A 57,671-nucleotide genomic window follows, 5' to 3' on the forward strand; every position below is an offset into this window, starting at 1 on the left:
AATGCGAGAGTAGCTCAGTTGGTAGAGCGTCAGCCTTCCAAGCTGAATGTCGCCAGTTCGAACCTGGTCTCTCGCTCAAAAAAAATCCGAAACATATGTTTCGGATTTTTTATTTATTTAATTTTAATTTATCTCCAAATAAAAACATTACCAAAATAATAACTCCCATAATTCCAATCATTATAGGCTTATTACTTATCACACTAGGTCTTAATAGCAATGTTAAAGCATAACCTCCTATTACACCTCCTAAATGTGCAGAATGCCCTATATTCCCTACCTGATTCTTCATTCCATAAATTGAGTACACTAAATACCCTATCCCTAAAGCATATGCAGGAAAATCTATAAATGGAAAAAATAAAAAACTATAAGTCTTGTCTGGATACAGCATTATAGCAGAAAACATAATACCAGAAACAGCTCCAGAAGCACCAACTGCACTATAATAGTATTCCTGTTTATGCTGATATAAAGAATACATACTTCCCAACAATAAGCTCGCTAAATAAATCAAAGCAAAATTTATTGTAGAAAAACGACTTATCACTAAATCTCCAAAAAGATAAAGAGCATACATATTAAAACCTAAATGAGCCCAATCTGCATGTAAAAAACCAGAACTTATCATTCTAATTTTGTCTCCGTTAAGAATTTTTTGCACTTGAAATTTATACTTATCAAAAAAAACAAGATCGTTAAATCCTTTATATGAAATTAAAACATTTGCTACTATTACTATTAAAATAATCTGACTCATAACTTTCTTTAAATATCAGCAAACATAATCAAAAGTTAATAAACTAAATGATTGATAATTTAATCCGATATTTGCGTTTTAAATTTAAAGCATGCAATTACTAATTTTTATTATTGTTTACCCTATAATTTGGCTAATCTCTAGATTACCCATGAGAATTTTATACCTCTTTTCTGATCTTTTTTTCTTTATCTTATACTATCTAGTTGGCTACAGGAAAGAAGTTGTTGAATCCAATTTAAAAATAGCCTTTCCAAACAAAAATGACGCAGATATAAAAAATATTTCTAAAAAGTTTTTCAAACATTTTGTTGATTTAATTTTTGAAAGCGTAAAATCTTTTACTATCAGTGAAAAAGAAATACTAAAACGCTATAAATACAAAAACCCTGAACTTATAAATCAACTTGTAAAGCAAGGAAAAAGCATCGCCTTAGTTGGAGCTCACCAAGCAAATTGGGAGTGGTCTATTAGCCTTCCCCTTGTTCTTGATATCAATGTTACTGGGGCGTATACTAAGCTAGGAAACAAATATTTTGAAAAAAAGGTAAAAGAATCCCGTTCTAAATTTGGCATTAATGGCCTTAAAACTTCAGAAACTGTAAAGGGTATTCACAAAAATTACACAAATAAAATTCAAGCCCTATACATATTACTTAGTGATCAATCTCCACAAGTACATAAAACACATTATTGGTCCGAATTTTTAGGTGTTAAAGTACCTATACATACTGGCGCAGAAATGCTAGCTAAAAAATATGATTTAACCGTAATTAATTATGTTACCAAAAAAACAAAAAGAGGTTATTTCGAAACTCATTTTGAGCTCATAACTGAAACCCCAAAAGAATTTGATAATTATCAAATTACTGACAAATATTTAAAAATTACCGAAAAGAACATTAAAGATCAACCTGAGTATTATTTATGGTCTCATAAACGTTTTAAACATAGAGACAAATATGACGAATGGCTTAAAAACAAAAAAACTTCTCAAAAATAATTGAGAAGTTTTTTTTGCTATAAATTAAAAAAGTCTTCTCTATTCGAGAAGACTTTTTGGGTGGAAGACGGGATTCGAACCCGCGACCCTCGGTACCACAAACCGATACTCTAACCAACTGAGCTACAACCACCATGTAACTTGCGGGTGCAAATATAAGACAGTTTCTAGAATCTGCAAAACATTTTTTTAAATTAATTTACTTAAATTTTCAACAGCCACGTAACGTTCTGTAGTATAACCTTCTGCAAAATCAACTCCAATTAATCTCCCTAAATCTCTTGCTCTATATTCTATACTATCTGTAAAATTTTTACTCGTTATTGGTGTTTCTGGCTCATTACTCTTCGGATCAAAGAACTGAGATGAGTATGCCAGTACTGAATTTACCTTCTGATCTATAAAACCTGTTACATCTACAACAAAGTCTGGTTCTATATTTTTCCATTGAATATAATGATATACTTGCTTTGGCCTCCATTTTTGTTGTTTCAAACCGTCAAGTTCCGTTTCAATTTTCATCAATCCACTTAAAAAACAAGCATCAGAAACTACACTACTACCCTTTGGGTGATCAATATGTCTATCATCAATTGCATTACACAATACAATTTCTGGTTTGTATTTACGTATCATTTTTATAACCTCTAACTGATGCTCTTTGTCATTTCTAAAAAAACCATCTGCAAAGCCTAAATTTTCTCGTACAGAAACACCTAAAACCTCAGCTGCATTAGCAGCTTCTTTATCTCGTAATTCAGCAGAACCTCGTGTACCTAATTCTCCTCTAGTTAAATCAACAATACCTACTTTTTTTCCTAAAGAAATTTCTTTAGCAATGGTTGCAGCACAACCTAATTCTACATCATCAGGATGTGCTCCAAACGCTAATATATCTAGTTTCATTTTTATCTATTTTGATAAGCTAATCTACAAAATCACTATTAAACCTTTACAGTTTTCCATTTTCCTTTTTTAAACAGCCAAATACCTATTATTGCTATTAACACCTCTGCTAAAGTAATTGCAGTAAAAACACCTATTGGTCCAAAATCTAAGGTTATTGCCATTATGTAAGCGAATGGCAATTGAAATAACCAAAAACACACAAAATTTATATAAGTTGGTGTTTTGGTATCGCCAGAACCATTAAATGATTGAATTACCACCATTCCATATGCATATGCTATATAACCTGCTGCTATAATTTGTAAACAAAGCCCTCCATTTTCAACCACTTCTGGATTGTCTGAGAACCAACTTAAAAAAGTTGGCGCAAAAAACATATAAATTAACGATACTGACCCCATAAAATAAGCACAGTATTTACTAGTTAACCATACCGACTTCTCTGCTCTTTCTGGTTGTTGTGCTCCTAGATTTTGCCCTACCAAAGTTGCAGCTGCATTACTCATTCCCCAGGCAGGCATTAAAGTAAACATCATTACTCGTATAGCAATTGTATACCCCGCTAACACTTCACTTCCAAATTCTGACATTATACGCATTAGGAATACCCAACTTGATGTTCCTATTATAAATTGACCAATTCCTCCTAAAGAAACTTTTATCAAATTTATCATTAGTCTAGTCCTTATAATTAAATCCTTTATTGCTATTTTTATTTTTCCTGCTCCAAAAAACAAAACTAATAGTTGAGATACCACTGCTGTTCCTCTACCAATAGTTGTTGCTATAGCTGCTCCTTCTACTCCATAAGCAGGTATTGGTCCTAAACCAAATATAAAAATAGGATCAAGAATTATATTTAAACCGTTAGATAAAATTAATGTCCACATGGCTATTGATGCGTTTCCTGCTCCTCTGTATATTGCGTTTATTAAGAAAAGTAACATTACTGTTGCATTCCCTCCCAACAATACTCTTGTATACCCATATCCTTCAGCAATCAAATCAGGCTCACCACCCATTAATTGCAAAATTTCTTTCGGATACAGTATTCCTACTATACTTATTAATATTGAAATAAAAATTCCTAAAAATATAACCTGTACTGCTGTTTGATTTGCTCCTTCTGAATCTTTCTCTCCTGTTCTACGAGCTACCATTGCCGTTGCTGCCATACTTAAACCTATAGCTACTGCGTACACTAAAGTTAAAACAGATTCTGTTAAGCCTACTGTTGCTACTGCATTAACACTTACTCTTGAAACGTAAATAATGTCTACTAAAGCAAATATAGACTCCATTAACATTTCTAAAATCATAGGAATAGAAAGCATAAAAATTGCTTTTTTAATACTTCCTGTTGTAAAATCTTGTTGTTTACCTAAAACGGCATCTTTAAAAAGTGAGAATATTGTTTCTTTTGATGTTTGATTACTATCAGTCATTATGTTTTTTTTAATATAGAAATGTGCTCGAGAGAATTCTCGAGTATTATTGGGAGTTACAAATCATGTAACTAAACTATGGAAGTGGACTTAAACAATCATAAGACTACAAAGATGCAAAAAATATTTTTAATGATTTTACTCTTGTAGAAAATTAATATCTTCGTGGTTATGGTTAAAATTGTCATTGTTGGAGGTGGAAATGTTGCGACTCATTTAGTTAAAGCTTTTAGTAAAACTAAAGAAGTTTCTTTGGTTCAATTATATGCTAGAAATTACGAACATGTAACACATTTAAAACACTATACTCCTATTACAAACAATATAGAATCTTTAGTGAAAGCTGATATTTATATCATTGCTGTTTCTGATGATGCTATTGCTGAAGTTTCTTCAAAAATTAATCAAAAAAATAGTTTAATTGTTCACACCTCTGGAAGCGCTTCATTAAACTCACTAAAAAACAATGGCAGAAAAGGTGTTTTCTACTTATTACAAAGTTTTTCTAAAGAAAAAAATGTTGATTTTAGTACAATTCCTTTCTGTTTAGAAGCTGAAGATAAAAACGATTTAATTCTTTTAAAAAAACTTGCTTATTCTATTGGTGAAAAAATATACGATATTAACTCTGAACAGAGAAAAAGATTACACGTAGCCGCTGTTTTTGTCAATAACTTTACCAACCATATGTACAAAATTGGTTCAGATATTTGTTCCAAACATAAAGTTCCTTTTGAAGTTTTACTTCCCTTAATTCAAGAAACAGCTAAAAAAATAACTGAATTGACACCTGAAGAAGCTCAAACTGGCCCTGCTAAAAGAAACGATCAAAAAACAATTCAGAATCATTTAAATTTACTAGATTCTGAACAACAAGAAATTTATAAATTAATTACAAAATCAATCCAAAACAATGGAGAAAAGTTATAAAGAAATATTACCTCAAATAGACACTTTTATTTTTGATGTAGATGGAGTTTTAACCAATGGTATTGTTACCGTTTTTCCAGACGGTCAATTAGTACGTCAAATGAATATTAAAGATGGTTATGCTCTAAAAGCTGCCGTAAAAACTGGCTTTAGAGTATGTATTATTTCTGGTGGTAAAAATGAAGGTGTTCGTACTCGTTTAGCGAATTTAGGTATTACTGATATTTATTTAGGTGCTCATGACAAAATAAAACAATTCAACGAATTAATTGAGAAATACAATTTAAATCCTGAGAATGTGTTATACATGGGAGATGATATTCCTGATTTCCCTGTAATGAAATTAGTTGGTATGCCTTGCTGCCCAAATGATGCCGTTAGAGAAATTCAACAAGTATCAAAATATATTTCTGATAAAACCGGAGGAAATGGTTGTGCTCGTGATGTTATTGAACAAGTTTTAAGAGTGCAAAAAAAATGGGATAGCAATTTTGATGCTCAATATGATTAATTGGAATGATTCTTGAAATTTTCTTTATATAAAATTCTTAAACAAATGAAAAAATTACTTTTTACTTTCTTATTTATAGCTCTTAGCACTTCTATTTATTCTCAATCTATTTTTGGAAAGTGGCAAAATATTGATGAAGAAACCAATAAAGTAGATTCTGTTATTGAAGTATACGAAAAGAATGGAAAAGCTTTTGCTAAAATTATTGAAATAACCGATGAAGATAGACAAAATGCTGTATGTGATAAATGTAAAGGCAAACGTAAAAACATTCCGATATTAGGAATGAATATTTTAACTGGATTAAAAAAAGATGGTGACGAATGGTCTGGGGGAAAAATTTTAGACCCTAAAAACGGCAAAGAATACAAATGTTATATAAAACTAGAAAACAATAACAAATTAAAAATCCGAGGATATATAGGTTTTGCTGCTTTTGGAAGAACAGCTTATTGGTATCGTAACAAATAACTACTTATAAAAATATTTATATAATAAAAAAATATTATATATTGTAAAAGTCTTAATGAGAAATCATTAGACTTTCTTTTTCATAGCAATTTCCCTACTTAATTTTAAGTAGGGTTTTTATTTACTCCTTATTCTTTACATAAATGATCAAGTAAACTTAGGTTCTTTTTCAAACTAAATGTACTTAAATTTCATAAGTTTAAAAATTCTTAAAATAGAATTTGTCTAGGACATTTCTTTTACTAAGACTTTAAACTTATATGCAAATTAGGTAGGGTTTTTCTCGTTTAAATAGTTCTATTTAAAACTTGTCTTCATTATGAGAAAAATAAAATCATTTGTACTATTCTTAGTTTTACTTTTAACTTTTACTCTTTTAATACTTGTTTCATAAACTGAAAACAACCTTAATTTAATAAGTTAGAATTAGCTAGTATGTTATTTTACTTTACTAAATGTTTTACCATACTTATTAAGGAACTGTACTTAATAAAGCTGAACAATTAATGTTTGTATGAAGTAAGATTCCATTCAACCTATTCATGTTCTTTAATAGTAATATACAGTCACTAAATACATTCTTATTAAAAACTATCAAACTAATTTCGACTCTTTCCCTCCTCTTAATATTATAATTATTTAATTGCTTTAAAACAATTAAATGTATCGTTATTTGTTTTTTCGTATATTACATTGAATTACATTGTCTTACAAGAGAAAAATGTAATGAAAAACTATTGAGAGCTCAAAATGTGGGCTCTTTTTTTTACAATTATAATACTATCTTTTCACTTGATTATTAGATTTTAAATTTACTTTTAATAAGATAAATGACTTCCCTCATTGCTTTTGTTTTCTGCTGTTTTTATTATTTTTTACTTTATAAAAAATAGCTATAACCAGCTTAAAACAGAATTTGTAGAAACTCGAAAAGTCTCACTTTTTCCTTTTTTCTAAAACCTATATTACGTTTATATATTTCTTCCTTGCGTTTATGAAGTTTCATTTTTCAATGCCTTCTTTTTTTCTTTTTTTGAGAAATTTAAAATTTAGATTATGTTAAAAAACATTTCAAACTTAGGTACAACTTTGAACAAAAATGAACAACAATTAATTAATGGTGGTAAAGCTGGATATGGTACGGTAACTTGTGAGGACGGAACCACATTTAGTGCTTCTGCTCAATCAATGGATTCTGTAATTCAAGGTGGTAACCGTTGGTGTCAAGATCATGGGCATGGTAGTGCAAGTAATTATCTTTTTACGGGGGGATTAGAATAATTTCAAATCACTTTCTTTAACAAAAAAAGCTCTCTAAAAAGAGAGCTTTTTTAATTCTACACAAACTACACTTATTTTAATATTCGTTTCTAAATTTTTGACATAAAAAACACCTTATAAAAGGTGTTTGTGATAAGTAGTACATTTTTTAATTTACTTTTTATTATCAAGTAATTTTTTAACTAAGATTTTTAATTCTTTAATCTCTTGAGATTGTTTTTCTAGAACCTTAATTTTTTTCTCTTGCTCAATTGTATAAAGTGTTAATTCCTCTATTTTTTGTAATAATTTAGAATTCATTTCTCCTAAAAATATTCCATTTTTTTCTACTTCTTTTGCACTTGGTATATCTTTTAAATGCCCTTTTTCTTTAATATGTTTCTCTACCTCTATCAACGTAGGTAATTTATAATCATCATAGAATACAAAATCAGACCAACCGGTTTCAACTTTTATTTCTTTGGCTCTTATTTTTCCATTTACTGCTAACTTCCAACCATTAGGACTTGTAGTCCCAATACCTACTTCTCCATTTTTTAATGATATAGTTTCAACTAATACATTACCACTTGTCATTGAATGAAAGCTAAGACGAGCATTTGTAAATGAACCGCCATCAAATTTTCCTGAAATTCTTCCTACACGATTTGCCCCTTCTGAATCTGTAGTAGAAGAATAAAATTCAATACCAGATGCATTACCTCTTGTTCCTGAATTATCTAATCTAAGAAGAGTAGCTTCGGAACTAGAATCATTGGATTTAATATGTAATTTAGCACTTGGACTCGTTGTCCCTATTCCAACATTACCATTTTCATTTATACGCATTCTTTCAATTGCATCTGTACTATTAATTCCACTTGTACCAAATGTTAACTGTCCTTTTCTCCCATAAGTTTCTGCTGCTAAACTTTTTATAAAAGAACTTATATGTTTACCATCTAAATCTCCGTTATAAAATTGAATTTCTCCAAGAACTTGATTATTGATAGCATTAACATCTTTGCTTGAAATTCTAAATACAGGAGCATTACTTCCATCTGTTTGTCCACTTGCTATTTCTACATTCCCTCCAAAATATGCACTTCCATTCGGGTATAACCTAAAATTTTTGATGTCACTATATACTCCATAACCAAAATAAGTATAAGAATAATCAGTTGTACCTCCATATGAACCAATTCTAAAATTACTCGAAGTCATTAATGAATTTTCAAATTCTATAAATGATCTTGCCCATCCGCCTCCATTATAGTCAAATTTCCTTTTAAAATGTTCGCCTACTGCCCCTCCAAGAATCGTTATACTTCCTTTTGATGAATTATTTCCTGCAGAATCCCATTGGGCTTCAACTCCAAAACTAATACACATCATAGCAATAACAGCAATTCTAATTTTTGTTTTCATAATAATTTATTTTAAAATTTTAAGAAATCAAAAATATACATTATTAACTTACCACAATTATGTCAATGAACTTTCTGATTTTAATAGATCAGATAACTACACTTTTACTTTATTTTGTTTTTATTATTTTTACTTTATGAAAAACAGCTATGATCAACTTAATATCGAATATGTAGAAACCCAAAAGGTTTCTTCTTTCGTCAAATTCACAACTATCGTTTTAATTTTAATTTTTACTATAATTCCATTAGCAGAATTAATTGATGTGTTAGACTATAATTATGCTGCTCCAAATACTATACATGGTTGTTTGGCTGGTTTATATGACACATTTCCATCTGAACCTTTACAGTTTAAATCACTTCCAACAGCAAAATAATTATTGATTAAACTACAATTAATTTATAATCTCTATTTTTGAAAATGATTAAGAAAATTCTACTATTCATTTCCTTTATTATTGGTTTATACTTACTTTCAATATTCATTAGAATTGCTCCTGAACACAATAATGATATTGGCTATATCTTAGCACTAGTATTTCATCTTCTAGTAATTTCATTATTACTCTATTTTGGAATTAAAAAATCAAAAAAATAATTACACTTATTTTAATATTCGTTTCTAAATTTTTGACATAAAAAAACACCTTAAAAAAGGTGTTTGTGGTAAGAGTATTTTTGATTTCAAATTAATCATTAAAAAGGCATAAGTTATTTTCCACCATATCTAAAGTAAATTAATTCGCTTGAATATACATTTTGTTAGTTGCTAGTTTTTATTGTTTTAATAGTACTTAATAAAATTCCCGAGTTCCAGTCTAATTTGTAATAATATGCTTGATTCAAATTTGTAGGATCATCAATTGAATAGATCACAAAATAGTCGAAATACTCTTTCATTTCAACTTTATTCCATAAAACCAAATGTTTTTTTATTGTAACACCTTTTCTACTTATTAAAGTCTTTAAAATTTTAAAATCAATTCCCGAATTATACTTTTCTATATTTTTTAGACACAATTTTTCAATAAATGTTTGCCATAGTGCATCTAAAATTTTGTTTTGTTTATTTGCTAATTGAACTTTATTAAGCCCATAATAACTTGAAGAATTCAATTTAATTATTTGATTATCGTGCGTTTTAATCTCAATTTTATATTCTCTCCCAAATGTAAAATACAGACCAGTAATCCACTCCAATCCAAAACGATAAGCTTTAATATCCTTATATTTAATAAATTCGATTTTGTCTTCAAAAAATGTAGAACTGTCAAATTCAATTCCCTTTTTTTTAAATCGAAGAATTCTTTTTTTTCGGTCAGAAAGACCTCTTTTTATGAAAGTGTCTAAAATTATTTTACCCAAAAGATTTGTTTAGTTTCAAACTGCAGCTAACTTATTTATGCCTCTATAAAATACATACATTAACTAACCTTGATTGTAGCTTCATTTGTACATTATAAATAGATGTTAAATGTATAAAATATATTTATCTTACCACAATTATGTCAATGAACTTATTCAGTTTTTAGGACCTGATAAACTACAGTTTTCATTAGTTTAGTTTTAACTATTTTTATCAATATTTATAATTGCTAATTATGTTTGAAAAGTTTCAATTTCTTAATATTATTATCCCTCCTATATTACTTTTATTAGTACATCTTTATCTAAAAAAAAGAAAAATTAAAGACATTTATAGAATTTTAGTTTTATTAATCCTTTTCATAATTTATCTATTTATATTTAAACCTATACACGGTTAAACTTTAATCAAACTACTGTTTATTTATAATTATCTTTTATAGCTAACTATCAATTATTATAAGCTACCTTGCTGTACTTATTATATTTATATTTTAACGGTTTCTATAATAAGTTCTATTATTGGAGCCCTTGACTAATGACGAGGGCTTCTCTTTATATAAATTAATAACTACTGTTTTTTTGATTGTTTTGCTTTTTCTCTATCTGCTTTCATTTTGTCTTTAATATGTTGTGGTAAATTTTCTTGAGCCTCAAAATCAAATGTTATTGATTTAGTTCTTGCTTGGGCATCTAATACCCAAGCAGGAGTATTTTCATCTATGGACATGGTTTATCAGGGTCAACACATTCTAGGTTATCATATTCCTCTTTGGTTACAGTTACATATCCTTGCTTATCCAAATAAAGAGTTAACTCCATAATACCAATCTCGTTTTCTTCTAAGAACTTTTTTAATTTAGGTTTCCAAGCCATTTTGTTTAATTTTAGTTTTCAATCTCTTAATTAGGTGGATTGATTAACCTACACTTTTTATATTATTTGTTAATTATAGTTAAGTAAGGTTTTTCCTTACTTTTTCTACGGTTTTTTCTAGTTACTTTAGTTTTTAACTACTTATTTTTAAAGAATCTAAAACTCCAAATTATGTTAGAAAACATTTCAAACTTAGGTTCATTGTTGAAAAAAGATGAACAAATTTCTATTAATGGCAGTGGTAAATCATGCTATAAATATTTCGATTGTATTGAAAGATATATTAATACTTGTATACCGTACATAGAACCTTGTCCATGATAAAATTAAAGCGAGCTTCGGTTCGCTTTTTTTATATACACATCCTTCATACTACTGTTATTTTAATATTTGTTTACTTAAATTTTGCACATAAAAAAACACCTTAAAAAAGGTGTTTGTGGTAAGTTATATTATATATCTATTTATTTTTTTGCTTCAAAAGTTTTTCTACCAATAATTTTAATTCATTAATCTCTTTATCTTGTTGAATAGTATACAAAGTTAATTCTTCTATCTTTTGTAATAGTTTAGCATCCATGTCACCTAAATAGAAACCATTCTTTTTTACTTCAGCTTCACTAGGAATATCTTTTAAATGTCCTTTTTCTTTAATATGACTTTCTACTTCTTTTAACGTCGGTAACTTATATTCTTTTTCAAATACAAAATCTGACCAATTAGGAAATGCTTCTACTTTTATTTTCCTTGCTCCTATAGAACCTTCAACGGCTAATTTATGAGTTCCCGTATCTCGTGTACCAACCCCTACATTTCCATTGTCTAGAAAATTTACATTATCCTTCCAGCCTCCTGAAAAATCTGTTTGAATCACTAAAGAATTAGCATATCTAGCTATTCTATTATTTGCTTTTGATAAAGGATTTGTATCATAAATACCTAGAGCTGCCCCTGATTTTGATAAAGTTAATGTTTCACTTGGACTTACTGTACCAATTCCTACATCTCCAGAAGAGTTTATAATAAACCGTGTAGTATTAGTTGAATAACTATGTATTGAAAAATCACCATCTTTATTTTCCCTTAATTTAATACCCCATCTATTAAGACCAGGATTTAAATTACTTTGACCAACAAATCCAATTACATTATTTGATCCTGATATTTGTAAAGATCCATCAGAATAATTTCCAATATTTGAAGTGTTATCAACTATTTCTAATTTAGATTTTGGACTCGTAGTTCCAATTCCCAAATCACCATCTTTATTTAAATAAAATTTTGCGTACTTTAATTGAGCACTTGCTTGTTCTCCATCACTTATATTCGTAACACCAATCATAAAACTATTTGCATGATCAGTATAAGGATTCCCTATAAACCAATTATTAGTTTGCCCAGTACTAAATATACCTGCACCTCTGTAATCGTTATGGCTTTTAAGAAATAATCTAGAAGCAACGTATCCTGTTCCATTATCTGCGTTTATTTGAAAATAACTTTCTGATTCATTTTGGGAATTTATTCCTAAACTCATTCCTATTAAAGCTAGGATAGCTATCTTAGTTTTTGATCTCATAATAATTTTTAAATTTTAGAAATGCAAAAATAAACTTTTTCACTTACCGTAATTATGTTAATGAGCTTTTCGGTTTTAATAGATCCGATAACTACATGTAGAGCCATGGAAAAAACCAACTTTTGGAGTATATACCAATTGATACAATTTTGCTCCTTCAAAATCGCTTTCTAATAAATTTGTTTCTCCTATTTTTAGAGTTTCATTTACTACTTTTTCTAATTCTTGTATAAATTCTTTTAATTTCATTTTTTCGTTTTGTTGCGTAGCTCAATAGCTACAGTTTTAATTTTATTTAATTATTTTCGAAGAAAAACTCATGATATATTTCTTAAAAGGTATTCTTTTAATATGTTTTTGTTTATCCATTTAATTTCTTTTTAATAAATTTTATGTTTCAAAAACATCAAAAAGAATAAAATGTTTTAAATCAGAGCAATTCTCTATTCGTTTGGTAATCTGTATCATTTCTGCTTTTATAACATTTAAATTGACTTAACTACATTATTTATACTTTTTGATAATTTTAGTTAAGTAAGGTTTTCCCTTACATATTTTACGGCTTTTCATCATTATTCTTATTTTTTACTTTTTAGATTTGAGAAATTAAAAACTCAAATTATGTTAAAGAACATTTCTAAATTAGGAATCGAATTATCTAAAACTAAACAACGTAATATTTCAGGAGGCGACAGTCCTGAATGCTATTACTGTAAATGCTTAACAGGTGACATTGTTATCGCATGTGGCCCAGATCGAGTAGAAGCATGTGGAGAAGCATGCTAATTACTAGCGACTTTCGGGTCGCTTTTTTCTTCTCTTTATTTCTCTTTATTTCTCATGATTTCTACTGTTTTACTTTATTTTGTTTTTATATTTTTGTTATAAAATGCTGTCATCTTAAAAAAAATCTTAGGTTTCTTCTTCTTCACAACTGGTCTACTTTTTCTTTCTTTTGAGGTTTTTGAACTCTATCATAATTTTTCTAACATATTCAAATCCTTATTTGAAGAAGGAAATTTTGGCTTTGAATCAATTATAGTTTTATTTTTCTTCCTACTATTTAACTTATTAATTTACTTGCTTATTGATACAGGTATAAAATATTTAAGACCTATATAACCTACTGTTTAATTTTAATATGTAACATTTTTCTTATTTTATTGACTAATAGATAAACTGCAATTATGAGACCTGAAAAAGAAAAAAGAATTTCCGATTACGATACCTCTGGTGATTTAGGAGTTACTGAAATGTTTGGTGCTATTTTCTATATGCTACTTGGAGGATTAAAGAAAAAGTACGAACATTATTATCAAGTAAAATTTCAAAGAAAAAATATTATTACTGGATACTTTTTAACTCTTTTTATTGTTTTTGGATCAATTGCATTATTCTTTTTTTTATTAGCTTAACTACAATTATTTTATTATTTGTTTATTTAAATTTTGACATAAAAAAAATCAACACTTATTAGGTGTTGATTTGTGGTAAATAATATAAGATTGTATTAACTCTCTCTTTTTATAAAAACTTATCTCTAAGAATTTCATACTGTTTCTGTAGGATTAATTCATTTGGATTATGCCCAGCTTCTTTTATTAAATAATAACCTTTATCTGGAGCTTTAATTTTTTCAAAATATATTTTATTCAACTTACTCGACGTTAAAATATCTTCCTCTCCTTGTATAAAATATATTGGAATATTAAATTTCAATGAATTATTATAAAAGTCAAGATTTTTAACCATTGACCTTATTCCCATTTTTTCATGACCTGCAAAATATAAAAATGAATAATCATCACCGTTATATCTATCTTTTTTATCTTTTTTATTATTATATTCTTGATTCATTCTCCACCAATTATTTGGTGCAGGAATAGCATTCATTCGTTCATATTTTTTTACAATTCTTAACATTTGCCCTAAATTTCTTGTGTTTTTATACGGAGGCTTTCCTAATGATTTCAACTTTTTAAAAGCAATACTGTCATTAGAATCAATTGCTAATTTCAAAACTTTATTATAGGCATATATATAATTTTTATTAAAGCCTACAAATTGAGCATTACCAACATAACCTTTAAATAAACTGGAGTTAGTTTGTATCATTTTTATACCAAGTATAGACCCCCAAGAGGCTCCCATTAATATTATACTTTTCTTATTTAAGTATTCTGTTAGGTACTCGGATAATTCTATACCATCTTCTACCATTTTTTTTAAAGTAAGTTTATTTTCTATGAAATAATCTTCATTTACTTCTTTTGGAGCGTTTTCCCCAAAGGTTCTACCAGCTCCTCTTTGATCCCAATTCACTAGGATAAAATCTTTTTTCCATTTGTCATATATAGAATCACTATAAGGTGTCATAACACTTCCTGGCCCTCCATGAAGAAAAAGAATAGCTGGTTTCTCTTTATCATTTCCTTTAATTGTTACCCATTGCTTTATTCCACCGATCGTAATAAACCTACTTTCATTTATAGACTTCTTCTGAGCTATCAAAGTATTTATAAAAAAAACAGTTAAAATAGTTATGTATAATGTTCTCATGTAATATATTTATTTCTAAGGACAATCTAAAAATTAAATTGTTACACATCATTTTAGCACCTAGCCCTAAAACCAATATTTTACTAGATTTAAATAATATTTACCACAATTATGTCAATGAACTTTCTGATTTTAATAGATCAGATAACTGCAGTTTTATTTTGTTTTATTATTTTTACTTTTACAAAAATTATTGCTTTATGAAATATTTAGAAAAACGTTGGGTTAGAATAGTATTAAGTCTAGTTTTAGGTGGCATGACTACTGAAATCTTACATATTACTACTGGCGACCCAAATAGACCAATGGAGTTCAATCCTACATTAATTTTTGCTTTAATCATATTTATTTTATTATCCTTCTTAGCAAAAAAACTTAATTCGTAACATAGCGTTTGCTTTAATTCACTATTGTTATTTCAATTCTTTGAAATTATCTTTAAAATACTTTTTTGCTACTAGCCATTTATCATTATGATTTTTCGGGTTTCTAGCAATCATATCTCCAACTTTTGGACTTCCGTTTTGTTTATCAGCTTCAGAAATTGAAACACTTGTTAATTTTTCACCTTTTTTAAAAGGTCTCATTTCTGCAATGTTGGTTCTTGTATAATTTTTGAATCTCATTATTTTGCGTTTTTGCGTAGCGAAATAGCTACTGTTTTATTTTTCGTATTTCTCTTTTAAAAATGATAATAATTCTTTCGATTGCTTTTCTGTTAACATTATTTGCCTAATGTTTTCTGTATATCTAGACACCTCTAAATGAACTCTTCCTTCAGAAAAACTCCTAAACGTAACCTCTCTATCTGTTTCTTTATTTAATATTACTTTGTTAGCCATTTTATCTACAGTTTTGTTTTTTTATAATTACTTTATATAGCTCTACTTATATATAATAGTGTACCTTACAAAAGGTTTAGTATATATTTTTTTTTCAAGTTGATTAATACTAAACTTTATAATTGGAGTCCTTGGCTGATTGATGGCGAGGACTCCTCTTTATATAAATTAATAACTACAGTTTTATTTATTCTTTTTTATCACTTACTCTATTTATTATAGGCTACCTTGCTGTACTTATTATATTTTAACGGTTTCTATAATAAGTTCTATTATTGGAGCCCTTGACTAATGACGAGGGCTTCTCTTTATATAAATTAATAACTACAGTTTTACTTTATTTTGTTTTTATTAAATTTGGGCTATGAATGAAAAAGAAACCCACAGACCTCAATACTATTTTGGTTTTATTGCTATCTGTCTATATTTTATCTATACTACCTTCAATAGAATTGATGAAATTGAGCAACTAACAATGATGGATTTATTTATTCTTATTCCATTAATTCTTCTTATTATTTTCTCAATTAATAGACTATATATAATCTATAAGAAATAACTACAGATTAATAATTCATTATATTTGATTAAATATTAATATCCCTATGAATAAATTTGAGAGACGTTTAAAAGGATTTTACAAATACCAAAAACGTTTAAGAAATTACAACCTCAGTCATTCGGACGGTTACATTCTTAAAACTACAGGCAAACCTTGTAGCTGCTATTTATGTAGCCCAAAAGATGAAAAAACGAAATACAAGTTGGCAAAAAATAAAGATCATCATTCTATTATTTATTAATCTAATTAAGATACTACACTTATTTTATATTTTGTTTCCTTAAATTTCAGACATAAAAAATAACACCTTGTAAATGTTGTTAAATAGCAAGCAATTTTTTAGTTCTAACTTTTTATACATTGTATTAGTTTTATCTTTTAATTATTTTAAAATATTCTCAATATTCTTTAATCTTAGTCTCACTCATCTTAGCTTATGAGTTATTCACTAGTACGAGTGAATATTTTTAAGACAATTAATATTAAAACACACTGTTATCGACACCTACCACCCAACTGAATATCAGTTATTTAATTATTTTACGTTAACTTTAGGTTCATTTTTATATTTTTTATTATGGAAACTATATTTATATTACCACTACTTACAGGTATAGAATGGGTTATTATAGGAGGAGTTGTACTTTTCGTTATTGTATTAGTAGCATTTAGGGCTAAAAACTTAATTGCAGCATCCAGTTTAAACCTTTCGGTTCCTAAAGATGGTTCAGCTAATTTAACCGTAACCTTACTACGTAAAGGATGGTTTACGTCAAAATTAAAACCTACTAGTGGTACGTTAAAACATCTTTCTGGTTCACTAATTGTTATTTCCCCTACTAGTCCAATTACTATAAATCGTGTAAATCGTACTGCGACTCTACAAATAACTGGTATAGCAAGAGGAACTGGTACAATAACTTTAAACGGAACGTCAAGAGGAGGAAACAGGTCACATGATACTCTAGTAGTTAAATATACTGTTACATAAATTATACACTGATTTTTAAAACTCCCTGTAAGTATTATTGTATTGTCGTGAATTTATTGCATTTTAAACTCTACTATATAATACCGTATATTGTTTACTTTTAAATTACAATAAAAGCCCCTTCACCGAAACTTAAAGCCTCTTCGTCTAATTTTAACAATAACAACCTTATAACCTAACTATCTTTGAAGTATAAATTAAGATTTTGTTTTTTCATTATATAGTTTGATTAGTTAGTTAGTTTTTAGAAAAGAAGTATCCTTGATAACGGATTACTTCTTTTCTTTTTTACTGTGTTTTTTTTAATATTTAAAACACAATCTTTAAGAATATCTCTTTATACTAAAACCTTTTTTTAATTCTACATTTTTTGATATTGTTTTGTAGAATATGTTTTAATTTTTGTTAATCTTTAATTAATTTATCATTAAATAAAACTACAACTTTACATACCTATTCTAAGGTAAGTCATTAAAATCTATACCGATTATTTTTGGTTTTCTAATTATGTAAATCATAAGCTCCCAACATCATTATTTTTTCCTTAGAATCTTATCCATTATATTTCTGAATATATTTTTTTTAAATTAAAAAGGGGATGTCTAGAAAAAAAAGGGAATCCTAAGAGAAAGATTAAAATATAAAAAACAGCCCCGAAGTACTGTAAATATTGAACAAAATTATAAATCCTCGCTTTTACACTACACATAACATAAAAACATAAATCTGTTAAATTTTTATATTTCTTTTATTTTTTTAATCATTTTGTTATAAATACAATAATATATAAGTACATTCGTTTTTAAATTGATCAACCTTCAAACCCTTCAAACAAATGAAACAAATTATTAAATTAATGACGTTAGCTGTTTTAGTTTCGTTACAAAGTTGTGACAAAAATGAAGTAGAAAAAAACATAACGTTAAATGCTAATTCTCCAGAAACGGGTATTTTACCTAATGAATTAAATAGTCACAATACAACACATAACTGTGCAACTGTGTCTCAATTTGGACCAAACTCTTACTGGTCAAATACACTTGTAAATACAAGTGAAACAAATTTTTTAAAACAACAAAACAATAAGGCGTCAAACCTTTTTGGTATATCAAATGTACCTCTTTATTTTGCGGCGGGAAGCGGTACATTTAATGCATTATCTTATGGACCTCCAGCAAATTATATTATCTGGGGTGAAGAAATGTTAAGTGGAGCTTTAAATTATGGAAGATCTGCTGTGGCCTATATTGTAGCACACGAAGTAGCTCATCAAATACAATTCAGACAAGGATATCCTTCTGTAACGGGAGCCTCTAATACAGAATTAGAAGCTGATGGTTTTGCTGGATATTTCTTAAGAAGAAGTTACACTTCTAATTGGTCTGACGTTATTCCTGCATATAATTTTTCTCAATCTATAGCTGGTGCTAATGGATCTTCTCATGGTACTGCTGCACAAAGACGTTCTTCTGTAAGATTAGGATGGTTATTAGCTAATAACGGTGCTTTATCTAATGCAAATCTTGATTACAACTTTTTTTACTACTATAATACTTATATTATACCAGGTAAATTAAAATCAAGTAATCTTGTAAAACCTAAAAGAATAGATGAAGAACTACATCAATTTATATTAACTAAGATAGAAGAATTAAACGATATTCATACAGGGAAAATCTCTGAAAAAGAATATGCAAACCTAGGTAATAACTAAAATAATATTAAATAAAGGTTGATCATTTTAGAAAGAGAGAGGTTTTAAAAAGCCTCTCTTTTTTATTTCTAATAATCTTAGTTGCTTATACTAGATGGAATTATCATTAATACCTGTTTAATATTTGATAAATAGAATATAATAATAACACTATACCTCCAATCTTAAAAAACAAAGCATAATTTTCTCTCCAATTATCATTTTTTTCTTTATCCTTAGAATGTTTAATAAAATTAAAACCAATTAATATTATATAAAATGAGGCTATCATTTTTAGAATTATTAGAACTTTCTCCATAAAATCAAATTATTTTAATTCTTTTTTCACTTTTGGCATCACTAATAAAGCACATATTTCTTTTTAAATTTCACATTTCAAAAATTGATACCTCTAAGTAAAAAGTAATACCTTTTAATATACCTAGAAACACATTAAAACAGCCTTGAATTAATGTAAATATTAAACAACAAAAAAGCCTCACTAATTAAAGTGAAGCTTTAAGTGAGCCCGATAGGATTCGAACCTATGACCGCCTCCTTAGAAGGGAGGTGCTCTATCCAGCTGAGCTACGAGCCCGTAGTTTTTATGTTTCTACGAAAACAGTGTCGGGGTGGCAGGATTCGAACCTGCGACCTCCTCGTCCCAAACGAGGCGCGATGACCGGGCTACGCTACACCCCGAGTGCAATTCTTAGCGGAGAGACAGGGACTCGAACCCTGGCGACAGTTTCCCGTCGACAGATTAGCAATCTGCTGCATTACCACTCTGCCACCTCTCCTGGACACTCAAAACTCGTAAAAGTTTGAGTTAAAAATTGCGAGTGCAAATATATAACCGATTAAACATTTATACAAGTTTTTTTTAAGAAAAAAATCACTAATCTGGATACTCAACACGTAAGTGGTAGATATTCATTAACTTATTCTTAATAATTTTTTTTATTTTTTCTATTTCTCTAAACGTGATATCCGAATTTCGGAACTGATTATCGTTTTTTTGCTTATTTATAATCTTATCTATTAATTCGTCGATAGATTGTGCTGTTGGGTTTTTTAAACTCTTTGAAGCTGCTTCAGCTGCATCACACATCATTAAAATTGCTGTTTCTTTAGAAAAAGGTATTGGACCTTGATATTGAAACTTTTTAATATCTATTTCTTCTCCTGGATTATTCTCTTGCTCTTTCTTATAAAAATAATACGTTACACTTGTTCCGTGATGAGTTCTTATAAAATCGATAATTCTATCAGGTAACTTATTTTTTTTTGCAATTTCAATTCCATTTATAACATGATCTAATATAATTCGTGCACTATCTTTAGGTAACAAATCATTATGAGGATTAACTCCTGTTGATTGATTTTCCGTAAAATACATAGGCTGTGCCATTTTACCAATATCATGATATAAAGCTCCTGTTCGTACCAACATTGAGTTTGCTCCAATCTCATTCGCTGCTGCTTCTGCTAAATTAGCTACTTGCATTGAGTGTTGAAAAGTTCCTGGTGCTTTTTCATTTAAATCTCTTAATAGCTTTGAATTTGTATTTGACAATTCCAATAAGGTAACATCAGAGACCAATCCAAATAACTTTTCATAAAAATAAATAAAGAAAACTGCTAAAAACGACAACAATCCATTTGCTGCAAACAATCCAAAATACAACCAATTTATTTTATCAGCATTCCCTTCTTTTAAAATAGAAAAAGCAAAGTAAGTAATCATATAAATCAATGTTATTTGACCTATTGAAACAAATAAACTTGCTCTTTTATAAAGTTCAGAAACGGTTAAAATTGTTACTATTCCTGCTATAATATGTAAATAGATAAACTCAAAACTGTTAGGTACAATAAAACCTAATAACAACACCGTTAACACGTGAGTAAACAATCCTAAACGAGCATCAAAAAAGGCTTTTAAAACAATAGGTAATATGCTCAAAGGTACTACATACAAGTATTCTGAATTGTACTTAACAACTATAGTTTGCACAAAAATCATTAAAAAAACATTAAAGAATATAAATGTTACTTTGTTATTATTATTAAATATCTCTAATCGATATTTTTCTAAAAAAAGTAACAACATTAACATAGCCAAGGATACTAAAATAGTATAGCCAAAAACAATCCAATTATAATTAGATTTTGTCCAAATTTGAGATCTTGAAGCAACTTCATACGATTTTAAAACATTAAACTTTTTTCCTTCGACAATGTCACCTTTTAAAATAATAAGTTCTCCTTTAGATACCTTTCCTTTTGCTAAAGAAATGCTATTTAAAGCTTCATTTAACTCTCTTTCGCTATATTTTAAGTCGTAGCTAACATTTGATCTTAAAGTTTCTGACAAGTACCTTAAAATTAATTGCTGCTGATTTACGTTTAAACCTCTAACTTTTTTATTTACATAAGTTAAAACTTCATTTGATTGAATTAGTCTAGAAAACAAAACATCTTCAATAGAGTTTCCTTTTCTTAAAATAACAACATCTCCCCTATTTGCTTTTACATTACTTATATCATCTAATAAACCATACTTGTATATCGTATTAATAATACTTAATCCTGTTTTTTTTAGAAACTGAACTTCTTTAACCGATAAAGAATCTGATGGGGTTATCTTATTATTAAACTCTTCAATTACCTTTCCTTTTATACTTGAATCTACAACAAAATATTTTTTTGCATTAGATTCAATATTTTTGATCTCTTCAGATTTTTCTTTTTCTGTTTTTTGAATAGCAAAATCAAAAGGAGAATATAAGTTATCATATTGCCACGGTTTACCTTGTGGGAAATCATATTTAAATTGTCCTCCTTTGGGGAATAAGTATACAATTGCAGTAACTGTTATTAAGAATAACAATACTTTATAAATTATAGCATTGTTTTTATACAATTTATTAATAAAATCGTTCATTTTTAGCTTTTAAAAATGTAAATATAACCTTTATCTATTATTTGAGTACTTGTTATAAAATGGTTATTTTCGCAGAACTAATCTTAATACAACACACTCAATATATGAAAGAAGTAGTTATCGTATCGGTTGCAAGAACTCCAATAGGTAGTTTTTTAGGAACTTTATCAACTACACCTGCTCCAAAACTAGGAGCTGTAGCAATTAAAGGAGCTTTAGATAAAATAAACTTAAAACCAGAAATGGTTGAAGAAGTTTATATGGGTAATGTAGTATCTGCTGGGTTAGGTCAAGCACCTGCTCGTCAAGCAGCAATTTTTGCTGGAATTCCTAATACTGTTCCTTGTACTACTGTAAATAAAGTTTGTTCATCTGGTATGAAAGCCATCATGTTAGCTGCTCAAACAATTGCTTTAGGTGATGCCGAAATTGTTATAGCAGGAGGTATGGAAAATATGAGTATGATTCCTCATTATCAACATGCACGTAGCGCTACCAAATTTGGTCCAGTAAAAATGGAAGATGGTATGCAGAAAGACGGTTTAGTTGATGTGTATGAAAAAGTAGCCATGGGTGTATGTGCAGATGAATGCGCAACTGAATATGAATTTTCAAGAGAAGATCAGGATGCATTTGCAATAGAGTCATACAATCGTTCTGCTAAAGCATGGAATGAAGGTAAATATGCTGATGAAATTGTTCCTGTAGAAATACCTCAACGTCGAGGTGAACCAATTATTTTTTCTGAAGACGAGGAATATAAAAACGTAAAAATGGAAAAGATTCCAGCTTTACGTGCTGCATTTACAAAAGAAGGAACTGTTACTGCTGCAAATGCTTCAACAATTAACGATGGTGGAGCTGCATTGGTATTAATGTCTGCTGAAAAAGCTGCTGAATTAGGTTTAACTCCTTTAGCAAAAATTAAAGGATATGCAGACGCTGCTCATGAACCTAAGTGGTTTACAACTGCTCCTGCAAAGGCATTACCAAAAGCTTTAGCTAAAGCTGGAGTTTCTATTGATGATGTTGATTATTTTGAGCTTAACGAAGCTTTTTCTGTTGTAGGGTTAGCTAATATGAAAATTTTAGGGTTATCTGCCGATAAAGTAAATGTTAATGGAGGTGCTGTATCATTAGGACATCCATTAGGTGTTTCTGGGGCTAGAATTATAATAGCTTTAACATCTATATTAAAACAAAACAATGCTAAAATTGGTGCTGCTGGTATATGTAACGGTGGTGGTGGTGCTAGTGCAATGGTAATTGAAAGAGTTTAATTTTTAATAAAAGCTATTAATGCCTTTCGGAATTTGTAATTTAAGTATTGTTCCTCTTCGACTTGAGCCAACTGATATTTCAGAAATGGTAAATCAAGTTGTTTTTGGTGAACATTTTGAAATCTTAGAAAAAACTAAAAAGTGGAGTAAAATCCGTTTGGCTTTCGACAATTACGAAGGCTATATTGATAATAAACAATACGAAGAAATTTCTGATGAAGACTATACCCTTTTATGCCAAGAAAAAAAGCATTTTGCAGGTGAATTAATAGACTTTATTACTGATGACAATCATAATTTAACCACCATACCAATGGGAGCTAGACTTCCTTTTTTTAACAACAATAAAATAAATATAAATACTACTTCTTACTTTTATGAAGGAAAAGTGTGTAATAAGCAATTAACAAAATCAGCAATTGTTGAAACTGCATTTTTGTTTTTAAACGTTCCTTATTTATGGGGAGGTAAATCTCCTTTTGGAATAGATTGTTCTGGCTTTACACAAACCGTTTATAAATTATGTGGTTACAACCTTTTACGTGATGCTAAAGAACAAGCAACGCAAGGTGATGTTTTAAGTTTTATTGAAGAAAGTGAACCTGGTGATTTAGCTTTTTTTGACAATGAAGAAGGCTTAATTACTCATGTAGGAATTATTATGAAAGATTATAATATTATTCACGCACATGGTAAAGTTCGTATCGATAAATTAGACCATAGCGGTATTTACAATGTAGACACAAACCAACACACTCATAAACTTAGAGTCATTAAAAGATTAATCGATTAAAGATTGTTCTTTTCTTATAAATAAAAAACCTCTTTCTGTTTAGAAAGAGGTTTTTTATATCAATTAATTAAATGCTTTATTATTTTACTACTGGTTTTATAAAAGCTTCTAATTCCTTTTCATTAACTTCATTAACTTCATCCCAACCCATATTTTTTGTTGGTGACAAGGCTCCTCTTTTAAAGTCTAAAATTCTTTTCTTACCAGTTATTAAATATGCTGAAGGATAATCTAACTTATGAATAAACCCAGATATTCTTATACTAGACCTATCTGACAGTTTTTCTTTAGAAGGCACTAAAAAGATTCTCTTATCTAATTTTTTAGCCATTCTTTTCACACCCTCATCTTTGTCCCAAAAAAGCATAATAAATTCAACTTTATCATTATACTTTTCTACTAGTTTATTTAAAGCAGGTATTTCTCCCCAACATGGTGCACACCAAGTAGCTGCTGTTAATAAAACAATTGGTTTTTCAATTTTGTCTGTACTAATAGTTTTCCCATCAATAGAGGTAAAATCGTAGTTAGAAATATACTTATCTCGTATACAATTATAAACAATATCGTCTAACATTGCTGCATCGTTACTTGAAGTTGCAATACAATCATCTACAATATCTTTATAATATATCTTTTTTTGTGCAAAAGTTTTCGAGACAGCTATCAACGCTAAAACCAGTAATAATCTCTTCATTTTTAATAATTTAAGGGGATTAAATTTTAAAATTTATATTCCTTCACCGCATCAATAAATGCTTTCGCATTATCTAGTGGAATGTTAGGTAAAATTCCGTGCCCCAAGTTAACAATATATTTGTCTTTACCAAACTCATTTATCATTTGGTGTACCATTTTTTTAATTTCTGCAGGTGGAGACAGTAATCTCGATGGATCAAAGTTACCTTGTAAGGTAATATTTCCTCCTGATAAATAACGTGCATTTCTTGCTGAACATGTCCAATCTACTCCTAATGCTGAAGCATTTGACTTAGCCATATCTCCTAATGCAAACCAACACCCTTTTCCAAAGGCTATTACTGGAGCATCATCTTTTAATGCCTCTATTATTTGATTAATGTATTGCCATGAAAATTCTTGATAATCTGTTGGAGATAACATTCCTCCCCAAGAATCAAAAACCTGTACTGCATTTACACCTGCTTGTACCTTTGCTTTTAAATACGCAATTGTGGTATCTGTTATCTTCTGTAGCAATTGGTGTGCCAAAATTGGTTGCGTAAAACAAAATTCTTTTGCTTTATCAAAATTCTTTGACCCCTGACCTTGTACAACATAGCATAAAATAGTCCATGGAGAGCCTGCAAAACCTATTAAAGGAATCTCATCATTTAATTTTTCTTTTGTTGCTTTAATTGCATCCATTACATAGCCTAATTCTTCATGTACATCTGGAACAATTACACTATCTAATCCTTTTTTATCTCTTACTGGGTTTGGTAAATATGGACCAAAATCTGGTTTCATCTCCACTTCAATATTCATTGCTTGTGGTATTACCAATATATCTGAAAATAAAATTGCAGCATCCATTCCGTATCTACGAATTGGCTGTACTGTTATTTCAGATGCTAACTCTGGAGTTCTACAACGGGTAAAGAAATCATACTTTTTTCTAATTTCCATAAACTCTGGCAAATATCTTCCAGCTTGACGCATCATCCATACTGGTGGACGATCAACAGTTTCACCTTTTAAGGCTCTTAAAAATAAATCGTTTTTTATCATTCTATTCAGTTACAAAGACTATGTCTTTCTTTGTTTTTGGTATTTTTACTATATGTATTGGTTGCGTAAGCACCATAGTAACCATGTCCGTTGGCTTTGGGCCTTTAGACTCTATTGTTATTAATAGCTTACTTTTTTCTTCTTTAATTTTTGAAATTTCTATTGAAAAACCTCCTGTATTCTTCTGTGAATCTATCACTGCGATTATTATATTCTTAGAAAAATCTATTAAATCAGTAAATTGATTAGATGCATCTGCTTTTAATAAAAAAGCTTGCCATTCTTTTTCTGACTTGATTACAAGGTTTTCTTTTTCAAATCCCCCGACACCATTTCCATGTAATGTTCCTTGGTATAATGAGTTCATTTTTGTTTCTTGATTTTCTTGATTATTATTAGGACACGATCCTAACAGAATACTAAAAAAAATTGCGAATATTGTTTTCATAACAAACTCTTTTACATATTTAAATTACATTTCAGAAACTGCTTCCATTGATTTATCAATAGCTTTTACTATTTTCTGTATATCCTTTTCTGATAATACAGAAGATAAAAACCATGCTTCAAACTGTGATGGAGGTAAAAATACTCCATTTTTTATCATTTCCCAGAAAAACACAGCGAACTTATTAGTATCGCATGTTTGAGCTTCCTCAAAATTTGTTACTTTTTTGTTTGTAAAAAATGGATTTATCATTGATCCAAATCTATTCACTGTTATTTCTACTCCATATTTTTTTGCTGATTCTAACAAAAATACTTCAATTATTTGAGCTATTTCATTAAACTTTTCATATGGATTTTGTTTCTTCAACTCTGTTAAAGTAGCGATTCCACCTGCCATTGCTATTGGATTACCACTCAACGTTCCTGCTTGATACATCCCTCCTAAAGGTGCAACCATTTCCATAATCTCGTTACGTGCTCCATAGGCTCCTACTGGAAACCCTCCTCCTATTACTTTTCCTAAACAAGTAATATCAGCTTCTACATCAAACAATTCTTGAGCTCCTCCAAATTTAGATCTAAAACCTGTCATTACCTCATCTACTATTAATAAGGCTCCTTTCGATTTTAAATACTCTTTTAACTCTTTTAAAAAGTTATTCTGAGGCATTACCACTCCCATATTTCCGGCAACTGGTTCTAAAATAACTCCAGCAATATCATCATGCTCTTCAAAATGTGCTTTTACACTTTCTAAGTCATTATAATTTGCTATCAATGTGTTTTTAACAGCTCCTTCTGGTACTCCTTTTGATCCCGGTAAGCTTAGTGTTGCTAGTCCAGAACCTGCTGCTACCAATAATGCATCTTGATGCCCATGATAACATCCTGCAAATTTGATAATTTTATCTTTTCCTGTAAAAGCTCTCGCTAAACGAATTCCACTCAAAACTGCTTCTGTTCCTGAGTTTACAAAACGTACTTTATCCATTCCTGGAAAAGCATCACAAACTATTTTTGCTAATTTGATCTCATTTTTTGTTGATGCTCCAAATGAGTATCCATTTTTTAAAGCTTTTGTAATTGCTTTTTGTACTTTCTTATTACGATGACCTAAAATCATTGGTCCGTAAGACAGTACTAAATCTACAAATGAATTACCATCTACATCGATAATTTTACTTCCTTTTGCTTTTTTTATAAATAATGGATTACCTCCAACTGAAGCAAATGCTCTTACTGGTGAGTTTACAGCGCCTACTAAGTTTACTAATCCTTTAGTATATAATTTTTGTGATTTTTTGAATTCCATAACTTTATTTTAGTTATCTATTAAATTGTTATTCTACTAGAAATTTAGCTCCTCTTAATTTTCAAAAAAATGTAAGTATTCATCAATCTTTTTATCACTTACCTTCCAATCCTTTCCTTTACACTCTCTTAAATAAATTATACCTGCTAACTCTACTGCATTTCCTGCTATTACCTCTAATTCACCTTTTCTTGCAATTACTTGATTATCTTTTATTTCAAGTTTATATCCTTTCTCCAAGAGTAGATGATAAATAGGTGGCTCAATATTTCCTGCTGCAGCAATCCTTTCCTCTAGATTACTTTCTATTTAAAACTTTTGCCGCTTCTTTAGCAAAGTAGGTAATAATAATATCTGCTCCTGCCCTTTTCATTGACAGTAAGCTTTCCATCATTACTTTTTCTCCATCAATCCAACCCTTTTCTGCTGCTGCTTTTACCATAGCATATTCTCCACTTACATTATAACATGCTATTGGTCGATCGAAATTATTTTTTAAATCTCTTATGATATCTAGATATGATAGTGCTGGTTTTACCATTAATATATCTGCACCTTCTTGATCATCAAAAGTTGCTTCTCGCATTCCTTCATCTCTATTTGCTGGGTCCATTTGATATGTTCTTCTATCTCCAAATGATGGTGCTGAATCTACTGCTTCTCTAAATGGCCCGTAAAATGCTGAAGAATATTTTACTGAATACCCCATAATTGGTAAGTTTGCAAATCCTGTATTATCTAAAGATTCGCGCATCATAGCTATGGTTCCATCCATCATTCCTGATGGTGCTACCATATCTGCTCCTGCTCTTGCATGTGAAATAGTTTGTTTTGCTAAATTCACTAATGTTGCATCGTTATCTACATCATTATTATGAATTACACCACAATGTCCATGCGATGTATATTCACAAAAACACACATCGGTAATTACATATAAACTTGGGTAGTTTTTTTTGATAAATCGGATTGCTTGTTGCATTATTCCGTTATCATTCCAAGTTTCTGTTCCTTCATCATCCTTTTTTGATGGTATCCCGAATAATAATACTGCTGGAATATTTAACGCAACTACCTCTTCTAATTCTTTTGAAATAGTGTCTAATGAATAACGTTTTATTCCTGGCATTGATGGTATTTCTGTTTCAATACCTTTACCTTCTTCTATGAATAATGGATATATAAAATCATCTACAGACAGTTTTGTTTCCCTAACCAATCTGCGAATTCCTTCTGTTTTTCTTAACCTACGCGTTCTAAACATTGCTTATTCTTTTCAGTCATTACGAGAAAGAATAATGAAATTATCTTTATAAAGAGATTCATTCGCTTTACTCGGAATGACGTAGTTTATTCTTTTACAAAATGTAAATTCACTAATTCTATTACACTTTCTACTGTTGGTAGTTTTGCTACCTGAACATTTTCAAAATGTTTTCTTGCTTCTTTAGCTGTACTTTCCCCTATACAAAATGCCACTTTATTTCCTGCATTTTCTTTCATATAGCTTTCTACTGTTGATGGACTGTAAAACAAAACTCCGTTTACTTTCTCATCTACTTTCGATGGGCTATACATAGTCTTATATGCTTCAACTTCGTTTACAACAATCCCTTTTTCAGTTAAAACACTTGGTAAAGTATCTAAACGTAAATCGCTACAGAAATAAGTTACTTCTTGCCCTTTTATTTCGTTAGAAAGGTATGCTGCTAACTTTTCTGCATTTCTTTCTGAATGCGTAACCTTTCCTATTTTCTGTTCAATCAACTTCTTTGTTCGTCGGCCTACGCAAAAAATATTTTTAAAATTCAATTCATCTGAGGTAAAAGAATTTGCTAATGCTTCTACTCCATTTTTACTTGTAATAATTACGTTCTCAATTTCGTTCTTTACTACTTTAGGTGCTATTCTATTAAAACGAATTTTAATAAAATCGCTATCCTCTGTAGCTACAGAAGTTGGCAATAATTTCTTTTGAATTTCTGATAATTTTTTTGTTGAATATATAGCAAACTCTTTTTCTTCTGCCATATCTTCCATCATCAATTCTTTCCCTCCTCTATTAATCACATAGTCTGCACAGTCTTTCGCTAAATATCTATGGCGACCCAGTTTCCCAGTTTTGGTAACCGAAATCTTCTTTTTCCCATCTTTACTTAACAATAAACCTTTAAAGTTTATCTCTCCTGTTTTATCATCAATATAGGCTAGAGCTCCAATTGGCGCTGTACACCCTCCTTCTAATAAATTTAAAAACTCACGTTCTATCCCTACACAAACTTGTGTTTCATAGTGGTTTAATTGCTCACATGCATCTTTAGAAAAATCATCGTCAGCTAAAGCAGTTATCATAATTGCTCCTTGTGCTGGTGCTGGTATCATCCAAGATAGATTAATTGCCCCTGCTGGGCGTTTACCTATTCTTTCTAAACCAGCTGCTGCAAAAACAGCTCCGTTCCATTCGTTATTTTCTAACTTTTCTAAACGTGTATTTACGTTACCTCTTAAATCTACTACTTTATGTGTTGGGTAACGATTTAACCATTGTGCTTTTCTTCGTAAACTACCTGTTGCAATTACACCATTTGGCTGTCCAAAAAACTCTTCATTGTCTTTTAACACCAATATATCGGCATAATTAGCTCTTTTTAATACTGCCGCTTGAATAATTCCTTCTGGCAATACCGTTGGCACATCTTTTAATGAATGTACAGCAATATCAATATCGCCATTTAACATAGCAATATCTAAGTTCTTAGTAAAAATTCCTGTAATTCCTAATTCATACAAAGGTTTATCTAAAACTAGATCTCCAGTAGATTTTATTGGAACTATTTCACATTTATATTCTAACTCTTCTAGTTGCTTGCGAACTTTGTTTGCTTGCCACATAGCCAATTGGCTATCTCGTGTACCTATTCTAATTGTCTTCTGCATGGATAGTTTCTAAATTTGCCCCAAACACTTTAGCCATTACTTCTATACTATTATTTACAGAAGTTTCTTCGTCTTTTAAGTGTTTTACAAATTGTGTGGTTATTTTTTGAATAAATCTTGATGTTATTACCTCAGCTTGAGATTCATCAAAATCTTTTATTTTTTTCTTATGAAAAGCTATTTCTCCTTGTTGAATTGTTTTCAACGATTGTTTTAATGCATTAATAGCCGGTGTAAACCTTCTATGGTTTAACCATTCTTGAAACTCTTCATTATGTATTTCAATAATAGCTTCTGCTACGGGTATTTCTTGTTGACGAACTGCTAATGTTTCATCTGTTATTTTTGATAATTCATCAACATTTATCAATGTTACGTTTTCTAATCCTGCTACTTCTTTCGATACATTTGCAGGCATAGATAAATCTAAAATCAATAACTCCTTATTGGTTAAGATATGCTCTTTTTTAATAGTTGCTTCTGAAGCTCCTGTTGAAACTATTAAAACATCTGTACTTGCTATTTCTTTATTTAAGTTCTCAAACTTAGCATTTCTAATAGATGTATGCTCTTTAACAAACTCTACTGCTTTTTCTTCAGTCCTATTAATTAAACTTACCGATTTATTTTGCGTATACTCTGCTAAATTTTTACAAGTATGTTTACCCATTTTACCCAATCCAAAAACTAAAATATTTTTCAAATTGTAGTTTTCTAGGTTTTTTATAATGTACTGAACTGCTGCATAAGATACCGATGTTGTCCCAGAACTTAATTTTGTTTCATTCTTCACACGCTTACTAGCTTGCATTACATGATTTAACAATCGCTCAAAATAAGCATTTGTAGTTCCTACTTCTTTTGCTAATTTAAATGCTTGTCTTAACTGACCAACAATTTCATAATCACCTAAAATTTGACTATCTAAACCTGTTCCCATTCGAAACAAGTGGTTAATAGCTTCTTTATTTTTATAAACATTAGACACTTGAGCAAATTCTTCTACAGAACCGTTTGAGTATTTACAAAGCATTCCTATTAACTGAAAAGGATGATCTGCAAAACCTGTTATTTCTGTTCTATTACAAGTTGACAGCACAAAAATACCTTCCATACCTTTACTCTTAGCTTCTTCTAAAAGTGCTATTTGATTTTCTTTGGAAACACTAAACTTTCCTCTAATACTTGCATCAGCTTTTTTATAGCTAACCCCTATATTATATAAATTCTTGTTATGTTTTTCTTCTACCATTAAGTCTTCATCAATAAAAGTCGGTCAAAAATAGAAAGATTAAGCATAAAAAAGTATCGCTAAAAGAACTTTTAATGTCGTTATCTGTTTTTTAACCTAAAATTATCGCTAAAACACAGATAAAGTGTATTTTTGCAATGAAATCAACTATTAAGGATGCACTACATTAGAATCATTCTAAATAAATAATTTTAATTTATCTTTTGATTTATGTCAAAAAACATCGCAGAAAGTACATTTAGAGAAGTTTCTTTAGAAAAAGGTTTTTTTGTTTTGAAATTTCAAAACAACTCTAATAAAACAGAAATATATAAAAGAGATATTGACAGTTCTTACATACAACTACACTACTGTGTAAAAGGCAATTGCAAATTTCATTTCAACAATAATAGCTACACATTTAATGTACTTGACAAGCATTCTATTTTTTTATACAACCCACAACAAGAATTACCTATTAATTTAGAAATCCTTCCTAAAACTTCTTTAGTTTCTGTTATAATATCTATTGAAAAATTTCATGCGTTGTTTTCTAAAGAAGCTAGTTATATTCCTTTTTTAAGCGATAATAATAAAAACAAAAAATATTACGACAATACAGAAATTAAAGCAAATACCTTAATAGTTCTTCAACAAATTTTAACGTCAAAAAATCATAGCTCAATACGAAACTTATACATAAAAGGAAAAATATATGAATTGTTAAGTCTTCATTTTGATAACGGTGAAAATACTAATGATGAATATTGTCCTTTTTTAGTAGATGATAGAGATGTTTTAAAAATTAGAAAAGCAAAAGATATTATCATTTTAAATATGAGTGAACCTCCTAGTTTACAAGAATTAGCTAATGAAGTTGGTTTAAACTTAAAGAAGTTAAAAGAAGGTTTCAAACAAATTTATGGAGACACTGTTTATAGTTTTTTATTTGATTATAAAATGGAACATGCTCGAAAGCTTTTAGAAAGTAATCAATTAAATGTAAATGAAGTTGGTCTTCAAGTTGGCTACAGTACTTCAAGTCATTTTATAGCCGCTTTTAAAAAGAAATTTGGCACGACTCCTAAACAATATGTTATTAGCTTACAAAATGACTAAATGAAACAACTTACACATTACGACATACAAAACAAGCAAAAAACATTTCCTATAACTATAGTTTGCGATGCCATTAGAACTCCTGAAAACATAGGAATGTGTTTTCGTATTTCTGAAAGCTTTGGAGTTGAGAAAATATTTCTTCATGAAAGCTCTCCTTCAACAGAAAACAGGATTGTAAAAAAAACAGCTAGAAATACATTAACTCAAATCAATTATGAATATTATACTAATTTTGAGGAAACTATTAATCAGTTAAAAAAAGAAGGAAATACTATTATTGGTATTGAAATAACTGATAAGAGCATAAATATTCAAGATTATAATTTTTCTTCTAATGAAAAAGTAGTATTACTTTTAGGAAGCGAACGAAACGGAATTGAAAATATAAATTTACTAGATGCAACAGTAGCTATCCCTATGTTTGGTAGAAACTCTTCTATGAATGTAATTCATAGTTTAGCTATTGCATTATACGAAACCACAAATCAACTGAAAAACATATAATGAAAGGAGTTTTATTAGTTAACTTAGGATCTCCAAAAAGTACTGACCCTAAGGACGTAAAAAATTATTTAGGTGAGTTTTTAATGGATGAACGTGTAATTGACGTTCCACTTTGGCTACGTACTTTTATTGTAAAAGGCATTATTTTAAATACACGTCCAAAAAAATCTGCGGCAGCCTATAAAAAAATCTGGTGGAAAGATGGCTCTCCATTAATTGTACTTTCTGAAAGATTACAAAAAAAAGTGCAACAAAAAACAGAACTTCCTGTAGCTTTAGCTATGCGATATGGAAACCCTTCGTTAAAAAGTGGATTACAAGAATTACACGATAAAGGTGTTACCGATGTCATGCTGATTCCGTTATACCCGCAATTTGCCATGGCAACTACCGAAACAATTGTTGTTTTAGCAGAAGAGTTACGCAAAGAATTTTTTCCTCAAATGAAAATTTCTGATGTTCCTGCTTTTTACAACAAGTCTGAATATATCAAAGCGCTATCTAATAGTATTAAAGTTTATTTAGCTGATAAAGACTATGATCATGTACTATTCTCTTATCACGGAGTTCCTGAAAGACACATTAGAAAATCTGATATAACAAAATCACATTGCAGACCAGAAATAGCTGGCGAAGCTAGTTGTTGTAACACCCCATCGAAAGCTCATGAATTTTGCTATAAGCACCAGTGCTACCAAACAACTAAAAATGTAATCTCAGAATTAGGTTGGGATACTAATAAAGTGTCTACATCTTTTCAATCCCGTTTAGGTGTAGACCCATGGCTACAACCATACACGGATAGAACTATTGTAAACAAAGCCGAAAAAGAAGGCATTAAGAAGCTCGCAATTGTTACTCCCGCTTTTGTTTCCGATTGCTTAGAAACTTTAGAAGAAATTGCCATGGAAGGGAAACATGAATTTCTAGAAGCTGGTGGAGAAGAATTCCACACCGTTCCTTGTATTAATGACAATGATGAATGGGTAAATGTTTTAGCTGGATGGATTAACGATTTTAATAATAATTAATTATGGATTTTTTATACGTAAAAGCATTACATATTATTTTTGTTGTAACCTGGTTTGCTGGTTTATTCTATATTGGTCGTTTATTTATTTATCATGTAGAGGCTGAAAAAAAAGAAGAGCCTGCAAAAACTATTTTACAAACTCAATACAAACTAATGTCTAAACGCTTGTGGTATATAATCACCTGGCCTTCATTATTTTTAGCTAGCTTTTTTGCTTTTTGGATGCTTTGGAAAAATCCTATTTACTTAGAAATGCCATGGATGCATATAAAATTAGCCTTTGTTTTTTCATTATATTTTTATCATGGTTTTTGTCATAAAATTTACAAAGAATTACAGCGTGATAAAATCACATATTCATCTACAAAACTTAGAATCTTTAACGAAGCACCTACTGTAATTTTATTTGCTGTTGTATTTTTAGCAGTTTTAAAAAATAGCATTAATTGGATTTGGGGAGTTGCAGGAATTATTCTTTTTGGCATTTTATTAATGATAGGAATTCGTTTTTACAAAAAAGTAAGAGCTAAGAAATCTTGGGACAAATACGAACAAGAGCTTATTGATGAAGATAAAAAAGAAAATTTATAATTTGAAGAGTGGATTTTAAAGAAATAATTCAAGAGACTTATCTAAAGACAGATAAGATAAGCAATAAAGGAACATTAGCTACATACATACCGCAATTAGCCAAAGTAAATTCTAAAAGTTTTGGAGTTTATATATCAACAATCGATAATTTAAATTTTGGAATTGGTGATTGTTACCAAAAATTTTCTATTCAAAGTATTTCAAAAGTATTATCACTAAGTTTAGCTTATAAAATTCTTGGTGAAAAAATATGGGAGAGACTTGGAGTTGAACCTTCTGGAACAGCTTTTAACTCTCTTGTACAGCTTGAAACTGATAATGGCATTCCTAGAAACCCTTTTATAAATGCTGGTGCAATTGTTATTTCAGATATTCTTCTTAGTAATTTAGAAAATCCTAAAGAAGATTTTTTGACTTTTGTTAGAAATATAGCTAACAATTCTGAATTAAACTATTCTAGTAAAATTGCTGCTTCTGAAAAAGAAGTTGGATTTAGAAACATTGCTTTATGTAATTTTATTAAATCTTTTGGTAATATTAAAAACAAACCCTCTGATGTTCTTGATTTCTATTTCGATCTCTGCTCTCTTGAAATGAACTGCAAAGAACTTTCGGAAGTTTTCTTATTTTTAGCCAATGAAGGAAACTCAGTAACTAACAAGTCTATTTTAACCAAAAGTCAATCAAAGAGAATTAATGCTTTGATGCAAACTTGTGGTTTTTATGATGAATCTGGTGAGTTTTCTTTTAAGGTTGGATTACCGGGAAAAAGTGGTGTTGGTGGAGGAATCATAGCAATACATCCAGGTAAATATAGCATTGCTGTTTGGAGTCCAAAACTAAATACTAAAGGAAATTCTTATAAAGGAATGAAATTTCTCGAAGAGTTTACTACAAGATCTGAGTTATCAATTTTCTAATTACCCCTGTTTATTTTCATTTCAAATTAACAATACAATCATTCGTCTATAGATTCATTCACTTTATCTAATTTAAAAAAATTGACCCACTTTCAAAAGTAATTTTACGTTAAATTTTTAAATTAGCACAAAATGTCAAATTCCTTTTTAGAACTAAAAAGTTTAATTAACGAATCTTTTCAAGATTACCTTATTAGAATCAGGGAAAATGATGCTTTTAATCATGTCCCTGACGAAGTGTTAGAACAATGGATGTATCCACATTTTAATCAATCATTCACTATTAAACATTACTCTGCTATTAATTTTTATAAGGTTAAATTTAATTTAGTTGAATTAACTACAAATCAAGTTAAGAAATTCACGATACTCAATAAATTTGCTTCATATGTAGAATTAAAATCCAAATACAAGAACTTTGAAAGCTTTCCTTACCTAAAACCCAAAGATCTTAATTACTGGAAAAATAATAAAACTTGGACCACACCACCTATCGTAATAAAACCAATTGACTTCCCCGAATTAGAAACTACAAATTTAAAAGTAGAAAAAAACTATCATTTAATAGAAGGGCATAGTAGGTTAAGTTATTTTAAATCTATTAACTCTTTTGCAAAATTAGCAAACACACATAAAGTTTTTTTAATCAAAAAATAAAACAGTCTAAAATATTATTTTATACTTCTTGTGACTTATTATAAAATACTGTGTCATAAATATATACAATTGCGACACCCCTTTTGTATTCCTAGCTCCTATTGGGAGCTTTTTTATACTACACCAAACAACTAACTATTTTATAAGTTTGAGCACTCCTTTCTCTCCCTTTAAATTATCACACCTTATTTACATTTCAATTTCATAAAACGACTCTTCATCCCCACTTTAATTCTTTTCATCTGATTTCACTAAAACGCTTCTCTTTTCAATACTATCTTTGAAGCATAAATTAAAATTTATTTTCATTTTTTAATAATTTGATTGTTTTTTTCATTAGAAAAAAAGTGACTCTGAAAGTTAACTTCTTTTCTTTTTTTTCTAAAAAATACTACTTTCTCTAAAATAAAATTTCAAACTACAAAAAATTGATATTTATTTTTGGGTAACACTTTTCTTTTCTTTGAACATACTAATGATATTAATCTTAAAAATTTAATTATTATGTTTAAAAACATTTCAAACTTAGGTAAAACCTTAAACAAAACAGAACAGCAATCTATTAACGGAGGGGTATTACCTCCTGTTAATGAATTATGTGTTCCTTTACCTAAAGAAGCTACTATTTGCCTTTTACCTATCAACCCTCACTGTTGTGGTTTATGGGATTAAAAAAAATGCGAACTCATGTTCGCTTTTTTTTAATTACCTTACTTTTTACCCTATCCAGACCTATCTAATTCAAATTTAATTAATTATGAAAAAATCATTACTCTTAACTCTCTCTATTTTTTTTTTACTTTCATGCACTGACACAGATCAAAATATTAAAGACCCTTTTATTGGTACTTGGCATAAGTTTTCTTACCAAGGAAAAGAAGTAAGTAATTGTGAAAAGAAAACTACTTTTAATGTAGAAGAAAATGGAACTATCTCTATATCATCTTTTGAAGAATATGAAAGCAAATGTATAGATGATGGATCCACTTCTGGTAAATGGAGTAGACATAACGAGAATAATTACGGGATTACCTTAGCTGGCGACTCATCACCTAGCCTTAGGGAAGTTATTTTTAAAGACAACAATAACACTTTTACTTTTACAGATAATGAAAATGGAAAAACATTTACGTATACATATAAAAGAAAATAATTCTTGTTTATAAAATTATTATAGGGTAAGCATTTTACAGCCCTATAATAATTTTATTTATCTTTTACCTTACCTGAAAGATGTTTTTTTACTCAAACACTAAAGAAACCACCATACATTACTAATCAGAAATGTACCTTTACAAAACACAAATCATAAAACAACTACCCCTTAATAGACTGCTCAAACGGTATTCTATTTACAATACTTCTACCTAAAGTTATCTCATCTGCATACTCTAACTCACCCCCCACTGAAATACCTCTAGCAATTGTTGATGTTGTTATATTATATTTTTCAATTTGTTTATATATATAAAAATTAGTTGTATCACCCTCCATTGTAGAACTTAAAGCAAAAATCAATTCTTTAATTTCACCATTTCCTACTTTTTCAATTAATGGTTCTATTTTCAAATTCTGTGGTCCTATTCCTTCAATAGGTGAAATTTTACCTCCTAACACGTGATATAGCCCCTTAAATTGCGCTGTGCTTTCAATAGCCATTACATCACGAATGTCTTCAACAACGCATACAATCTCTTCATTTCTATTTGGATTATTACAAATATCGCACAAAACTGTATCTGAAATATTATGACACTTTTTACAAGATTTCACATCATTTCGTAAGTGAGTTAAAGCCTCCGTTAAATACTTCGTATTCTCATTAGGCTGTTTTAATAAATGTAACACCAAACGAAGGGCGGTTCGTTTACCAATACCTGGCAACCGACTCACTTCATTTACAGCATTCTCTAATAATTTTGATGAAAAATCCATGCTGCGAATTTACAATTTTTCAATAAAGAAGCTACCAATATATTTCATCTAAAAAAAGTATCTTCGTACTTTAAAATTAAACAAACAATTCTCAATGAATTCGGAAATAAAAAACTTAGAACCTAAAGCAGTTTGGAAAAACTTTGCTGATTTAAACGCTGTACCTCGTCCTTCTAAAAAAGAAGAAAGAGTGATTCAATTTATGGTTGATTTTGGTAAAAACTTAAATCTTGAAACTATGGTTGATAAAGTTGGTAACGTAATTATTCGCAAACCCGCTTCAGCAGGTATGGAAAATCGTAAAATGATTGTAATGCAAAGTCATTTAGACATGGTTCACCAAAAAAATGCAGATACTGTTTTTGATTTCGATACTGAAGGAATTAAAATGTTTGTTGATGGTGATTGGGTTAAAGCTGATGGAACTACCTTAGGAGCTGATAATGGATTAGGTGTAGCTTCAATCATGGCTGTTTTAGAATCAACTGATATTGCGCATCCAGCTATTGAAGCTTTGTTTACCATAGATGAAGAAACTGGTATGACTGGCGCAATGGGCTTAGAAGGTGGTGTTTTACAAGGTGAAATCTTATTAAACCTTGACACAGAAGAAGATGATGAAATTGGTATGGGATGTGCTGGCGGTGTAGACGTTACAGCTACAAGAACCTACAATGAAGAAGATACTTCAGAAAACACAACTTCTTTTCAAATTTCAATTACTGGTTTAAGTGGAGGGCATTCTGGAATGGACATCATTAAAGGTTTAGGAAACGCAAACAAAATAATGAACCGTTTGTTATTTGATGGTTTTACAAATTTTGGTTTAAGAGTTTCTGAAATAAATGGAGGTAGCTTACGTAATGCAATACCGCGTGAAAGTTTCTCTACTGTTGTTATCGACACTGTTTCTAAAGAGCCTTTCTTATTTGAAATTCATGAATTAATAAACAATATTAAAGCTGAATTTACAACATTAGAACCAAATTTATCTATTGAATTAACTCCTGCTGAAACTCCAAGTAAAGTTATGGATTTAGGAGTTCAAGAAGGTTTAATAAAATCTATATACACAGCATTGAATGGTGTTTACCGTATGAGTCCGGATATTGATGGTTTAGTTGAAACCTCAAACAATATAGCGCGTGTTATTGTAAAAGATGGTGCTATTAAAATAGGATGCTTAACCCGTTCGTCTTCTGAAACAAACAAATGGGATTTAGCAAACTCTTTACGTGCTGCTTTTGAATTAGCTGGATTTAATGTTGATTTTTCAGGATCTTATCCTGGATGGTTACCAAATATAAATTCTGAAATATTAAAAACAGTAGCTAAGTTATATGAAGACTTACATGGAGAAAAACCAAATGTAGCTGCTTGTCATGCAGGGTTAGAATGTGGTATTTTAGGTCAAAACTATCCTGATATGGATATGGTTTCTTTTGGCCCAAATATAAAAGGAGCTCATTCTCCTGATGAACGTGCACAAATTTCATCAACACAAAAATATTGGAAATTTTTACTAGAAATTTTAAAGAATACACCAGTAAAAAACTAGTGCAAATACATTTTTTTTAAAACCACAACTTTTAAGTTGTGGTTTTTTGTTTACATTTATCAAATGAATTTTTTAGCCCACTTATACCTCTCTGGAGATAATACTGAATTAATGATTGGTAATTTTATTGCAGACCACATTAAAGGTAATAAGTTTTCACATTACTCAGAAGGTATTAAAAAAGGCATACTTCTACATAGAGAAATAGATACTTTTACAGATGCTCATGACATAGTTAGAAAAAGTAAAAGAAGACTACATGAAAGGTACCGTCATTATGATGGAGTTATTATAGATATTTTTTATGATCATTTCTTAGCTAGAAACTGGAAAAAATATTCACAAATCCCTTTAGACATCTATGTGAAATCGGTATATAATTTACTGCAAGAAAACAACAATATACTTCCAGATAAAACAAGAGAATTACTTCCATATATGATACAATACAATTGGTTATATAATTATCAATTTGCAAAAGGTATTCAGGAAGTTTTAAACGGAATGAATAAACGTACTCAAGGAAAATCAAAAATGAATTTAGCTACAGAAGACCTATTAATTCATTACGAAATACTAGAGGAAGATTTTACTTTATTTTTTGAAGATCTACGTAATTTCTGTAATTCAAAATTAAATCAAACTGCTTAAAAAACTATGAAAAATATTTTTTACTTCATCTTACTATTAATTGGTATATCTAGTTGTAAAACTATAGTCGAGAAAGAAAAAACTACTGGTTTAATCACTAACAAAGCAATGGTAGTTTCTGCACGTGAAGAAGCTTCTAAAATTGGAGCAAGCATACTTAAACAAGGAGGAAATGCTTTTGATGCCATGGTAGCAACTGAGTTAGCCTTGGCTGTTGCCTATCCTTATGCTGGTAACATTGGTGGTGGTGGTTTTATGGTATACCGAAAAAACAATGGCGAAATAGGCGCATTGGATTATCGTGAAAAAGCACCTTTAGCCTCATCTAAAGATATGTTTTTAAATGAAGATGGAAGCGTTATTAAAAACAAAAGCACATTAGGAGCTATGGCAGTTGGAATTCCTGGAACCGTCGCTGGAGTTTTTGCTGCTCATAAAAAATTTGGGAGCTTACCTATTTCAACTATATTAACTCCAGTAATTGAATTAGCTAAAAGAGGAGTTATCGTTACCAAAAAGCAAGAAAATAGAATAAAGAAATACCAACCTTATTTTCTAAAAACAAATAAAGAGCCTATAATTTTCGATAAAGATTGGAAGAAAAACGACACCATCAAATACTCTGCTCTAGCAGAAACGTTAGAACGTATTTTAAAAAATGGTCGTGATGAATTTTACAAAGGTGAAACTGCTAAACGACTTGTAAAATTTATGCAAGCCAATGGCGGAATTATGACTGAAGAAGACTTAGCGAAGTATGAAGCTAAATGGCGAACTCCAATAACCTTTTCATATGATGATTTGCGTATTATATCTATGTCTCCTCCTTCAAGTGGAGGTATTTGTTTAGCTCAAATTATGAATGCAATAGAACCTTATGAATTAGATAAATTTGGACATAACACTACCAAAACAATACAAGTAATTACTGAGGCTGAGAGAAGAGCTTACGCAGATAGAAGTCATTTTTTAGGTGATCCTGATTTTGTAAAAATTCCATTAAAAACTTTAGTAAGTAAAGAATATACTAAACATAGAATGGATAATTTTTCTTTTGAAAAATCTACTTCATCCAAAGATGTTTCCCATGGAAGTATAGAAATGGTTGAAAGCAACGAAACCACACACTATTCTATTGTAGATCAATTTGGAAATGCAGTTTCGGTTACAACAACAATTAATGGCGCTTATGGTTCTAAATTATATTGTTCAGATTTAGGTTTCTTTTTAAACAATGAAATGGACGATTTTAGCAGCAAACCTGGAGTACCAAATATGTTTGGTTTAATTGGAGCTAAAGCAAATGAAATAGCACCAGAGAAACGTATGCTAAGTTCAATGACTCCTACTATTGTTGAAAAAAACGGAAACTTATGGATGGTTGTTGGAACACCTGGTGGATCTACAATCATAACATCTGTTCTACAAACTATTTTAAATGTACATGAATTTAAAATGGGAATGCAAGAAGCTATTAATCAACCGCGATTTCATCATCAATGGTTACCAGATGTTATTATGATGGAACCTAATAAGTTTGACACCACTGTAAAACAAAATTTACAAAAAGTGGGTTACACTTTAAATGAAGAAGATGCTCCTGTAATAGGTAAAGTTGAAGGTATTTTAGTGTTACCTAACGGAAAACTAGAAGGAGGTGCCGATCCTAGAGGAGATGATAAAGCTGTTGGTTTTTAATCAAAAGATTTTATTCTAATGAAACTTCATAAAAGAACGAATTACATCTTTTTATCTTTCTTATTTATTTGTAATATTTTATTCTTAATAATAAACTATAATATCTACAGTGAATACATAACAAGTTTAGGAAAAAAAAGAGCTCTATATGGGCTTAATTATATAAAATATTTTTATGTAATTTATCTTTTTATTTTTGAGATTTTCGCTCTATTTATTATTCTAATTTCGAATAAATCAAAATCAATTATATATCTTTCTTTTATTCTAATCATTATTTCATCTATATTGATTTTTATGGAACCATGGAAATGGTTCATCTAAACTTATGAAACATATAGAAACACATAAAGTTCCTTTATTAGAAAAACCTATTCGATTACAAGAATATGCAGTAGGTATTTTTAAAACAATTCCAACAAAATCTGGCATTAAAAAAGCTATTAAAAAAGAGTTAGTTTTTGTTAACGGAAAACTAGCTTCTACCGCCCTATTTATAATTGGCAATGAGCTTATAGAATTATTTAAAACTGAAGAAACAACTTCTTTTAAACGACTTGAACTTCCTCTAGAGGTATTGTTTGAAGATGATTATTTAGCTATTATTTATAAACCTTCTGGGATTTTAGTTAGTGGAAATTCATTTGCCACAATTGACAACGCTTTACAACAAAACCTAACTAAAAGCACCTTATTTGATGCCGTACGTCCAAGACCAGTACATCGATTGGATTATCCAACTAGCGGAGTTCTTTTAATAGGTAAAACAACTTCAAGTATTACTGCTTTGAACCAATTATTTGAAAAAAAACAAATCCAAAAAACATACCATGCTATTGGTATTGGTAAAATGGAACGGAATGGAGAAATAGATTTCCCTATTGATTCTAAGGAAGCATTTACAACATATGAAGTTATAAAAACTGTTCCATCCGTGCGTTTTAAGTATTTAAACCTAGTATTACTTCAACCAAAAACAGGAAGAAAACATCAATTAAGAAAGCATTTACTTTCTATTGAAAATCCTATACTTGGCGACAAAGAACATTATATAGAAGGTTTAATTTTAAATGGAAAAGGTTTGTATTTACATGCTTCTTCTCTAAAGTTTACACATCCTTTTACAAAAGAAAATCTTTCAATAAAAAAAGAACTTCCTAAAAAGTTTAATAAAATATTCCCTTAATACTTAGATAACTTGTCAGTTTTTCATTTTGATTTCGACTTCATTAAAAACCTTATTCTATGAAGTTCGCATTCTTTTTTTTCATTTTTATTAGTTCTATTGTCTCTGCTCAAAATATGAATATTGAAAAACTAGGTGAGATTATTACAAAAAACTCGGATAGTCTTGAAGTTAAAAATAACACATGGAAGTTTATACATAAAGACAGAATTCTAATATGTATTGCTGATAAAAAAGCAAATAGAATGAGAATTATTTCTCCTATTGCTAAAAAAGAACAATTAACCGAAGAATTAATTTTAAACTCATTAGTGGCAAACTTTCACACCGCTTTAGATGTAAAATATGCACTTTCTGATGAAATATTATGGTCAGTTTTTACACACCCTTTAAAAGAACTAACTACTCATCAAGTTGAAGATGCAATATCTCAAGTATATTATGCGAATCTTACTTTTGGAACTTTATTTTCAAGTACATCACTCACTTTTCCTGGAAATACTAAAAAGAAGGAACTTCAAAAAAGCATTCCTTTAAAAGAAAAAATTTAAGTTTCCTTCTATCAATTTCTTGAAAAATAAATTATAAATCTTGTACATTTGCAGCTATGCGAATAGATATTATTACTGTAGCTCCAGAATTACTTAAAAGCCCGTTTGAACATTCAATGATGAAACGCGCTATAGATAAAGGTTTAGCCCAAGTACATTTTCATAATTTAAGGGATTATGGGATTGGTTCTTACAAAAAACTTGACGATATGCAGTTTGGTGGAGGTGCTGGTATGGTTTTAATGATTGAACCAATTGCTAAGTGTATAGAGAAACTTCAATCTGAAAGATCATATGATGAAATTATTTATATGACTCCTGATGCTAAAACCTTAAACCAAGCAACAGCTAACACACTATCTTTAAAAGAAAACATTATTATATTAACTGGACATTATAAAGGTGTTGACCAGAGAGTTCGCGATAAGTTTATTACCAAAGAAATATCTATTGGCGATTATGTTTTAACTGGAGGTGAATTGGCAGCTGCAATTTTATGTGATGCCGTTATTCGACTAATACCAGGAGTACTAGGCGACGAGCAATCTGCTTTAACCGATAGTTATCAAGACAATCTACTATCTCCTCCCGTATACACAAGACCGTCTGAATATGAAGATATGAAAGTTCCAGACATATTATTATCTGGAAACTTTCCTAAAATAGAAGAATGGCGTAATGAAAAAGCATACGAACGTACTCAACAAATTAGACCAGATCTTTTAGATGAATAAGTTTATCAACTTCACCAAACAGCATCCAATAATTAGCATTATTATTGGTTTTCAATTATTCAGATTATTGCTCCTTCCTTTTATGGGATTAATGCCTCAGGATGCTTATTATCATTTTTACGGTGAAAATTTATCATTATCATACTTCGATCATCCTGGTATGATAGGCTATATACTTAGGGCTTTTACTACTGTTTTTGGCAAATCGGTTTTTGTAGTAAAATTTGCTGATTTTACAATTACTTCATTAACTCTTATTAGTTTTTACAAACTCGGAGCTAATTTCTTATCTAAGCAAAAATTAAACAGAGCAATTGTATTAATTACATCAACTCTTTTTATTTCGATACTATCTTTTAATTCAACACCTGATGTTCCTTTATTATTATTCTGGACATTAAGTATAACTTGTTTATTTAAAGCTATTTTTGAAGAAAAGAAATGGTTTTGGATTTATGGAGGGATTGCTATGGGACTAGCTTTTAATAGTAAATACACTGCTTTATTATTACAATTTGGTTTAATTGCTTTTTTACTTTTCTCTAATAAATACAGGAAATTATTTTTATCTCCTTGGTTGTGGTTAAGTCTAGTGATTTCTGCTTTAGTTACCCTTCCTGTTTGGTGGTGGAATTATGAACATGATTTTGCTTCATTCCTTTTCCAATCTTCAAATAGAACCGGAGATATTTCAAAATTCAAATTATCTCCCAAATACTTCTTTGGAGCTATTGGTCATCAATTGTTTCTATTATTACCTGTATTATTTGGTATTATAGTACTACTTACAACCAAATACATAAAAAAAGCACTTACTAAATTCAAACTACCAAGTAATAAAACATTATTTCTATTAGTATTTTTTGTTCCTACTTTTGTTGGCTTTTTTGCTATTACTCCCATTTATTGGGTTAAATTAAACTGGATGATGCCTTCTTATATAACAGGTATCTTTTTAGCAGGAATGTTTGTTACTAAAAAACTACTTAAATATCAAGTAATAACATCGGTAGTACTTCATTTATTATTGAGTCTACAAATCTTATTCTATATTGTGCCTATTAAAAGTGATGATACTTGGGTAGGCTGGAATGAATTAGCTAATAAAACAAAAGAACTTCAGGAAACATATACCAATACTTTTGTTTTTGCAGATGATAATTATAAAACATCAGCTGCTTTAAATTTTTTCATGGACCAAAAAGTATATGCACAAAATATTATTGGTTTACCGGCTTTACATTTTGATTATTTAGGAGATAACTTATCCTTATTAAATAATAAAGATGCAATTTTTTTAGACTCAGATAAACGATTCAATAATAAAAACATGAAAGGAAATTTACCTCAAAAGCTTCTTCCCTATTTTGATTCTGTTACTGAATTAAAACCGATAATACTTCATTCTAGAAACAATGAAGTTCGTAAATTTTGGGTTTACTACTGTAAAAATTATCAAACTAAACCTTAGATAACCTATACAGAAACACGTTTTTTACAATTACACCATTCCTTGTAATTGGAATAGTTTTTATAATTGAAATATTTTGATAATCGTTTTTAAATAAAGTTACTGGATCTTTAAAGTTCCTGCCATCGGTTATATATAAAACCTCCTTCTCTAATTTTGGATTGATATTATTAATCCAATAGTATTTATGTATTTTATCTAAAGTTCCTACTCCATAAACTTTCATTTTATTAGGTCTAGCTATGTAATAATCTATATGAGCAGCTGGATACCAATTATCTGAAATAATAGGTACTTTTTTTAAATCATATTCATTAAAAACAACTGATAGTTTCTCTGAAGCTTGCCTCCATCCATACATATCTAATAGAACATCATTCTTACCTAATTTCTCTTCACTTTCTGAAGAAGAATCTGGTAACATCCATCCATTATTAATTACTAATGTGACTATAATTAATACTATTGAAAAACTCAATATACCCACTGATAATTTCTTTATGATATTCTTTTTCTCTACAATAAACACCGCTATAATTGGTAGCAATGTAACATAAGATACTCCTGACCAATGTGGCAATGTGTTTCTAAATAATGAAAGATATATTGTGGTTATAATTAATGGCAGACTACATAAATAAAAAAAGTACTGTATTAATTTATCTACACTAAACTTATTTCTAAAAAAAGAAATTAGCACTAGAATATAAACAACAACTATGTATGGATTATTATAAATAAACTGTCCTAAGACTTCTCTTATAAATGAATTTATATTAAAATTAAAACTAAACAATGAAACTCTATCATTGTGAAACTTATAGCTAATAAAATTGTTTTCATAATTCCAATAAAGTATTAAACTAACTGCTAAAAAAGGAAAAATAAACCCTAGATGAAACAATATATTTTTCAACCACAACCTAGAAAATAGAATTACATACAAGACAACTCCAAATAATAAAAATACAGCTTGATATTTAGAATATATTGCACAAGCAGAGAAGAAAAACGCTAAAAATAACTTAGTATACAATTCTTTACTAGGCTTCTTTGGCAAAACTTGTATAAAAAAATAAAAACTTAGCAACCAAAAGAATACTAAAGGAGCATCTGGCAGAATAAATGTTCCTGCAATTATAAACCCATAAATATGTAAATGATATAATAAAACAGCAATAAAACCAGCTTTCTCATTCTTAATATAATTCCCTATTAAGAAAACAACATACATATTTATACTTGTAGGTATAATAGCAGCTAACCTAATGAAAAACTCTGAATCAAAATATAAATTCCCTGTAAAAAACTGAATAAAAAACCCAACCATTGGAGGGTGATCAAAATGACTCAAATCTGGGTATTTAGCATACAACCAATAATAAACTTCATCATTTCCAAATTCTAAATTCCCCGCTAAAAAAAGTCTTAATACAGTTCCTAGAACTATAATTCCTATTGCGACTCTTTTATATGGCAACTTCATTAATTTAACACATTTTTTTCTGAATAAAATAACCCCATACTTACAAAACCTATTAATATACCTAAAGTAGATCCTACAAAAATATCAATCCAAAAATGCTGAGAAAGATATACACGTGAAACACCAGCTACAAGTGCTAATGCTAACCATAAGTATTGCCAAGTACTTTTTCTAAAATACAAACATAAAATAGTAAAAATTGCAAAAGCTGTTATAGTATGTCCAGATGGAAATGTATTCCAGTATGCTATTTTTATTCCTTTAATTAAATATAAACTTTCTTCACCTAAAGCTTCAACTGGCCTAGGTATACCTTTAAAAATTATTTTCTTAAAAAAATGTGTTACTAAAAGAGTTAATAAACCACTTACTAGAAAAATCAATGCTATTCTTTTCTTTATAAAAAAGAACACCAAAGTCAACAAACCAAACATAACACCATCACCTAAATGTGTTGCATACTTAAAAAAGAAATCTAAGAAAGAAGTGTGAAATTTATTAATGTATAAATGAAGTGAAAACTTATTAACCATGCTTACTAAAAATAGAGAGCTTAAAAAAAACACTCCATAAACTAAAAACACTTGTTTTTTTATTGACAAAAGTAAATTAATTAAAATATACTTTTGTTTTTTAACTCTAACATTGGAGGAAATAGCGCTACTATAATTCATAACAAAAACACTTTACTATAATTCTTTTTTATCATTGATTGACAAAAGTATAAAGCATAGTAAAGCCTTTATTTACTAATGAATCCTATAACATGTTTTAGGATTCATTTCTCTAATTAGGACATATTTTTCAAAAATCAGGACTCATTTAATCATAGAAAATCAAAATATTATATAATAAACATCTTAAATACTCTAAATAAAATAAGCTATCCAAAACTTAGCTCTATACTTTAATTTCGTCTGTATAAAACTATTTTAAGAATGTTCAAAAAACATCAATTCAACTTTAAGTATTTTTAAACATTAACATCATAATTAACTTTGAGACAACTCTTTATTAAAATTACTCAAGAAAACAATAGCCAAAAAATAATTATCACTTTACATTCAATAATTAGAAAATAAATATTAAATTTGCAGCCACAAAATCAACCTCTGACGAAAATCGTGAATGTTGTTTTTAAACAACCATATAAATATTTATTAAGATGGATTTAGTAAAATTTGTTCAAGAAGAATTTGTAACAAAAAACGAATTACCAAAATTTGCAGCAGGAGACACTATAACAGTGTATTACGAAATTAGAGAAGGAGAAAAAGTGCGTACTCAGTTCTTTAGAGGAGTTGTAATTCAAAAAAGAGGTTCGGGTGCTTCAGAAACATTTACTATCAGAAAAATGTCTGGTACTATAGGTGTTGAACGTATTTTCCCTTTAAACTTACCAGCTATTCAAAAAATTGAAGTAAACAAAACTGGTAAAGTACGTAGAGCTCGTATTTACTACTTTAGAGGTCTTACTGGTAAAAAAGCAAGAATTAAAGAAAGAAGAAACTAAGATTTTTTCTTACTCAAGAAACTCAAAAGCACCATATTTAAATATGGTGCTTTTTTATTCACAAATGTTAATAACATTCGTTCATATCGTGTTGATATTTAAAACGTTAAATATTTTAGTATAGAAAATTGAAAACATACCTTTGTGTAGAACTTATTTTTAATTGATATTAAATTATGGTGCACACTGTAATAAATCATTAAAAGTAAATTCATAAAGTAACGTTCTTTATATATTGCTTTTAAACACTATTAAAACTTGTAAATAATATCAATTTAAAATAATTATAAGTTATTTTATAATTTATAATTATTAGTTATAAGTAACTATTAATACATTTAATTTTATAGTTCGTTAAAAGCAAAGAAACATATATTTTATAGATAGAATGTCTTTAAAGTTATGTTTCTACTTGAAATAGTTAAGCAGTTATTTCCAAGGAGACAACATAAATACTGTTTTATTTGATAATGTAGAAATACAGGTCAGTGCAAATACTATTTCAAAAGAAAGCCATATTAGACAAGAAATTGTTTGATATGGCTTTTATATTTAATAACAAAAACTATTTCACTTCTCTTTATTTTATCAAATCCTCAATAAAACACCCTAATTAATAACATTTTAGCATCAAAAAACTCAATCCGAATTCTTAAATTTGCATCACTTCAAAATTAATTTAATTTTTTACCTATAAATATGAACAAGACTGCTAAAATTATGTACACAAAAACGGATGAGGCTCCTGCGTTAGCTACACGTTCGTTTTTACCAATTGTAAAAGCATTTACAAAATCATCAAACATAGAGATAGAAACTAAAGATATTTCTTTAGCAGGAAGAATTCTTGCTAATTTTTCAGATTACCTAACAAAAGAACAACAAGTAGAAGATGCTTTAGCTTTTTTAGGTGATTTAGCAAAGAAACCTGAGGCAAATATTATAAAATTACCTAATATTTCTGCTTCTGTTCCTCAATTAAAAGCTGCAATTAAAGAATTACAAACTTTAGGATATGCATTACCTGATTTTCCAGAAGAAGCTAATACTGAAGAAGAAAAAGCAATTTTAGCACGTTATAACAAAATTAAAGGATCTGCAGTTAATCCTGTTTTACGTGAAGGAAACTCAGACCGTAGAGCTCCTAAGGCTGTGAAGAATTACGCAAAAAAGAACCCTCATTCTATGGGAGCCTGGAGTTCAGACTCTAAAACTCATGTAGCTACTATGACAGATGGAGATTTTGCACATAGTGAAAAATCGACCACAGTTCCTACTGCAACAGATGTACAAATCGTACACACAGATGCTAATGGAAACAAAAGAGTTTTAAAAGAAAAAGTTTCTTTATTAGCTGAGGAAGTAATCGATTCTTCTGTAATGAGCAAAAAAGCATTATTAACTTTCTTAGAAGAACAAGTAAAAGATACTAAAGAAAAAGGATTATTATTTTCTTTACACATGAAAGCAACCATGATGAAGGTTTCTGATCCTATTATTTTTGGACATGCTGTTCGTGTTTTCTTTAAAGATTTATTTGCAAAACATAGTCAAACTTTTGAAAAAATCGGTGTTGATGTAAATAATGGTTTTGGAAATTTACTAAGTAACCTTGAAGAATTATCTGCAGAAAAGAAAGCAGAAATTTTAGCTGACATTGAAACAATATATGCTAACAACCCTGATGTAGCCATGGTTAATTCTGACAAAGGAATTACCAACTTACATGTTCCTTCTGATGTAATTATTGATGCCTCTATGCCTGCAATGGTTCGTACTTCTGGACAAATGTGGAATAAAGAAGGTAAACAACAAGATACAAAAGCAGTTATTCCAGATAGCTCATATGCTGGATTATATCAAGAGACTATTGATTTTTGCAAGAACAACGGAGCTTTTGATCCTACAACAATGGGAACGGTTCCTAACGTTGGTTTAATGGCTCAAAAAGCTGAAGAATATGGTTCTCATGACAAAACTTTCGAAATTGCTTCTAACGGTAAAGTTCAAGTAATAGATACTAATGGAAGTATTTTATTAGAACACAATGTAGAGGAAGGTGATATTTGGAGAATGTGTCAAACAAAAGATGCACCAATTCAAGACTGGGTAAAGTTAGCTGTAACAAGAGCTAAAGCTTCAAACACACCTGCTGTTTTCTGGTTAGGAAAAAACAGAGCACATGATGCTGAAATTATTAAAAAAGTAGAAAAATATCTTCAAGATCACGATACAAATGGTTTAGAAATTAAAATTTTATCTCAAGAAGAAGCTACTAGATACACTTTAGAAAGAGTAAAAGAAGGAAAAGATACAATTTCAGTTACAGGAAATGTATTACGTGACTATTTAACTGACCTATTTCCTATTTTAGAACTAGGTACTTCTGCTAAAATGTTATCTATTGTTCCATTAATGAATGGCGGTGGATTATTTGAAACTGGTGCAGGTGGTTCAGCTCCAAAACATGTACAACAATTAGTTGAAGAAAATCACTTACGTTGGGACTCTTTAGGGGAATTTTTAGCACTTGCTGTTTCTTTAGAACATTTAGGAGATACAAACAACAATAATAAAGCTAAAGTACTAGCTGAAGCACTAGATGACGCTACCGACAAATTATTAGATAACAAAAAAGGTCCTTCAAGAAGAACTGGAGAATTAGACAATAGAGGTTCTCATTTTTATTTAGCAATGTATTGGGCACAAGCTTTAGCTTCTCAAGATAATGATCTTGAATTAAAAACTCAGTTTGCTCCAATTGCAGAAAAAATGGCTGCTAGTACAGATACAATTGTAAATGAATTAAATAAAGTTCAAGGAGAAGCTGTAAACATTGGAGGATACTACGAGCCTACTGATAAATTAGCTGATTCTATTATGAAACCTAGCGAAACATTAAACTCTATTTTAGCTAGTATTTAATAGAATTTATTAATAATTATAAAAAAAGCAGGTGAGAAGTCACCTGCTTTTTTTATTTACAACTTTAAATAGTTTAGTTTTTTTACACATATAATTAAACATTATTCTGAATAATACTTCTAAAATGACTAATTATAAACTCTCTAATAAAAAATGAATAACGTTATTTTTTTAGCTTATAAGAATTTATAATTAGTAAATTTGAACTATGAAATTCACCAAAACCACCGAACAAGATTCTAATTATAATGATTTGGAAAAAATGAGCATTTCTGAATTATTATTAAACATAAATAAAGAGGATCAAACCGTGCCTTTAGCCGTTAAAAAAGCATTACCTCAAATTGAAACACTAACAGAACAAATAGTTCTAAAACTAAAAGAAGGTGGACGCTTATTTTATATAGGAGCTGGTACGAGTGGACGCCTAGGTATTCTTGATGCTAGTGAATGCCCTCCTACTTTTGGTGTCTCTCACGACCTAGTAATGGGATTAATTGCTGGTGGAGATATTGCTATTAGAAAAGCAGTAGAATTTGCTGAAGATTCAACAGAACAAGGATGGATAGATTTAAAAAAACACAATATTTCAAATAAAGATATTGTTGTTGGTATTGCTGCTTCCGGAACCACACCTTATGTAATTTCTGCATTAGAAAAATGTAATGAAAAAAATATTATTACAGGATGTATTACATGCAATTTAAAAAGCCCATTAGCATTGACAGCTAAATTCCCTATAGAAGTTATTGTTGGTCCTGAATTTGTTACCGGAAGTTCAAGAATGAAAGCAGGTACAGCTCAAAAATTAATTTTAAACATGCTTTCTACCACAACAATGATTCAGCTTGAAAAAGTAAAGGGAAATAAAATGGTTAATATGCAATTATCTAATAATAAACTCGTGAATCGAGGTGAAAACATGTTAGTTTCTGAACTTAATATCGACAAAAAAGCAGCTAGTAAATTATTAGAAAAATACGGAAACGTTAAAGAAGCTATTAAAAACTTTACCAATGAATAAACCTAAAACTTTCGACAAAGTAGTTAAGAAATTTTTAATCCTATTAGGTCTATTAATTTTATCTCCAATAACTTTAAGTTTTGGTTTTAAAGCTCAACGAATTTTCACTGAAAGTCCTAAGAAATTTATTGCTTATATCTTACTAACCTTAGGTGTTTTTTTAATTTTATTCACCGTTTACTACGGGTTTAAAACTATAAAAGCATTTTTAGATAATCTATTTCAGAAATAAATTGAGATCAAATATCAAAATTGAAAAACTCTTTAATTGGGAGCATTGGCCATCTTATATGTTCTATATCCCTAATATTCCTTTTGCTTTTTATCATGCAATAAAAGCAGGGAGTTTAGTATTTTACACAGCTACAAATCCTGGGATTGAGAACTCTGGTATTGGTACAGAATCTAAGTTTAAAACACTTCAACTATTACCAGAAAAATATCTCCCAAAAACAATATTCCATAAAGCAAATTCAAACATTGAGTTGACTTTAAAAGAAGTTAACCAAAGTCAAATAACATATCCTTTAATAGCTAAACCAGATGTAGGCTTTAGAGGTTTATTGGTTAAAAAAATTGAAAATGAAAATACTCTAATTAGCTATTTAAAAAAATTTCCAATTGATGTTTTAGTTCAAGAATTTTTAACTCAAGAGAATGAATGTGGGATCTTTTATCATCGTATACCAAATGAAAAGAAAGGTAAGATTACATCGATTACATTAAAAGAATTTTTACATGTTATTGGTGATGGAAAATCAACAATAGAAGAACTTATTAAAAATGATAAAAGAGCTAAAATTTATATAGAGTTATTTAAAGAAGGTTGTTGCAATATAAACTTAGAACAGATTATACCTAAAGGGGAAAAAATAAAATTATCTTCAATAGGAAATCATTCAAAAGGAACGCGTTTTATAAATGGAAATCATCTTATATCAAAAAAACTCGAAGAAACTTTTAATAATTTAAACAATCAAACAAATGATTGGTATTACGGAAGATTAGACCTTAAATACAATTCTTTTAATGATGTAGAAAAAGGTGATTTTAAAATTTTAGAACTTAATGGAATTTTAGCGGAACCTACACATATATATGATTCACAAAACATTAACTACCCTAAAGCCTTAAAAGAAATTAGAAAACACTGGAAACAAATAAATAAAATAGCAAGGTTTAATCACGATCAAAATAAAGTACCTTATAGAACAACATTAGGCTTACTTAAAGATGTAAAAAAGCTAATTAATTACACCAAACTAATTTCCAAGTTAAACAAAAGTTAATCTATCTTTGTGACCTTTTAAAAAACTCTGTGTCAAAAGAATAAAATATATTTTTTCTATTGAAATTTATTTTTTATAACAAAAAAATTAATTATTATTGTAATACTAACCCCCAAGGTATGAAGATAAAAATCTCTTTAATACTTCTCCTTATTGTACAAATCCCTTTTTACGCACAGGTAAAAGTCGGGGAAAACCCTTCTGTTATCCATCCAAGTTCTGTTTTAGAATTGGAAAGTCCAGACAAAGTTTTAGTTATTAGTAGAGTTAGTACTTCAGTTATGAATACCATAACGCCACTTGAAGGCGCTTTAGTATACAATACAGATATTAAATGTGTATTCTTTTTTAACGGTACTTCATGGGAAAACTTATGCAATAGCGGGACTAGCACAGGAATAAACGTAACAACTTCAGGAACTGCGCCTACAACTAATAATACAGGTGATTTTTGGATTGACAACTCTAAAAACAACGCTGTTAGTATATGGAATGGAACTTCTTGGGTAAAGATTGATTCTAATCCTACAAGAGGTAATGGCCCTCCCCTTTTTAATCCTTCATTAACACCTATAGCTGGTGATATTTATGTAGACCAAAGTAATGGAAAAATCTATGCCTATAATGGCACAAACTGGGTAGGCACTGGTAGTGGTGGAGGTACAAGTTTAAATATAAATGCAAATAATGGTTTGTCGGCTGTAACCAATAGTTCTGGTACTACTATAGAATTAGGAGGTACATTAATTAAACCTACAATTATAGAAGCTTCGGCTATAAACACACTTTCTATAATAGGTTTACAGGATGGTAATACAACACAAGACGATATAGTAACTGTAAATAAAACTACAGGTCAATTAAGAAAAATTTCTCCTTCTAACTTTTTCAGAGAAGAAGTTACAGAAATAGTTGCTACTAACGGGCAACTACAATTTACCCCATCTATACTTATTAGCGATTCTAAAAAAGTAAATGTTTTTAGAAACGGCGTAAGAATAGATTTTACTGTTGTTAACAATACAACAATAGAAATAGAACCTGAAGCTGTATGCTATCAGGGTGATCAAATAAGAATAGTTCAATTTTATTAAACCCTATATATAAATCTTAAAACAATTATGAAAACAATTACAAACAAATTAAAATTAGCTTTAGCCGTCATTGGTTTATTAGCTATTGGTACTGCGAATGCACAAACAACTACTGGTGATATAACTCAACAAGCTAATGCTACGTTAAACTCATCAAACACAGCAGTAAAATTAGTAGATAATAAAGGTACTATTAAGTATTTACAAGCCGTAAATGGTTTAACATCATTTACTAATACAACTCCAGCTGGTGGTGTTATTACTACTTGGCAATTAGGTGGTGTGTTAACAGACAATACTTATATTACAGCTGATGCTGCAAAAGAGTTTGCTTTAGATGGCTTACAATTAGTTACTGATGCTAGTACAGCCTCTACAAACTCAGTCGATCGTGAAGCTCATGGAGGTGCTGGTACTGGATTTACTGTATTAATTAGAGACGAAGCATCTGGAGCAGTTCAAAAAATGCAATTATCAGACTTATTAAAAGTAGATGGAATTAGAGTAGATTATACACAAGGTGCCAATGCTGCTGCTGATGTTGATATTACTGTTACAGGATTACCTACTTTAACAGCTCTTACAACTGCTGCTAAATTATTCGTTTACAGAAATGGTGTAAAGTTAAGATTTGGAACAGATTTTGCTGTCACTGCTGACACAGTTACTATAACATATAGTGCAACTGACTTGCCAATGTACGCTGGTGATGTTGTAGAAATCCAATACATCAAATAACAACTTTTAATGGTTAATAATAGTTTTCTAAAATTGACACTGACTTTAGCATTGATTTTTTTTTCTTTAAAAATCAATGCTCAAGAAGTTAGTGTAATTGACAAAAAAGGAACTATAAAAACCATAAATAACAATAATGTTTTTACCTCTGCTACCAATCCAAATACACCTACAGTTGTAGCTTTAGAAAATGACATTTGGATTGACACTAGTACCAATCCAAATTCAATAAATATATGGAATGGTACTGCTTGGGTAGACATAGCTCATACTGGCACTACTGGTTCTCTTTTTTTTGCAGGAACTGATAGTAAACCCACTCAAAATAACAGCAATTTATTTTGGGACAATACCAATAACAGGTTAGGCATAGGTAATAATATACCTAGTGAGAGTTTGCATATTACCAATAACATGCAATTAGGGGCTATGTTTAAAGATAAAGATGGAGACGAAGGGACATCGGGACAAATTTTATCTTCTACAGGTACAGCAACAGATTGGATAGACATAAACTTAGCTAGCGTAGTTAATAAAACTACTAATTACACCTTAGTTGCTACAGATAATGGAAAAATAATAACATTTAATAGCGCAACAGACATTACACTTACTGTTCCGACTGGTTTACCTATTGGTTACAATATAAGTATATACCAAACAGGAAACGGAAGAGTTACAATTAATGGAGCTGCTGGAGTTACTGTTTTAAATAGACTTTCTAGATTTATAACAGCAGGCAAAGATGCTGGAGCTGGATTAGTAGCAACTAGCACTAATAACTTCCATTTAACTGGAGATTTAAGGAGATAAACAAGGTATTATGATGAAACAAAAAATTATTTTATTATTTTTTTGTTGTATTAATTCTTTCACTTTTAGTCAAATAGTTAAATACAATAATTTCCCCACGATGAAGCCTCATCATATTCTTGATGAAAATTTAGGAAATATTAGTTTTGCTTTTTCAATGCGAGTTATTGAAAGCGATTACAATGGTCCTTTAATCAGATTAAGAAGAGCTGGTGATAATGCTGAACAAGATTTCAGTTGGGGAGATGATGATATTGTAGATATCAATGCCATAAACACATGGAGAGCAGGTA

Annotated in this window: 64 protein-coding genes and 5 tRNA genes (1 of these 69 running past the window's edge); 40 read left to right on the forward strand and 29 right to left on the reverse strand. The window is 29.4% G+C overall.

The features are described from left to right. Window positions 1-3: 3 nt before the first annotated feature. Window positions 4-76, forward strand: a tRNA-Gly gene (locus tag Q0881_RS11795). Window positions 77-109: 33 nt separating this feature from the next. On the opposite strand, the gene Q0881_RS11800 is transcribed toward Q0881_RS11795, so the two are convergent. Further along, entirely contained in the window at window positions 110-760 is a 651-nt protein-coding gene (locus Q0881_RS11800) for a rhomboid family intramembrane serine protease (protein ID WP_299160452.1), read from the reverse strand. A gap of 91 nt (window positions 761-851) precedes the next feature. Between Q0881_RS11800 and Q0881_RS11805 the strand changes: the two genes are divergently transcribed. Next, window positions 852-1,763: a lysophospholipid acyltransferase family protein gene (locus tag Q0881_RS11805; RefSeq protein ID WP_299160453.1), complete on the forward strand. Its 912-nt coding sequence runs from the start codon at window positions 852-854 to the stop codon at window positions 1,761-1,763. A gap of 58 nt (window positions 1,764-1,821) precedes the next feature. Here Q0881_RS11805 and Q0881_RS11810 read toward each other — a convergent pair. From Q0881_RS11810 to Q0881_RS11820, 3 genes are all read right to left on the reverse strand, one after another. Further along, window positions 1,822-1,897, reverse strand: a tRNA-His gene (locus tag Q0881_RS11810). 55 nt (window positions 1,898-1,952) lie between these two features. Beyond that, window positions 1,953-2,669, reverse strand: coding sequence for a bacillithiol biosynthesis deacetylase BshB1 (bshB1, locus tag Q0881_RS11815; protein WP_299160455.1), 717 nt, complete (start codon window positions 2,667-2,669; stop codon window positions 1,953-1,955). 38 nt (window positions 2,670-2,707) lie between these two features. Then, the gene (locus Q0881_RS11820; protein WP_299160458.1) at window positions 2,708-4,117 is read right to left on the reverse strand and encodes an MATE family efflux transporter; all 1,410 of its coding nucleotides are present in this window, start codon (window positions 4,115-4,117) and stop codon (window positions 2,708-2,710) included. Window positions 4,118-4,288: 171 nt separating this feature from the next. Here Q0881_RS11820 and Q0881_RS11825 point away from each other — a divergent pair, with 171 nt between their 5' ends. From Q0881_RS11825 to Q0881_RS11840, 4 genes are all read left to right on the forward strand, one after another. Continuing rightward, entirely contained in the window at window positions 4,289-5,047 is a 759-nt protein-coding gene (locus tag Q0881_RS11825; protein WP_299160460.1) for a DUF2520 domain-containing protein, read from the forward strand. Beyond that, window positions 5,031-5,558 (forward strand): HAD family hydrolase, encoded by a 528-nt coding sequence (locus Q0881_RS11830; protein WP_299160463.1) that lies wholly within the window; start codon window positions 5,031-5,033, stop codon window positions 5,556-5,558. Before Q0881_RS11825 ends, Q0881_RS11830 begins: the two co-directional genes overlap by 17 nt. A 45-nt stretch (window positions 5,559-5,603) precedes the next feature. Continuing rightward, window positions 5,604-6,029 (forward strand): DUF2147 domain-containing protein, encoded by a 426-nt coding sequence (locus Q0881_RS11835; RefSeq protein WP_299160465.1) that lies wholly within the window; start codon window positions 5,604-5,606, stop codon window positions 6,027-6,029. Between the two features lie 1,056 nt (window positions 6,030-7,085). Beyond that, window positions 7,086-7,310, forward strand: a complete 225-nt coding sequence (locus tag Q0881_RS11840; protein WP_299160467.1) for a hypothetical protein — start codon at window positions 7,086-7,088, stop codon at window positions 7,308-7,310. A gap of 153 nt (window positions 7,311-7,463) precedes the next feature. Here the strand turns inward: Q0881_RS11840 and Q0881_RS11845 are convergent, their stop codons facing one another. Next, a complete protein-coding gene (locus Q0881_RS11845) occupies window positions 7,464-8,717 on the reverse strand; it encodes a hypothetical protein (protein WP_299160470.1) in 1,254 nt (417 codons plus the stop codon). A 136-nt stretch (window positions 8,718-8,853) separates the two neighbouring features. Between Q0881_RS11845 and Q0881_RS11850 the strand changes: the two genes are divergently transcribed. Continuing rightward, window positions 8,854-9,096, forward strand: coding sequence for a hypothetical protein (locus Q0881_RS11850; protein WP_299160473.1), 243 nt, complete (start codon window positions 8,854-8,856; stop codon window positions 9,094-9,096). 44 nt (window positions 9,097-9,140) lie between these two features. After that, entirely contained in the window at window positions 9,141-9,317 is a 177-nt protein-coding gene (locus tag Q0881_RS11855; protein WP_299160475.1) for a hypothetical protein, read from the forward strand. 164 nt (window positions 9,318-9,481) lie between these two features. Here the strand turns inward: Q0881_RS11855 and Q0881_RS11860 are convergent, their stop codons facing one another. The 3 genes from Q0881_RS11860 to Q0881_RS11870 all read right to left on the reverse strand — a co-directional run bounded on the left by Q0881_RS11860 (window position 9,482) and on the right by Q0881_RS11870 (window position 10,960). Continuing rightward, window positions 9,482-10,084: a hypothetical protein gene (locus Q0881_RS11860; protein WP_299160478.1), complete on the reverse strand. Its 603-nt coding sequence runs from the start codon at window positions 10,082-10,084 to the stop codon at window positions 9,482-9,484. A gap of 571 nt (window positions 10,085-10,655) precedes the next feature. Next, window positions 10,656-10,814: a hypothetical protein gene (locus tag Q0881_RS11865; RefSeq protein WP_299160480.1), complete on the reverse strand. Its 159-nt coding sequence runs from the start codon at window positions 10,812-10,814 to the stop codon at window positions 10,656-10,658. Next, window positions 10,805-10,960 (reverse strand): hypothetical protein, encoded by a 156-nt coding sequence (locus Q0881_RS11870; protein ID WP_299160483.1) that lies wholly within the window; start codon window positions 10,958-10,960, stop codon window positions 10,805-10,807. Before Q0881_RS11870 ends, Q0881_RS11865 begins: the two co-directional genes overlap by 10 nt. Window positions 10,961-11,131: 171 nt before the next feature. On the opposite strand from Q0881_RS11870, the gene Q0881_RS11875 reads away from it, so the two are divergent. Continuing rightward, entirely contained in the window at window positions 11,132-11,281 is a 150-nt protein-coding gene (locus tag Q0881_RS11875; RefSeq protein WP_299160485.1) for a hypothetical protein, read from the forward strand. Between the two features lie 139 nt (window positions 11,282-11,420). Here Q0881_RS11875 and Q0881_RS11880 read toward each other — a convergent pair whose 3' ends face one another. Together Q0881_RS11880 and Q0881_RS11885 are read right to left on the reverse strand one after the other, a co-directional pair. Beyond that, a complete protein-coding gene (locus Q0881_RS11880; RefSeq protein WP_299160487.1) occupies window positions 11,421-12,539 on the reverse strand; it encodes a hypothetical protein in 1,119 nt (372 codons plus the stop codon). A 75-nt stretch (window positions 12,540-12,614) separates the two neighbouring features. After that, on the reverse strand, window positions 12,615-12,788 hold the full coding sequence (locus Q0881_RS11885) for a hypothetical protein (protein WP_299160490.1): 174 nt from the start codon (window positions 12,786-12,788) through the stop codon (window positions 12,615-12,617). Window positions 12,789-13,160: 372 nt separating this feature from the next. Here Q0881_RS11885 and Q0881_RS11890 point away from each other — a divergent pair, with 372 nt between their 5' ends. Next, window positions 13,161-13,325, forward strand: coding sequence for a hypothetical protein (locus Q0881_RS11890; RefSeq protein ID WP_299160492.1), 165 nt, complete (start codon window positions 13,161-13,163; stop codon window positions 13,323-13,325). A 401-nt stretch (window positions 13,326-13,726) separates the two neighbouring features. After that, window positions 13,727-13,954 (forward strand): hypothetical protein, encoded by a 228-nt coding sequence (locus Q0881_RS11895; protein ID WP_299160496.1) that lies wholly within the window; start codon window positions 13,727-13,729, stop codon window positions 13,952-13,954. A 109-nt stretch (window positions 13,955-14,063) separates the two neighbouring features. On the opposite strand, the gene Q0881_RS11900 is transcribed toward Q0881_RS11895, so the two are convergent. Then, the gene (locus Q0881_RS11900; protein ID WP_299160498.1) at window positions 14,064-15,098 is read right to left on the reverse strand and encodes an alpha/beta hydrolase; all 1,035 of its coding nucleotides are present in this window, start codon (window positions 15,096-15,098) and stop codon (window positions 14,064-14,066) included. A 200-nt stretch (window positions 15,099-15,298) separates the two neighbouring features. Here Q0881_RS11900 and Q0881_RS11905 point away from each other — a divergent pair, with 200 nt between their 5' ends. Next, a complete protein-coding gene (locus tag Q0881_RS11905; protein ID WP_299160500.1) occupies window positions 15,299-15,484 on the forward strand; it encodes a hypothetical protein in 186 nt (61 codons plus the stop codon). A 27-nt stretch (window positions 15,485-15,511) separates the two neighbouring features. Here Q0881_RS11905 and Q0881_RS11910 read toward each other — a convergent pair whose 3' ends face one another. After that, window positions 15,512-15,724 (reverse strand): hypothetical protein, encoded by a 213-nt coding sequence (locus Q0881_RS11910; RefSeq protein WP_299160502.1) that lies wholly within the window; start codon window positions 15,722-15,724, stop codon window positions 15,512-15,514. 36 nt (window positions 15,725-15,760) lie between these two features. Then, on the reverse strand, window positions 15,761-15,940 hold the full coding sequence (locus Q0881_RS11915; RefSeq protein WP_299160504.1) for a hypothetical protein: 180 nt from the start codon (window positions 15,938-15,940) through the stop codon (window positions 15,761-15,763). A 1,139-nt stretch (window positions 15,941-17,079) separates the two neighbouring features. Here Q0881_RS11915 and Q0881_RS11920 point away from each other — a divergent pair. Both Q0881_RS11920 and Q0881_RS11925 read left to right on the forward strand, forming a co-directional pair. Beyond that, on the forward strand, window positions 17,080-17,493 hold the full coding sequence (locus Q0881_RS11920; RefSeq protein ID WP_299160506.1) for a hypothetical protein: 414 nt from the start codon (window positions 17,080-17,082) through the stop codon (window positions 17,491-17,493). Between the two features lie 835 nt (window positions 17,494-18,328). Then, a complete protein-coding gene (locus Q0881_RS11925; protein ID WP_299160508.1) occupies window positions 18,329-19,207 on the forward strand; it encodes a hypothetical protein in 879 nt (292 codons plus the stop codon). 106 nt (window positions 19,208-19,313) lie between these two features. On the opposite strand, the gene Q0881_RS11930 is transcribed toward Q0881_RS11925, so the two are convergent. The 5 genes from Q0881_RS11930 to Q0881_RS11950 all read right to left on the reverse strand — a co-directional run bounded on the left by Q0881_RS11930 (window position 19,314) and on the right by Q0881_RS11950 (window position 22,133). Next, entirely contained in the window at window positions 19,314-19,505 is a 192-nt protein-coding gene (locus tag Q0881_RS11930) for a hypothetical protein (protein ID WP_299160510.1), read from the reverse strand. Window positions 19,506-19,710: 205 nt separating this feature from the next. Beyond that, window positions 19,711-19,784 (reverse strand) — tRNA-Arg (locus tag Q0881_RS11935). Between the two features lie 29 nt (window positions 19,785-19,813). Continuing rightward, window positions 19,814-19,888: transfer RNA gene (locus tag Q0881_RS11940), tRNA-Pro, on the reverse strand. Window positions 19,889-19,902: 14 nt separating this feature from the next. Beyond that, window positions 19,903-19,986, reverse strand: a tRNA-Ser gene (locus Q0881_RS11945). Window positions 19,987-20,084: 98 nt separating this feature from the next. After that, window positions 20,085-22,133 carry an HDIG domain-containing metalloprotein gene (locus Q0881_RS11950; RefSeq protein ID WP_299160512.1) on the reverse strand — a complete coding sequence of 683 codons (2,049 nt, stop codon included), beginning with the start codon at window positions 22,131-22,133 and terminating at the stop codon, window positions 20,085-20,087. Window positions 22,134-22,237: 104 nt separating this feature from the next. On the opposite strand from Q0881_RS11950, the gene Q0881_RS11955 reads away from it, so the two are divergent. After that, on the forward strand, window positions 22,238-23,413 hold the full coding sequence (locus Q0881_RS11955; RefSeq protein ID WP_299160514.1) for an acetyl-CoA C-acyltransferase: 1,176 nt from the start codon (window positions 22,238-22,240) through the stop codon (window positions 23,411-23,413). Between the two features lie 19 nt (window positions 23,414-23,432). After that, the gene (locus Q0881_RS11960; protein ID WP_299160516.1) at window positions 23,433-24,206 is read left to right on the forward strand and encodes a C40 family peptidase; all 774 of its coding nucleotides are present in this window, start codon (window positions 23,433-23,435) and stop codon (window positions 24,204-24,206) included. 79 nt (window positions 24,207-24,285) lie between these two features. On the opposite strand, the gene Q0881_RS11965 is transcribed toward Q0881_RS11960, so the two are convergent. The 8 genes from Q0881_RS11965 to hemA form a co-directional block, all read right to left on the reverse strand. Further along, entirely contained in the window at window positions 24,286-24,903 is a 618-nt protein-coding gene (locus Q0881_RS11965) for a thioredoxin family protein (RefSeq protein WP_299160518.1), read from the reverse strand. Between the two features lie 26 nt (window positions 24,904-24,929). Then, entirely contained in the window at window positions 24,930-25,955 is a 1,026-nt protein-coding gene (gene hemE / locus Q0881_RS11970; RefSeq protein WP_299160520.1) for a uroporphyrinogen decarboxylase, read from the reverse strand. A gap of 1 nt (window position 25,956) precedes the next feature. Then, a complete protein-coding gene (locus tag Q0881_RS11975) occupies window positions 25,957-26,403 on the reverse strand; it encodes a protease complex subunit PrcB family protein (protein ID WP_299160522.1) in 447 nt (148 codons plus the stop codon). A 24-nt stretch (window positions 26,404-26,427) separates the two neighbouring features. Further along, on the reverse strand, window positions 26,428-27,717 hold the full coding sequence (hemL, locus tag Q0881_RS11980; protein ID WP_299160525.1) for a glutamate-1-semialdehyde 2,1-aminomutase: 1,290 nt from the start codon (window positions 27,715-27,717) through the stop codon (window positions 26,428-26,430). A 54-nt stretch (window positions 27,718-27,771) separates the two neighbouring features. Next, window positions 27,772-27,957: a hypothetical protein gene (locus Q0881_RS11985; RefSeq protein WP_299160527.1), complete on the reverse strand. Its 186-nt coding sequence runs from the start codon at window positions 27,955-27,957 to the stop codon at window positions 27,772-27,774. Window positions 27,958-28,015: 58 nt separating this feature from the next. Further along, window positions 28,016-28,981, reverse strand: a complete 966-nt coding sequence (gene hemB / locus Q0881_RS11990) for a porphobilinogen synthase (protein WP_299160549.1) — start codon at window positions 28,979-28,981, stop codon at window positions 28,016-28,018. Between the two features lie 86 nt (window positions 28,982-29,067). Next, entirely contained in the window at window positions 29,068-30,654 is a 1,587-nt protein-coding gene (hemC, locus tag Q0881_RS11995; RefSeq protein WP_299160551.1) for a hydroxymethylbilane synthase, read from the reverse strand. Further along, the gene (gene hemA / locus Q0881_RS12000; RefSeq protein WP_299160553.1) at window positions 30,638-31,906 is read right to left on the reverse strand and encodes a glutamyl-tRNA reductase; all 1,269 of its coding nucleotides are present in this window, start codon (window positions 31,904-31,906) and stop codon (window positions 30,638-30,640) included. The genes hemC and hemA overlap by 17 nt, the downstream gene beginning before the upstream one ends. A 210-nt stretch (window positions 31,907-32,116) precedes the next feature. Here hemA and Q0881_RS12005 point away from each other — a divergent pair, with 210 nt between their 5' ends. From Q0881_RS12005 to Q0881_RS12040, 8 genes are all read left to right on the forward strand, one after another. Continuing rightward, the gene (locus Q0881_RS12005) at window positions 32,117-33,004 is read left to right on the forward strand and encodes an AraC family transcriptional regulator (protein ID WP_299160555.1); all 888 of its coding nucleotides are present in this window, start codon (window positions 32,117-32,119) and stop codon (window positions 33,002-33,004) included. Next, a complete protein-coding gene (locus Q0881_RS12010) occupies window positions 33,005-33,511 on the forward strand; it encodes a TrmH family RNA methyltransferase (protein WP_299160557.1) in 507 nt (168 codons plus the stop codon). It abuts the gene before it with no gap. Continuing rightward, a complete protein-coding gene (gene hemH, locus Q0881_RS12015) occupies window positions 33,511-34,542 on the forward strand; it encodes a ferrochelatase (protein WP_299160559.1) in 1,032 nt (343 codons plus the stop codon). Before Q0881_RS12010 ends, hemH begins: the two co-directional genes overlap by 1 nt. Before the next feature lie 2 nt (window positions 34,543-34,544). After that, window positions 34,545-35,135 carry a CopD family protein gene (locus Q0881_RS12020; RefSeq protein WP_299160562.1) on the forward strand — a complete coding sequence of 197 codons (591 nt, stop codon included), beginning with the start codon at window positions 34,545-34,547 and terminating at the stop codon, window positions 35,133-35,135. Between the two features lie 8 nt (window positions 35,136-35,143). Then, on the forward strand, window positions 35,144-36,055 hold the full coding sequence (locus Q0881_RS12025) for a glutaminase (RefSeq protein ID WP_299160564.1): 912 nt from the start codon (window positions 35,144-35,146) through the stop codon (window positions 36,053-36,055). A 132-nt stretch (window positions 36,056-36,187) separates the two neighbouring features. Beyond that, window positions 36,188-36,712 (forward strand): hypothetical protein, encoded by a 525-nt coding sequence (locus Q0881_RS12030; RefSeq protein WP_299160566.1) that lies wholly within the window; start codon window positions 36,188-36,190, stop codon window positions 36,710-36,712. Window positions 36,713-37,216: 504 nt separating this feature from the next. Then, on the forward strand, window positions 37,217-37,384 hold the full coding sequence (locus Q0881_RS12035; protein WP_299160568.1) for a hypothetical protein: 168 nt from the start codon (window positions 37,217-37,219) through the stop codon (window positions 37,382-37,384). 85 nt (window positions 37,385-37,469) lie between these two features. Beyond that, the gene (locus tag Q0881_RS12040) at window positions 37,470-37,865 is read left to right on the forward strand and encodes a hypothetical protein (RefSeq protein WP_299160570.1); all 396 of its coding nucleotides are present in this window, start codon (window positions 37,470-37,472) and stop codon (window positions 37,863-37,865) included. A gap of 164 nt (window positions 37,866-38,029) precedes the next feature. On the opposite strand, the gene recR is transcribed toward Q0881_RS12040, so the two are convergent. Next, a complete protein-coding gene (gene recR / locus Q0881_RS12045) occupies window positions 38,030-38,647 on the reverse strand; it encodes a recombination mediator RecR (RefSeq protein ID WP_299160572.1) in 618 nt (205 codons plus the stop codon). A gap of 94 nt (window positions 38,648-38,741) precedes the next feature. Between recR and Q0881_RS12050 the strand changes: the two genes are divergently transcribed. The 7 genes from Q0881_RS12050 (at window position 38,742) to Q0881_RS12080 (ending at window position 46,496) form a co-directional block, all read left to right on the forward strand. Then, the gene (locus Q0881_RS12050) at window positions 38,742-40,205 is read left to right on the forward strand and encodes an aminoacyl-histidine dipeptidase (protein ID WP_299160574.1); all 1,464 of its coding nucleotides are present in this window, start codon (window positions 38,742-38,744) and stop codon (window positions 40,203-40,205) included. A 63-nt stretch (window positions 40,206-40,268) separates the two neighbouring features. Continuing rightward, window positions 40,269-40,856 (forward strand): ACP phosphodiesterase, encoded by a 588-nt coding sequence (locus tag Q0881_RS12055; RefSeq protein WP_299160576.1) that lies wholly within the window; start codon window positions 40,269-40,271, stop codon window positions 40,854-40,856. 6 nt (window positions 40,857-40,862) lie between these two features. Then, window positions 40,863-42,554, forward strand: coding sequence for a gamma-glutamyltransferase (ggt, locus tag Q0881_RS12060; protein WP_299160578.1), 1,692 nt, complete (start codon window positions 40,863-40,865; stop codon window positions 42,552-42,554). Window positions 42,555-42,882: 328 nt separating this feature from the next. Next, complete coding sequence (locus tag Q0881_RS12065; protein ID WP_299160580.1) at window positions 42,883-43,740, forward strand: RluA family pseudouridine synthase; 858 nt, start codon at window positions 42,883-42,885, stop codon at window positions 43,738-43,740. Between the two features lie 59 nt (window positions 43,741-43,799). Next, entirely contained in the window at window positions 43,800-44,291 is a 492-nt protein-coding gene (locus tag Q0881_RS12070; protein ID WP_299160582.1) for a hypothetical protein, read from the forward strand. Between the two features lie 56 nt (window positions 44,292-44,347). Further along, entirely contained in the window at window positions 44,348-45,025 is a 678-nt protein-coding gene (gene trmD / locus Q0881_RS12075; protein WP_299160584.1) for a tRNA (guanosine(37)-N1)-methyltransferase TrmD, read from the forward strand. Next, a complete protein-coding gene (locus Q0881_RS12080; RefSeq protein WP_299160587.1) occupies window positions 45,018-46,496 on the forward strand; it encodes a glycosyltransferase family 39 protein in 1,479 nt (492 codons plus the stop codon). Before trmD ends, Q0881_RS12080 begins: the two co-directional genes overlap by 8 nt. On the opposite strand, the gene Q0881_RS12085 is transcribed toward Q0881_RS12080, so the two are convergent. Both Q0881_RS12085 and Q0881_RS12090 read right to left on the reverse strand, forming a co-directional pair. Further along, window positions 46,486-47,982 (reverse strand): glycosyltransferase family 39 protein, encoded by a 1,497-nt coding sequence (locus Q0881_RS12085; protein ID WP_299160588.1) that lies wholly within the window; start codon window positions 47,980-47,982, stop codon window positions 46,486-46,488. The genes Q0881_RS12080 and Q0881_RS12085 overlap by 11 nt on opposite strands. Beyond that, window positions 47,982-48,515 (reverse strand): phosphatase PAP2 family protein, encoded by a 534-nt coding sequence (locus Q0881_RS12090; protein WP_299160589.1) that lies wholly within the window; start codon window positions 48,513-48,515, stop codon window positions 47,982-47,984. Before Q0881_RS12090 ends, Q0881_RS12085 begins: the two co-directional genes overlap by 1 nt. A 632-nt stretch (window positions 48,516-49,147) precedes the next feature. On the opposite strand from Q0881_RS12090, the gene rplS reads away from it, so the two are divergent. From rplS to Q0881_RS12135, 9 genes are all read left to right on the forward strand, one after another. Continuing rightward, entirely contained in the window at window positions 49,148-49,495 is a 348-nt protein-coding gene (gene rplS / locus Q0881_RS12095) for a 50S ribosomal protein L19 (RefSeq protein ID WP_299160590.1), read from the forward strand. Between the two features lie 699 nt (window positions 49,496-50,194). Beyond that, on the forward strand, window positions 50,195-52,420 hold the full coding sequence (locus Q0881_RS12100) for an NADP-dependent isocitrate dehydrogenase (RefSeq protein WP_299160592.1): 2,226 nt from the start codon (window positions 50,195-50,197) through the stop codon (window positions 52,418-52,420). Window positions 52,421-52,628: 208 nt separating this feature from the next. Next, window positions 52,629-53,444: an N-acetylmuramic acid 6-phosphate etherase gene (gene murQ / locus Q0881_RS12105; protein ID WP_299160594.1), complete on the forward strand. Its 816-nt coding sequence runs from the start codon at window positions 52,629-52,631 to the stop codon at window positions 53,442-53,444. Next, window positions 53,437-53,676 (forward strand): DUF6095 family protein, encoded by a 240-nt coding sequence (locus Q0881_RS12110; RefSeq protein WP_299160596.1) that lies wholly within the window; start codon window positions 53,437-53,439, stop codon window positions 53,674-53,676. Before murQ ends, Q0881_RS12110 begins: the two co-directional genes overlap by 8 nt. Before the next feature lies 1 nt (window position 53,677). Then, window positions 53,678-54,733 carry a D-alanine--D-alanine ligase gene (locus tag Q0881_RS12115; RefSeq protein ID WP_299160598.1) on the forward strand — a complete coding sequence of 352 codons (1,056 nt, stop codon included), beginning with the start codon at window positions 53,678-53,680 and terminating at the stop codon, window positions 54,731-54,733. A gap of 119 nt (window positions 54,734-54,852) precedes the next feature. Continuing rightward, window positions 54,853-55,827, forward strand: a complete 975-nt coding sequence (locus Q0881_RS12120) for a hypothetical protein (RefSeq protein ID WP_299160601.1) — start codon at window positions 54,853-54,855, stop codon at window positions 55,825-55,827. 27 nt (window positions 55,828-55,854) lie between these two features. Continuing rightward, window positions 55,855-56,565, forward strand: a complete 711-nt coding sequence (locus Q0881_RS12125; RefSeq protein ID WP_299160603.1) for a hypothetical protein — start codon at window positions 55,855-55,857, stop codon at window positions 56,563-56,565. A gap of 33 nt (window positions 56,566-56,598) precedes the next feature. Then, window positions 56,599-57,378: a hypothetical protein gene (locus Q0881_RS12130; protein WP_299160605.1), complete on the forward strand. Its 780-nt coding sequence runs from the start codon at window positions 56,599-56,601 to the stop codon at window positions 57,376-57,378. Window positions 57,379-57,478: 100 nt separating this feature from the next. Next, window positions 57,479-57,671, forward strand: partial view of a hypothetical protein gene (locus tag Q0881_RS12135; protein WP_299160607.1) — the start only. The gene runs 623 nt beyond the window's last position; the window shows 193 of its 816 coding nt (coding positions 1-193); the start codon lies at window positions 57,479-57,481; its stop codon lies beyond the right edge, outside the window.

The sequence above is a fragment of the uncultured Tenacibaculum sp. genome (assembly GCF_947494125.1).
In the GTDB taxonomy this organism is placed as follows: Bacteria; Bacteroidota; Bacteroidia; order Flavobacteriales; family Flavobacteriaceae; genus Polaribacter.

Coding starts and splice junctions, on each gene's coding strand:
- Q0881_RS11800 (WP_299160452.1), bottom strand. CDS start 760: ATGAGTCAGATTATTTTAATAGTAATAGTAGCAAATGTTTTAATTTCA.
- Q0881_RS11805 (WP_299160453.1), top strand. CDS start 852: ATGCAATTACTAATTTTTATTATTGTTTACCCTATAATTTGGCTAATC.
- bshB1 (WP_299160455.1), bottom strand. CDS start 2,669: ATGAAACTAGATATATTAGCGTTTGGAGCACATCCTGATGATGTAGAA.
- Q0881_RS11820 (WP_299160458.1), bottom strand. CDS start 4,117: ATGACTGATAGTAATCAAACATCAAAAGAAACAATATTCTCACTTTTT.
- Q0881_RS11825 (WP_299160460.1), top strand. CDS start 4,289: ATGGTTAAAATTGTCATTGTTGGAGGTGGAAATGTTGCGACTCATTTA.
- Q0881_RS11830 (WP_299160463.1), top strand. CDS start 5,031: ATGGAGAAAAGTTATAAAGAAATATTACCTCAAATAGACACTTTTATT.
- Q0881_RS11835 (WP_299160465.1), top strand. CDS start 5,604: ATGAAAAAATTACTTTTTACTTTCTTATTTATAGCTCTTAGCACTTCT.
- Q0881_RS11840 (WP_299160467.1), top strand. CDS start 7,086: ATGTTAAAAAACATTTCAAACTTAGGTACAACTTTGAACAAAAATGAA.
- Q0881_RS11845 (WP_299160470.1), bottom strand. CDS start 8,717: ATGAAAACAAAAATTAGAATTGCTGTTATTGCTATGATGTGTATTAGT.
- Q0881_RS11850 (WP_299160473.1), top strand. CDS start 8,854: ATGAAAAACAGCTATGATCAACTTAATATCGAATATGTAGAAACCCAA.
- Q0881_RS11855 (WP_299160475.1), top strand. CDS start 9,141: ATGATTAAGAAAATTCTACTATTCATTTCCTTTATTATTGGTTTATAC.
- Q0881_RS11865 (WP_299160480.1), bottom strand. CDS start 10,814: ATGTCCATAGATGAAAATACTCCTGCTTGGGTATTAGATGCCCAAGCA.
- Q0881_RS11870 (WP_299160483.1), bottom strand. CDS start 10,960: ATGGCTTGGAAACCTAAATTAAAAAAGTTCTTAGAAGAAAACGAGATT.
- Q0881_RS11875 (WP_299160485.1), top strand. CDS start 11,132: ATGTTAGAAAACATTTCAAACTTAGGTTCATTGTTGAAAAAAGATGAA.
- Q0881_RS11880 (WP_299160487.1), bottom strand. CDS start 12,539: ATGAGATCAAAAACTAAGATAGCTATCCTAGCTTTAATAGGAATGAGT.
- Q0881_RS11885 (WP_299160490.1), bottom strand. CDS start 12,788: ATGAAATTAAAAGAATTTATACAAGAATTAGAAAAAGTAGTAAATGAA.
- Q0881_RS11890 (WP_299160492.1), top strand. CDS start 13,161: ATGTTAAAGAACATTTCTAAATTAGGAATCGAATTATCTAAAACTAAA.
- Q0881_RS11895 (WP_299160496.1), top strand. CDS start 13,727: ATGAGACCTGAAAAAGAAAAAAGAATTTCCGATTACGATACCTCTGGT.
- Q0881_RS11900 (WP_299160498.1), bottom strand. CDS start 15,098: ATGAGAACATTATACATAACTATTTTAACTGTTTTTTTTATAAATACT.
- Q0881_RS11905 (WP_299160500.1), top strand. CDS start 15,299: ATGAAATATTTAGAAAAACGTTGGGTTAGAATAGTATTAAGTCTAGTT.
- Q0881_RS11910 (WP_299160502.1), bottom strand. CDS start 15,724: ATGAGATTCAAAAATTATACAAGAACCAACATTGCAGAAATGAGACCT.
- Q0881_RS11915 (WP_299160504.1), bottom strand. CDS start 15,940: ATGGCTAACAAAGTAATATTAAATAAAGAAACAGATAGAGAGGTTACG.
- Q0881_RS11920 (WP_299160506.1), top strand. CDS start 17,080: ATGGAAACTATATTTATATTACCACTACTTACAGGTATAGAATGGGTT.
- Q0881_RS11925 (WP_299160508.1), top strand. CDS start 18,329: ATGAAACAAATTATTAAATTAATGACGTTAGCTGTTTTAGTTTCGTTA.
- Q0881_RS11930 (WP_299160510.1), bottom strand. CDS start 19,505: ATGGAGAAAGTTCTAATAATTCTAAAAATGATAGCCTCATTTTATATA.
- Q0881_RS11950 (WP_299160512.1), bottom strand. CDS start 22,133: ATGAACGATTTTATTAATAAATTGTATAAAAACAATGCTATAATTTAT.
- Q0881_RS11955 (WP_299160514.1), top strand. CDS start 22,238: ATGAAAGAAGTAGTTATCGTATCGGTTGCAAGAACTCCAATAGGTAGT.
- Q0881_RS11960 (WP_299160516.1), top strand. CDS start 23,433: ATGCCTTTCGGAATTTGTAATTTAAGTATTGTTCCTCTTCGACTTGAG.
- Q0881_RS11965 (WP_299160518.1), bottom strand. CDS start 24,903: ATGAAGAGATTATTACTGGTTTTAGCGTTGATAGCTGTCTCGAAAACT.
- hemE (WP_299160520.1), bottom strand. CDS start 25,955: ATGATAAAAAACGATTTATTTTTAAGAGCCTTAAAAGGTGAAACTGTT.
- Q0881_RS11975 (WP_299160522.1), bottom strand. CDS start 26,403: ATGAAAACAATATTCGCAATTTTTTTTAGTATTCTGTTAGGATCGTGT.
- hemL (WP_299160525.1), bottom strand. CDS start 27,717: ATGGAATTCAAAAAATCACAAAAATTATATACTAAAGGATTAGTAAAC.
- hemB (WP_299160549.1), bottom strand. CDS start 28,981: ATGTTTAGAACGCGTAGGTTAAGAAAAACAGAAGGAATTCGCAGATTG.
- hemC (WP_299160551.1), bottom strand. CDS start 30,654: ATGCAGAAGACAATTAGAATAGGTACACGAGATAGCCAATTGGCTATG.
- hemA (WP_299160553.1), bottom strand. CDS start 31,906: ATGGTAGAAGAAAAACATAACAAGAATTTATATAATATAGGGGTTAGC.
- Q0881_RS12005 (WP_299160555.1), top strand. CDS start 32,117: ATGTCAAAAAACATCGCAGAAAGTACATTTAGAGAAGTTTCTTTAGAA.
- Q0881_RS12010 (WP_299160557.1), top strand. CDS start 33,005: ATGAAACAACTTACACATTACGACATACAAAACAAGCAAAAAACATTT.
- hemH (WP_299160559.1), top strand. CDS start 33,511: ATGAAAGGAGTTTTATTAGTTAACTTAGGATCTCCAAAAAGTACTGAC.
- Q0881_RS12020 (WP_299160562.1), top strand. CDS start 34,545: ATGGATTTTTTATACGTAAAAGCATTACATATTATTTTTGTTGTAACC.
- Q0881_RS12030 (WP_299160566.1), top strand. CDS start 36,188: ATGTCAAATTCCTTTTTAGAACTAAAAAGTTTAATTAACGAATCTTTT.
- Q0881_RS12035 (WP_299160568.1), top strand. CDS start 37,217: ATGTTTAAAAACATTTCAAACTTAGGTAAAACCTTAAACAAAACAGAA.
- Q0881_RS12040 (WP_299160570.1), top strand. CDS start 37,470: ATGAAAAAATCATTACTCTTAACTCTCTCTATTTTTTTTTTACTTTCA.
- recR (WP_299160572.1), bottom strand. CDS start 38,647: ATGGATTTTTCATCAAAATTATTAGAGAATGCTGTAAATGAAGTGAGT.
- Q0881_RS12050 (WP_299160574.1), top strand. CDS start 38,742: ATGAATTCGGAAATAAAAAACTTAGAACCTAAAGCAGTTTGGAAAAAC.
- Q0881_RS12055 (WP_299160576.1), top strand. CDS start 40,269: ATGAATTTTTTAGCCCACTTATACCTCTCTGGAGATAATACTGAATTA.
- ggt (WP_299160578.1), top strand. CDS start 40,863: ATGAAAAATATTTTTTACTTCATCTTACTATTAATTGGTATATCTAGT.
- Q0881_RS12065 (WP_299160580.1), top strand. CDS start 42,883: ATGAAACATATAGAAACACATAAAGTTCCTTTATTAGAAAAACCTATT.
- Q0881_RS12070 (WP_299160582.1), top strand. CDS start 43,800: ATGAAGTTCGCATTCTTTTTTTTCATTTTTATTAGTTCTATTGTCTCT.
- trmD (WP_299160584.1), top strand. CDS start 44,348: ATGCGAATAGATATTATTACTGTAGCTCCAGAATTACTTAAAAGCCCG.
- Q0881_RS12080 (WP_299160587.1), top strand. CDS start 45,018: ATGAATAAGTTTATCAACTTCACCAAACAGCATCCAATAATTAGCATT.
- Q0881_RS12085 (WP_299160588.1), bottom strand. CDS start 47,982: ATGAAGTTGCCATATAAAAGAGTCGCAATAGGAATTATAGTTCTAGGA.
- Q0881_RS12090 (WP_299160589.1), bottom strand. CDS start 48,515: ATGGTTAATAAGTTTTCACTTCATTTATACATTAATAAATTTCACACT.
- rplS (WP_299160590.1), top strand. CDS start 49,148: ATGGATTTAGTAAAATTTGTTCAAGAAGAATTTGTAACAAAAAACGAA.
- Q0881_RS12100 (WP_299160592.1), top strand. CDS start 50,195: ATGAACAAGACTGCTAAAATTATGTACACAAAAACGGATGAGGCTCCT.
- murQ (WP_299160594.1), top strand. CDS start 52,629: ATGAAATTCACCAAAACCACCGAACAAGATTCTAATTATAATGATTTG.
- Q0881_RS12110 (WP_299160596.1), top strand. CDS start 53,437: ATGAATAAACCTAAAACTTTCGACAAAGTAGTTAAGAAATTTTTAATC.
- Q0881_RS12120 (WP_299160601.1), top strand. CDS start 54,853: ATGAAGATAAAAATCTCTTTAATACTTCTCCTTATTGTACAAATCCCT.
- Q0881_RS12125 (WP_299160603.1), top strand. CDS start 55,855: ATGAAAACAATTACAAACAAATTAAAATTAGCTTTAGCCGTCATTGGT.